We start from the raw sequence: 57671 nt of genomic DNA, 5'->3' as shown, positions 1-57671 counted from the left end.
CGATTCTCGGCACCCTCACGGTTGGCAACTTCCTGCTCGAGGTGACGAGCACGTACGCGCGTGACTCGGTCGGGCTCGCCGCGTGGTCGATTCTCTTGCAGGGGCCCCTCGTCGAAGAGCTCGTGAAGGGGATCGGTGTCGCCGTGCTGCTCATCATCGCGTGGCGGGAGGTTAACGGCCCGCTCGACGGTTTCGTCTATGCCGCTGTCATCGGTGCAGGGTTCGCGTTCACCGAAAACATCGTGTACTTCGCCTCGTCGGGCTCGACGGGCCTCGACTTCGTCTGGCTGCTCGTTGTGCGGGGAATTCTCTCGCCCTTTGCGCACGTGATGTTCACGGGCGTCATCGGGCTCGCCCTGGGATGGGCGGCACAGCAGCGCAGCGTGTTGCAGTTCGCGGTCGCGGGCGTGGCCGGGTTGATCATGGCGGTTGGTCTGCACGCGTTCTGGAACGGCGCGAGCATCTACCTGCTGCCACTCATCGGCGTCGACACATCGAACCCGTTCGCGTGGATCATCTCGTACGGAGTGTTCCAGCTCCCGCTCTTCCTCGTGTTCGGCTGGCTGCTGATGCAGCTGCAGCATCGCGACCGACAGGTGATCCGAAACCGGCTTGACGAGTACCGACGCGCGGGGTGGTTCACCTCATCAGAGGTCGAAATGATCACGAACTGGGAGCTTCGCAAGAAGGCAATTCACTGGGCGCGGCAGCAGTCGCCCGAGCAGGGTCGGGCGATGAAGAACTTTGTCGAGGATGCGACCAAACTCGCGTTCGCGCGCGAGCACGCGTCGATCGACAAGCGCGACCCGCATCGTCGCTCGATCGAAAAGACGCTGCTCGCCGTGACTCGCCGTGACAGAAAAGACCTGCAAGATATGGTTCGATCGAAGGCATGACTGAACTCAGCAAGCCCGAAATCGAATTCCCTGAAGGCCCGGCTCCCACCGAGCTCGAGATTGAAGACATCGTCGTCGGCGACGGTGCAGAGGCGCAGGCCGGCGGAACCGTTGAGGTGCACTACCTCGGCGTCGACTACGAGTCGGGTGACGAGTTCGACTCGTCGTGGTCGCGCGGCCAGTCGATCGAGTTCCCCCTCGCCATGCTCGTGAAGGGCTGGCAGCTCGGCATTCCGGGCATGAAGGTCGGCGGCCGACGGAAGCTCACCGTGCCGCCGTCGCTCGCGTACGGCGAGGCTGGCCAGGGACACCCGCTCTCGGGGCGCACGCTGATCTTCGTGATTGACCTGCTCGGCGCAAAGTAGCCCCCGCGCAGGGCCCCGTCGTGCTAACATTTCCAGGTTGCCGTGAAACCGGCCGCGGATCCAGAGAGTCACTCAAACTCACCGAGTGACGCCGCGCAGCGAACGAAAGGGGCTCAACGCCAATGGCACTGAACGCAGAAAAGAAGCAGTCGATCATCGCCGAGTACGCCACGCACGAGGGCGACACCGGGAGCCCCGAGGTGCAGGTTGCGCTGCTGAGCGCACGCATCACCGAGCTCACCGAGCACCTCAAGCAGCACAAGCACGACTACCACTCGCGTCGTGGCCTCCTGCTGCTCGTGGGTCAGCGTCGTCGTCTGCTCAAGTACCTGACCGACGTCGACATCGAGCGTTACCGTGCGCTCATCGAGCGCCTCGGCCTGCGCCGATAGCCTTGCGCCGCTCGGCGTAGCCGAAGCACGTGTACCTGTGCCCCGTGTCGTGTAGACACGGGGCACAGGTGATTTTCCAGCAATGGCCGGCGGGCGCATCGGCGCGCGCCTGCCCGTATTCTGAATCCGTCTCCCCATTCGCTCCGCACGACGCCGAGGAAACCCCATGAGTGACCCAACGAAGACCACGCAGGAGAAGGCACGCAAGGCCGCGTCGCCAGCAACCAAGTCGTCGAAGTCGCGCACGTATCGGCTCAACCGGGCCGGCGTGCCAGAGACCTCACCCGCGGGCGATGAGTTTGCCGAGCTTGCCGAGCAGCACTTGGTCAGCGATGACGCATGGAAGCAGGGGTATCCGTACAGTCGCAAGCTCACGCGCGCGGTCTACGAACGACAGAAGCGGCTGCTGCAGATCGAGTTGCTCAAGCTGCAGACCTGGGTCAAGGAATCGGGGGAGAAAGTCGTCATCCTATTCGAGGGGCGTGATGCCGCGGGCAAGGGCGGCGCGATTAAGCGGTTCATGGAGCACCTCAACCCACGTGGCGCGCGGACGGTCGCGCTCGAGAAACCGACCGAGAAGGAGTCAACGCAGTGGTACTTCCAGCGCTACGTTGAGCATCTTCCCTCCGCAGGTGAGATCGTGCTCTTCGACCGTTCTTGGTACAACCGGGCAGGCGTTGAACGCGTCATGGGGTACTGCACACCAACGCAGTATCTCGAGTTCACCCGGTCTGCGCCGGAGTTCGAGCGGATGCTCGTGAATAGCGGCATTCACCTCGTCAAGTTTTGGTTCTCGGTTGGCCGCGCGGAACAGCTCGCGCGCTTTGCCGCGCGCCGTGACGACCCAGTGCGGCAGTGGAAGCTTTCACCGACCGACCTCGCGTCCCTCGACAAGTGGGACGAGTACACGGCAGCGAAAGAGGCGATGTTCTTCTACACCGACACGGCCGAGTCGCCCTGGACCGTCATCAAGTCCAATGACAAGAAACGAGCCCGGCTCGAGGCGATGCGATTCGTGCTCGCGCAGTTCGAGTATCCGGGCAAAGACCGATCGGTCGCCGTGCAGCCCGATCCGAAGCTCGTCGGTTCGCCGCGAGTGCTCTCCGACGAGGGGGAGGGGTCGGGTCCGTTCGCTGGCGTGTGACGCAATGCGTCGTCCACGTCGAGCGGGGCTCGGGCGCGTAGTTAGGGTTGCGACCAGCAGTCGTCGTTTTCAGGAGCATCATGACCGAGTTTTCGAGCCTTACCCGTGCAACCCGAGCCGGTATCGAGTCGGACACCGCGCAGGGCGCGGTCGTTCCTCCCGTGTACCTCTCGACGAACTACACGTTCGCGAAGTTCGGAGAGCCGCGCCAGTTCGACTACACCCGCTCGGGGAACCCGACGCGGGCCCTCCTCGGTGAGGCGATTGCCGAGCTCGAGGGCGGTGCGGGCGCGACCGTCGTCGCGACCGGTATGGGTGCGGTCACCCTCGTAACGCTCGCGCTCCTGCGCCCGGGCGACGTTGTCGCGTATCCGCACGACTGTTATGGCGGCAGCTGGCGCCTCTTTGAGCAGCTCGGCGCGAAGGGCCTCTACCGGTTCGAGCCGGTCGATTTCACCGACACCGAGGCAGCGAAGGCGCGAATCGCAGAACTCGAGCCGCGCGTCGTGTGGCTCGAGACGCCGTCGAACCCCCTCCTTCGCGTTACCGACGTGCAGGCAATCGCAGACGCGGCGCACGCGGGCGACGCGCTCGTCGTTGTCGACAACACGTTCCTCACGCCCCTGGCACAGCGCCCCTTCGAGCTCGGCGCCGACGTCGTCGTGCACTCGGTGACGAAGTACCTCAATGGGCACTCCGATGTCGTGCAGGGTGCCGTGGTCGGCAAGACCGCCGAGCTCGCCGAGCAGTTCGACTGGTGGGGTAACGTGCTCGGGCTCACGGCGAGCCCGGCTGACTCCTACCTTGTGATTCGCGGACTGCGCACCCTCGAGGTGCGGTTCGAGCGTCACCAAGAGAACACGCTCCGCGTGGTCGAGGCCGTCAAGTCGCACCCCGCCGTCAAGCAGCTCAACTTCCCGGGCTTGCCCGACCACCCCGGCCACGAGATCGCTAAGAAGCAGCAGAGCGGGTTCGGCGCGATGTTCTCAATCGAGCTCGCCGGCGGTGAGGCTGCCGTTCGCAGCTTCCTCGACGCGGTCGAGTTGTTCTCGCTCGCCGAGTCGCTCGGTGGTACCGAGTCGCTCGTCGCACACCCCGCGACGATGACCCACGCATCGATGACCCCCGAGGCGCAGGCGGCCGCAGGAATCACTGATGGCCTGCTCCGGTTCTCGATCGGCATCGAGCCCGTCGAAGACCTCATTGCCGACCTCACGGCAGCGCTCGACGCGGCGGCCAAATAGCCGCCCGTCAGGCGGGCGCTGGTAGGCTGGGCAAGTTCGTACCAATTCGCACGCGACTCAGCATTGCTGATTGTCGGTGGTGACGAGCCGGACGTGCCTCGAGCGCCCAGCCGGATCGCGACTACTGATGGTCAGCCGAGGGAGTCTCGACAGGTGTTGTGTGCGTGCGAGCGACACAAAGGAGGAGACCTGTGGAGGGTCCCGAAATCAAATTCGCCGAAACCGTCATCGATAACGGAAAGTTCGGCACTCGCAAGATTCGCTTCGAGACGGGTCGTCTCGCGCAGCAGTCGCAGGGTTCGGCCGTCGCGTACCTCGACGACGAGACCATGCTGCTCAGCGCCACGAGCATCTCTAAGCACCCGAAGGAGCACTTCGACTTCTTCCCGCTGACGGTTGACGTCGAGGAGCGCTCGTACGCCAAGGGCGCGATCCCCGGCTCGTTCTTCCGCCGTGAGGGCCGCCCCTCGACCGAGGCGATTCTTGCCTGCCGCCTTATCGACCGCCCGATGCGTCCGTCGTTCGTCGACGGCCTCCGCAACGAGGTGCAGATCGTCGTGACGGTGCTCTCGATCGCGCCCGACGAGACCTATGACGTGCTCGCCGTGAACGCGGCATCGATGTCGTCGCAGATCTCGGGCGTGCCGTTCTCGGGCCCCATCGGCGCGGTGCGCATCGTGCTCATCGACGGCCAGTGGGTCGCGTTCCCGACCTACTCGCAGCAGCTGCAGGCGACGTTCGAGCTGACGGTCGCGGGCCGCCTCATCACGAAGGCCGACGGCAGCGAAGACATCGCCGTCATGATGGTTGAGGCGCAGGCGCCCGACCACGCGTGGGAGCTTATCCAGGCTGGCGCGCGCAAGCCCGACGAGGCGGTCGTTGCCGGTGGCCTCGAGGCATCGAAGCCGTTCATCACGCAGCTCATCAAGGCGCAGCAGTCGGTTGCCGACCAGGTGAACAAGCAGACGAAGGAATACCCGACCTTCCCCGCGTACTCCGAAGAGGTTCGCGCGATCGTCGAGGCCGAGGCAAAGGACGAGCTCGGCCGCGTCTACCAGATCGCCGACAAGATCGAGCGTCAGACCGCCGACGATGAGCTCAAGGCTCGCGTCACCGAGGTCGTCGCCGCGAAGGTCGAGGCTGGCGAGCTCGAGGAGTCGGCGCTCGGCCAGGTGTCGGGTGCCTACAAGTCGGTAACGAAGGACGTCGTGCGCGGCCGCGTGCTGACGACCGGCGAGCGCATCGACGGCCGCGGTGTCGCCGACATCCGCCAGCTCGACGCCGAGGTAGAGGTTGTGCCGCGCGTGCACGGCTCGGCGATCTTCCAGCGCGGCGAGACGCAGATTCTCGGCGTCACGACGCTAAACATGCTCAAGATGGAGCAGCAGATCGACTCGCTCAGCCCGATCGATTCGAAGCGCTACATGCACCACTACAACTTCCCGCCCTACTCGACCGGCGAGACCGGTCGCGTCGGGTCGCCGAAGCGCCGCGAGATCGGCCACGGAAACCTCGCCGAGAAGGCGCTGCTCGCCGTGCTGCCGACCCGTGAGGAGTTCCCCTACGCGATCCGCCAGGTCTCGGAGGCGCTCGGCTCGAACGGCTCGACGTCGATGGGCTCGGTCTGCGCCTCGACGCTCTCGCTGCTCAATGCGGGCGTGCCGCTGCGCGCACCCGTCGCCGGCATCGCCATGGGCCTCGTGTCGGCCGAGGTCGACGGCGAGATGAAGTACCAGGCACTCACCGACATCCTCGGTGCCGAAGACGCACTCGGCGACATGGACTTCAAGGTCGCCGGTACGTCGGAGTTCATCACGGCGCTGCAGCTCGACACGAAGCTCGACGGCATCCCCTCGGAGGTGCTCGACGCGGCACTGCAGCAGGCACACGACGCCCGCATCAAGATCCTCAACGAGGCAATCACCGCAGTGATCTCGGAGCCCGACGAGATGGCGGCCACCGCGCCGCGCATCATCTCGGTGCAGATCCCCGTCGACAAGATCGGTGAGGTCATCGGCCCCAAGGGCAAGGTGATCAACCAGATTCAGGAAGACACCGGCGCCGACATCTCGATCGAAGACAACGGCACCGTGTTCATCGGCGCGACCGACGGCCCCTCAGCCGAGGCCGCCCGTGCGCAGATCAACGCGATCGCGAACCCGCAGGTTCCCGAGGTCGGCGAGCAGTACCTCGGTACCGTCGTCAAGCTCGCGAGCTTCGGCGCGTTCGTCTCGCTGCTGCCGGGCAAGGACGGCCTGCTCCACATCTCCGAGGTGCGCAAGCTCGTCGGCGGCAAGCGCGTTGAGAACGTCGAAGACGTGCTCTCGGTTGGCCAGAAGGTGCTCGTGAAGATCACCAAGGTCGACGACCGCGGCAAGCTCTCGCTCGAGCCCGTGCTCGAAGAGGGTGACGGCGCAGACGAGGCCGATGCCGACGCCGACGTCGAGTAGTAATCTCGTTCAACCGACCGAGGGGTCCGCGCGTTGCGCGGGCCCCTCGGCCGTTCCGGTAAACTCGGGTCGATATGTCTGCACCCGTTCCGTTGCCGCTCACACTTCCCAACCTCGACGAAGAGATTTCCGGGGGAGCGCGGCTGCGGCGAACCGTGCTACCGAGCGGGGTGCGACTCATTACCGAGGATGTGCCGGGAGCGGCTTCGGTCTCGATCGGCTGTTACGTACCGCTCGGGTCGCGCGACGAGCGCGACCGCGAGTACGGCTCGAGCCACTTCCTTGAACATCTGTTGTTCAAAGGCACCCCGACGCGGGATGCCCGCACGATCGCGCTGGAATTTGAACGCGTCGGCGGTGATTTCAACGCCGCGACTTCGCGGGAGCAGACGGTGTATCACGCGCGGGTGCGGGCGGAAGACCTCGGCATGGGGATCGACGTGCTCAGTGACATGCTTACCGGTTCGCTGCTCGACCCCGGAGAGTTCGAGCTTGAGCGGGGCGTGATTCTCGAAGAGATCGCCATGAGTGAAGACGACCCCGTCGACGTGCTCTGGGAACGCTTCTACGAGAACTACTTCGGTGACCACGCGCTCGCCCGCCCAATCGCCGGCACGCCGGAGTCGATCCAGGCGTCGCTGCGCGACGAGGTCTGGGAGTTCTATCGTCGCAACTACCGGCCATCGACGCTCGTTGTCGCGATCGCGGGTCGTGTCGACCACGAGGCGGCCCTCGAGCGGCTCGAGGCGGGGCTGCGTGCGGGCGGATGGAACCTCGACACCGAGCGCGCGCCCGTTGCGCGCCGCGAGGCCGACCCTGGGCTCGAGATTGCCCGTCGACAGCCGCTCGAGATGCTCGAGCGCCCGCTCGAACAGACCAACCTCATCCTCGCCACCGCCGGCCTCGCCGCGGGTGACCCACGCCGACACGCATTCGGGCTGCTGCACCACATCCTCGGCGGTGGCATGTCGTCTCGCCTCTTCCATGAGGTGCGCGAACGCCGCGGCCTCGTGTACTCGGTGTACTCGTTCGCCGCGAGCCACGCCGACGCCGGCATCACCGGAGTGAACCTTGCGTGCCTGCCCGAGAAGGCGGCGGAAGCGATTCGGGTGATTCGCGGTGAGCTCGAGCGCATCGCGAGCGAAGGTGTGACCGACGCAGAACTTGCCGATGCGAAGACGTCCGCGGCAGGCGGCGGCGCCCTCGCGCTCGAGTCGATGCACTCCCGCATGAACCGACTCGCCCGGGCCGACCTCGTGCTCGGCGAGTTCATCGACCTCGACACTTCGGTTGCGCGGCTCACTGAGGTCACCGCCGAGGACGTGCGGGGGCTCGCGGGCCTCCTGCTCGGCCGCCTGACCGCAGAAACTATCGGGCCGGTAACGAAGGCGGCCCGCGAAGAGTTGGAGGCACTCGTATGAGTCACTTCCTGTACCTCGTGCGTCACGGCGAGCAGCGCGACGCGGAGTTCGGCGTCAACGACGGCCCACTCTCGGAGCGCGGCCGCGCCCAGGCACACGCGCTCGGCGCGCGCCTGCGCGAGGTGCCGTTCGACCGCGCGTTTACCTCGCCGCTCGACCGCGCGCTCGAGACCTCCGACATCCTCCACGAGTACGTGCAAGGCCCCGCGATCGAGCCGTCGAACCTGCTGTTCGACTGCATCCCCTCGTCGAAGGAGGGCGCTCCGGAGGGCTACGACAGTTTCTTCTCGGGCGTCGACGCCGAGACGGTGGAGGCCGGCGAGGCGCAGATGCAGGATGCCCGCGCGGCATACTTCACGCGCGAGCGCGGCGACGTGCACACGCTGCTGGTCACGCACAACTTCGTCATCGGGTCACTCGTCGCAGGCGCGCTCGACCTGCCGAAATGGCGCTGGCTGACTCTGCGAAGTGGCAATACCGCGCTCTCGATCGTGCGTATCCGCTCGACCCGCCCCAACGAGCTGACCCTATTCGGCTCGATGTCGCACCTGCCGCACCATCAGCGCACCGGCATGCCCTGGACGCCAAACGTCTAACTCAACGCATCGCGTCGCAGCCTGCGCCGCAACTCACCGCACCTGAGGAGCCCATCACACATGACGATCAACGTCGCCGTCACCGGCGCGACCGGCCGCATGGGCCGAGTCATTGTCGATCTCATCGAATCGACCGACGAGCTCGCACTGCACGCCGCGCTCGACTCGTCTTCTTCGCTCGACGAGATGGTGGGCGCTGACGTGCTCATCGACGTGACGAATCTTGAGTTCTCGGAGCGCGCCGTTTCGTTTGCGCTCGCACACGGGCTCAACGTAGTCGTCGGCACGAGCGGCTGGAACGCCGATCGTCTTACCGAGCTCGAGGGAGAAATTCCCGCCGACCGCGGCGTGCTCGTCGTGCCGAACTTCTCGGTGGGGTCGGTGCTCTCGACGCACCTCGCGGCAATTGCGGGGCGCTTCTTCGACTCGATAGAGGTGATCGAGGCGCACCACGACCGCAAGATCGACTCGCCGTCGGGCACCGCAGTGCGCACCGCCGAGGCGATCGCCGCAGCACGAGACACCGCGCTCGAGCCGCCGTTTGCCGACCAGACCGCGCGCGGCGAGGTCGTTGCCGGCATTCCCGTGCACTCGATGCGTCTGCGCGGCGTCGTCGCCGACCAGCAGGTGATCCTTGGAGGTGTGGGTGAGGTCGTGACGATTCGGCACGAGACCCTGAGCCCGGGCGCGTACTCGCACGGAATCGAACTCGCGCTGCGACAGTCGCCCGACCTTCGGGGCCTCACGGTCGGCCTCGATGCTCTGCTCGGTCTGGAATCGGGCAGGTAGCGGGATGCGAAGTGCCAACGGCGCGAAAATCGGCGTCTATGTGCTAGTCGCCCTCATGGCGATCTACGTCGTGGCGATCGCTGGGCTCGTGTGGGGGCTGGTGACGAGCGGCGACGTGGCGGGAATCATCATGGGCATTGCCCTCACGGTCTTCCCGATTGTCGGAGTTCTGTTTGTCGTGCGCGACCTGCAGTTCGTAGCGCAGTCGAACCGGCTCGTCGAGCGAATGGCGGAGGCGGGCGAGCTGCCAGAAGACAATCTGCCGCGGCAGAACAGCGGTCGCCCCGAGCGGGCTGCGGCCGACGCCGACTTTGAGGTCTGGAAAGCCCAAACCGAGGCGGCACCCGAACAGTGGCGCAATTGGGTACTCCTTGGGCTCGCGTACCGCGCCTCAGGCGACACGGCGCGCGCTCGCAAGGCGCTCCGCCAGGCAATCTCGTTGGAACGCGAGAGCTAGGATATTCGGGTGACTGACGCGATCGAATTCCGAAGTGACGTAACCGTTGAACTCGTGCGCGCGCAGGGCGCCGACCGAGACGTGCTGTTCGCAGCTCGCGTGTCGACGCAGGGGGAGCAGAGCCTCGAGGCGGCCGAGAGCGCCGACGAACTCGCAAAGCGCGACCGCGGCCTTATCAATTACCTCATGCGCGACCGGCACGGGACGCCGTTCGAACACAACTCCTTCACCTTCTACGTGCAGGCACCGATCTTCGTATTCCGCGAATTCCAGCGGCACCGCATGGCGAGCTATAACGAGGAATCGGGCCGCTACCGCGAGCTTCAGCCCGTGTTCTACGTGCCCGCCCCGGAGCGGAACCTGCGCCAGGAGGGCCGCCCAGGTAAGTACGAGTTCCACTCCGGCACGCCCGAGCAGGTCGAGCTCGTGCAGCGTGAGGTTCGGGCACAGTCGGAGGCCGCGTACGCGAGCTACCAGCGGATGCTCGACGCCGGGGTTGCCCGCGAGGTCGCCCGCACGGTGTTGCCGCTGAACATCTACTCGTCGATGTATGTCACGGTCAACGCGCGATCCCTGATGAACTTCCTGTCGCTGCGACGGAAGGTCGATGGTTCGACCTTCCCCTCGTTCCCGCAGCGCGAGATCGAGCTGTGTGCCGAGCAGATGGAAGCCCTCTGGGCTGAGCGCATGCCGATCACGGCCGAGGTGTTCGAATCGAACGGTCGAGTTGCCCCCTAGCGCTCTACCCGACGGAGATCCGGTGCCGAGCGACGGCGCCCTCCCCGAATCCGCAACCACCGGCCTCGCCGACCGACAGTTCGGGGCGTACGTGCACATCCCGTTCTGTCGGGTGCGCTGTGGCTACTGCGATTTCAACACGTACACCGCGCAGGAGTTGCGCGGCGTGAGCCAGTCGAGCTATGCCGACGCGGTGGCGCTCGAGATCGAGCTCGCGGCGGGCGTTCTCGCCCGCGCGGGCCACCACGAACCCCTGCACACGGTATTTTTCGGCGGCGGAACCCCGACGCTGCTGCCCGCGAGCGACCTTGTCGCGACGCTGGGCCGGCTTCGCGACGCGTTTGGTATCCGCGAGGGTGCCGAGGTGACAACCGAGGCAAATCCTGACTCGGTGGACGAGGCGTACCTTGCACAACTGCGCGACGGCGGATTTACCCGCGTGAGCTTCGGCATGCAGTCGGCGGTGCCGCACGTGCTGCGCACGCTCGACCGGACGCACGACCCGGCCCGCGTGCCCGAGGTGGTCGCCGCGGCCAAGCGGGTGGGCCTCGAGGCGTCGGTCGACCTGATCTACGGGACGCCCGGCGAAACGATCGACGACTGGCGGGCATCGCTCGAGGCGGCAATCGCCCTCGAACCGACCCACATATCCGCATATGCACTCATCGTCGAACCTGGGACGGCACTCGCGCGGCAGATTCGCCGCGGCGAGGTGGGCCCGGTCGACGACGACCTCCAGGCCGCTATGTACGAGCTCGCCGACGACCTGCTCGGTGCCGCGGGCTACCGCTGGTACGAGATCTCGAACTGGTCGCTCGATGGCGAGCATCCCTCTCGGCACAACCTCGCGTACTGGCACGACACCGACTGGTGGGGATTCGGCCCCGGCGCACACAGCCACGTGAACGGCACGCGCTTCTGGAACGTGAGGCATCCCGCGGCGTACGCCGCGAGGCTCCGTGACGGCAACTCGCCCGCCGCGGCGCGGGAGGAACTCACGTCCGATCAGCGTTACGCCGAACGCGTACTGCTGCGCAGCCGCCTCGCCGAAGGCCTGCCCCTCTCGGAGCTGCGCGAACGGCGCGGTATCGCGGAACTCATCGCCGCCGAGCTCATCGACGGCCCGTCCGCGATTCGGGGAACATTGCGGCTCACGCGTCGGGGTCGGCTCCTCGCCGACGTGGTGGCCCGGGAGCTCGCCTGAGCCGAAGTAAACTGGGCGACATGGTGAGCGAACGCAGTCTAGAGGTGTTGCGCGCCATCATCGGCGACTACGTCGCCACGCGAGAGCCGGTCGGTTCGAAGCGGTTGGTGGAGCGCTATCAGTTTGGCGTGTCTGCGGCGACCATTCGGAACGACATGGCCGCCCTCGAGGAGGCCGATCTCATTGTCGCCCCGCACACGTCCTCGGGCCGCGTGCCCACCGACAAGGGGTACCGCCTGTTCGTCGACCACCTCGCCGACGTGCGTCCCCTCACGCAGGCCCAGAAGCGCGCCATCGAGCAGTTCATGGAGGGTGCGATCGACCCCGAGGAACTCCTCACCCGGTCGGTGCGCAGCCTCGCGCAGCTCACCGGCTCGGTCGCGATCGGACACCTCCCGTCGCTGCTCGAGGCGCGGATTCATCGCATCGAGCTCGTAGCGCTATCGCCGCGCCGGCTGCTCGTCGTGCTGATCACCGACTCGGGGCGAGTTGAGCAGCGCATCGTCGACCTCGAACACGAAGCCGACGAGACGCAGTTTTTGCGGCTACGCGACATCGTGAACGAGCGACTCGTCGGCAAGCGGTTGGAAGACGCGGCCGCCGAGCTGCGTGAGCTTTCGGCCGACGACGACCTCGTTGACGATGAACTCGGCGACGCGGCGTCCCACGTGCTGGGCTCACTCGTGCGCCAGGTCTTCGCGAACCGCGATGACAAGCTGATCATCGCCGGCGCTGCCAACCTTGCGCTGAGCGAGCACGACTTCTCGTCGATCTTCCCCGTGCTTGAGGCGATCGAGGAGCAGGTCGCGCTCGTGCGCCTCGTCGCCGAGCTCGACCTCGACGCTCGCGAGGTGGCGGTCTCGATCGGTCACGAGAACCCCGGTTCGGCGCTCGAGGAGACTAGTATCGTCGCCGCGGGCTACTCTTCCGGCAGCGGCGAAGCCCGACTCGGGCTGCTCGGGCCAACTCGCATGGACTACCAGCGCAACATCGCGGCGATTCGTGCCGTCGCGAGATACCTCTCGCGCATCTTCGACGCGCCGCGCTAGGTGGACTGCGTCACCACACACGAACTTCATCGAATGCATACCAGGAGGCACAGGTCTTGGCAGACCATTACGACACACTCGGCGTGAGCCGCGAGGCGAGCCCCGAAGAGATCAAGAAGGCGTATCGCAAGCTTGCGCGCCAGCTCCACCCCGACGTCAATCCGTCGCCGGAAGCGGCCGAGAAGTTCAAGGACGTCACGGCGGCCTACGACACCCTGTCTGACCCGCAGCGACGCCAGCAGTACGACCTCGGCGACCAGCCGGCGGCAGGCGGCTTTGGTTTCGGCGATATCTTCGACGCGTTCTTCGGTGGCGGCGGCGGGAGCCGGCGCGGGCCACGCTCTCGGGCACAGCGAGGGCAGGATGCGCTCGTGCGCGTCGACCTCGACCTCGCGGAGGTCGTGTTCGGCACGCATCGCGATATTGAGGTCGCCACGGCCGTGCGCTGCGGCACCTGTGAGGGCGACTGCTGTGCTCCCGGTACCTCGCCGACGACGTGTTCCGCCTGTGGCGGCGCGGGCGAGGTAACGCGACAGGTGCGCTCGGTGCTCGGTCCCGTTGTCACGTCGACCCCGTGCGGGATGTGCCAGGGGTATGGCACCGTCATCGAGCACCCGTGCGAGACCTGCCATGGGCAGGGGCGCGTGCGCGCACAGGTGACGCTGCCGGTCGACATTCCTGCGGGCGTCGACACTGGGTTGCGGCTGCACCTGCCCGGTCAGGGCGAGGCCGGCGCCGCCGGCGGCGCCTACGGCGACATCTACCTCGAGATTCGCGTGCGTGACGACGAGACGTTCACGCGTGACGGCGACAACCTGCTCGCCGGCGTCGAAATCTCGATGATCGACGCGATCTTCGGCACCACGACACAGCTCGCCGGCGTTGACGGCGACATCGACCTCGAGATCCCGGCCGGTACACAGCCCGGCGACGTCATCACCCTGCGCGGGCGCGGCGTCACGCGGCTGCGCAGCTCGGCCCGCGGTGACCTCGAGGTGACGCTGCAGGTGCGCACGCCGACGAAGCTCGACCACAAGCAGCGCGACCTGCTCAAGCAGTTCGCCGACCGCGAGAAGAATCCGCAGGAGCCGAAGCTTCTACGCGACGAGCCGGGCCTCTTCTCGCGCCTGCGCGGAAAGTTCGGCCGCTAGTGGCCCACGCCTACTTTGCCGAGCACCTCGACGACGTGCACACCGGTGACGTCGTCGAGGTGACGGGCGAAGAGGCGCGTCACGCGGTCAGCGTCGCACGGCTGCGCGCGGGGGAGCGAATCGATCTGCTCGACGGCCGCGGCACGCGCGTCGCCGCCACCGTGCTCGAGGCCGACCGCGACCGCTTCACCGCGCGAGCCGAGACCGACGCGCTCCTCGAACCCGAGCCGGCGCCGCGCATCCAGCTCGTGCAGGCACTCGCCAAGGGCGGGCGCGACGAACTCGCGCTGCAGGCGGCGGTCGAGCTCGGCATCGACGAGGTCGTGCCCTGGCAGTCCCAGCGGTCGGTCGTCAAGTGGCAGGGCGAGAAGCAACGTAAACAGCGGGCACGCTGGCAGACCATCGCCCGCGAGGCGAGCAAACAGGCGCTGCGAGCGCGGGTGCCCGAAGTGCGCGACGTCGTGTCGACGAAGCAGCTCGCCGGTTTCGCCGAATCGACCACCCTCGTCGTGCTCGATCCGGTCGCCGAACGCACGCTCACCGAGTTCAGCCTCACGGGATCCGACTCGTTCGCCCTCGTCGTCGGGCCCGAGGGCGGCATCGACGCGGCAGAGTTCGCCCTGCTCGAGGAGGCCGGTGCGGTGCGGTGCCGCCTGGGAACGAACGTCCTACGCACTTCGACCGCCGGCCCGGCAGCCCTCGCGACCCTGCTCACGAGGCTCGGGCGCTGGTAGGCGCGCGTCCCTCGGCCGGTAGACTCGCGAGCATGGCCGACAGCATCTTCACCCGCATCATCAACCGTGAGATTCCGAGTGACATTGTCTACGAGGACGATCGCGTGATTTCGTTCAAGGACATCAAGCCGGCGGCGCCGCTGCATCTGCTCGTAGTGCCGAAGGACCCGCAGTACCGCAATGTCGTTGAGCTCGCGGCGGCCGACCCCGACTTGCTCGCCCACATCGTCGCGACGGGTGAGCGGCTCGCGAACGAGCTCGGCGACGGTGATTTCCGACTCATCTTCAACTCCGGTGCGAAGGCCGGGCAAACCGTATTTCATGTGCACGCCCACGTGCTCTCGGGCGGGCTGGAGGAAGCCTCACTTGCCACAAACTGAACGTACCGTCGTCATCGAGGGCGCCTCGATGGTGCACCTGCTCGGCCCGGGAGACCGACTCCTCACGACGATTGAGGCCGAGCATCCGAACGTCGCCGTGCTCGTGCGCGGCAACGAGGTGCACCTGCGCGGCGATCACGACGACGTCGAGGTCGCTGAACAGCTCGTGCGCGAGCTCGCCTCGCTCGCGCAGGCCGGCGTCGCGCTCGAACCCGACGAGGTCGCGCGCTCAGGGCAAATGCTCGCGAGTTCGTCGTCGCCGACGCAGGTGTACGGCGAGGCGATCGTGAACGCCCGCGGTCGCGCAGTGCGGCCGAAGACGCTCGGGCAGAAACGCTACGTTGACGCGATCGACGTCAACACGGTGACGTTTGGTATCGGCCCAGCCGGTACCGGCAAGACCTACCTCGCGATGGCGAAGGCCGTGCAGGCGCTGCAGCGCAACGAGATCAACAAGATCGTGCTGACGCGACCCGCCGTTGAGGCGGGGGAGCGGCTGGGGTTTCTCCCCGGCACCCTCAACGACAAGATCGACCCATACCTGCGGCCACTGTTCGACGCGCTCGGCGACATGCTCGACCCCGACCTCGTCGTGAAGCTCATGGCCCAGAACGTGGTCGAGGTCGCGCCGCTCGCGTACATGCGCGGTCGCACCCTTAATGACGCCTACGTGATTCTCGACGAGGCACAGAACACGACGCACGAACAAATGAAGATGTTCCTAACGCGGCTCGGCTTCGGCTCGAAGCTCGTCGTCACGGGCGACGTGACCCAGGTCGACCTTCCAGGCGGCGGCTCGGGCCTGCGCCACGCCTCCCGCGTGCTGCGGAACCTTCCGGATATCTACTTCGCCGAGCTCACGAGCGACGACGTGGTGCGACACAGCCTGGTCGCCCGCATTGTCGACGCCTATGACGAGTTCGAACGCAACCAGGAGCAGTCACGATGAGCATCGAGATCAACAACGAGTCGGGGTACGACGTCGACGAGGCGCAGGTACTCGGGCTCGCGACCTTCGCGCTCGACTTTGTGCGCGTGCATCCCGACGCCGAGCTGAGCATCGTCTTTGCCGACGTGGCCATGATGGAAGAACTCCACGTGCAGTGGATGGACGAGCCGGGCCCGACCGACGTGCTGAGCTTCCCGATGGATGAGCTGCGTCCGGGCTCGATCGAGCGCCAGACCCCGCCGGGCCTGCTCGGCGACATCGTGGTCTGCCCCGAGGTGGCGGCCGCCCAGGCGATCGTGAACCGGCACTCCACGATGGACGAGATTCGGTTCCTCGTGACCCACGGCATCCTGCACCTGCTCGGGTTCGACCACGCCGAGCCCGAGGAGCACAAGCGCATGTTCGCGCTGCAGGACGAGATTCTCGCGGCGTTCGCGGCGCACGAGCGGAAACGACAGCGGGGTCGCGCGTAACGTGATCGCCGCCCTCGTCGTCATCGCGACGATCCTGCTCATCATCGCCTCGGCGCTGCTTGCGGCCGTCGAGTCGGCGATTGCCGTGCTCTCGCGCGGCGACGTCATCGACGAGGCCGAGGGGCTCGCGCGGCCGGAGCGGCTGCTGCGGATCAGCGAGAACATGTCGGGGCACCGTGAGGCGACGGGTTTCGCCCGCATTTCGGCCGAGACGCTCGCGACCGTGCTCATCTCGGTGTGGCTCACGTCAATTGTCTCGGAGGCCTGGCTCGCGTTCCTCATCGCAGCCATCGTCATGCTCGCGGCGCACATCCTGTTCACCGGCTCAGCGCCACGCTCGATCGGCCGAACGCACCCGAAGCAGACGCTGCGGTATCTCGGGTGGCTCGCGCGCGCGTGTCGCGTCACGATCGGGCCAGTGAGCGACCTGCTCGGCGCGCTTGGCGACATCGTGACACCGTCGAGTGGGCACCGCGGCGCGACGGTTTCGAGCGAGGAACAGCTGCTGTCGATGGTCGACGCCGCGGCCGAGCAAGAGGTGCTCGACGAGGATGATCGTGAGCTCATTCACTCCGTGTTCGATTTTTCGGACCGGCTCGTGCGCGAGGTCATGGTTGCGCGCACCGACATGATCACGGTCGACGCCGACGCGACCGCGAGCGAGGCACTCGGAGAACTGCTGAAGGTCGGGATCTCGCGCGCACCGATCGTCGGCCGAGACAGCGACGATATTCGAGGCATCGCCTATCAGAAAGATCTCGCGCGTCACGTGCTCGAACACCCGACGTCGACGCTCACCGCCGAGGGTGTCGCGCGGCCCGCAACGTTCGTGCCCGAGTCGCTTGCGGCCGACGAGCTGCTGCGCCGCATGCAGCGGGAATCGAACCACTTCGCGATGGTGGTCGACGAATACGGCGGCATCGCGGGACTCGTGACCCTGGAAGACCTGATTGAAGAGCTCGTCGGGGAGATCAGCGACGAGTTCGACCGTGCCTCCGACGAGTACGAGCTCCTCAGTGATGGTTCGCTCGTGGTCTCATCGCGCATGGGACTCAGCGACCTCGGTGAGCTCCTCGACCTCGAGCTCGAAAACGAAGACGTCGACTCCGTGGGTGGCTTGCTGACGATGGCGCTCGAGCGAATCCCGCAGCTCGGCGACCAGGCCGTCGTCGGGCGACTCTCGCTGCTTGCCGACCGGGTGGGTCGTCGGCACCGAGTCACTCGCATTCAAGTTCGGGTCGTGGAACCCGCACACCCGTCGAAAGAAGAGGAAACAGCATGAGCGAATTCCGTGCCGGATTCGTGACGTTCATCGGGCGCCCGAACGTCGGCAAGTCGACACTGACGAACGCGCTCGTCGGCGAAAAGATCGTGATCACGTCGTCCAAGCCGCAGACTACGCGGCGCGCGGTTCGCGGCATCGTGCACCGCGAGTCGGGTCAGCTCGTGATCGTGGACACGCCGGGCGTGCACCGGCCGCGCACGTTGCTCGGGCAGCGCCTCAATGACGTCGTCGAAGAAACGCTCGCAGAGGTCGATGTCGTCGGATTCTGCGTGCCCGCCAACGAGGAGCTGGGCCCGGGCGATCGATTCATCTACGAGTGGGCCGACAAGGCGAAGAGTGCGAAGAAGGTCGCCCTCGTCACCAAGGTCGAGACAACCTCGAAGGCGAAGGTGGCAGAGCAGCTGCTCGCGGTCTCGGAGCTGGGCGACTGGGACGCGATCATCCCCGTATCCGCGGTCGACAAGATCAATCTCGACACCCTCGTGGAAGAACTCATCGCACTCATGCCCGTCTCCGAGGCGCTCTACCCCGACGACATGGTGACGGAGGAGCGGTACACGCAGCGCGTCGAGGAGCTCATTCGCGAGGCAGCCCTCGAGGGCGTGCACGACGAACTGCCACACTCGATTGCCGTGCAGGTCGACGACATCCTTGAACACGACGACGGCGTGCGCGAGATCTTCGCGAGCGTCATTGTCGAGCGCGACAGCCAGAAGGGCATCGTGATCGGGAAGGGCGCGTCGCGCCTCAAGATGGTGCGACAGCACGCGACCCGGCAGATTCAGGCGATCTCGCCCGGGCGCGTGAAATTGACGCTGCACGTCAAGGTGGCGAAAGATTGGCAGCGTGACCCAAAGCAGCTCGGCAAGCTCGGCTTCTAGCGCCGCGACGCGCCGGCGGCGCGTGCCGTCGACGATGCCCGGATGGTTGCGCGCGATTCTCGGGTACCAGGTCGAACACAAGTGGCTGAGCGACTCAGTACTCGCGCTCGCGCTCATGCTGACGGTGGGGTTTCCGTTCTCGCTACGCGCCGACTGGAGCTACTACTTCGACTGGCTGTCGCTGCCGGTGTGGGCGATCTTCACCGCGTCGTTCATCGTGCGCAGGGCCTCGCCATGGGCCGCGTTCATCCTCATGACCTCGGGCTTTCTCGGCAAACTGCTCCTGGGCCTGCCGCCGCACGGCATGGAGATCGCGATCGTCGTCGTGCTATTCACGGGCGCAGTGTGGGGCTCGCGCCCACTGTTCTACCTCACGGCGGTCGCGAGCCTCGTGTATCCGGCCATCGAAGCCGCGTACATCGCGATGTTTCCCGTCGACATGCCGTTCGTCTCAGTTGTCGGCGGCGACGCGGTGCTCAACTTCGACACGTTCCTCGTCAACTTCTCGATCTCGGCGGTGCCGCTGATCCTCGTCTCGGTGCTCAGCTGGGTGGGTGGCGCGGTGCAGCGGATGCAGATGTCGACAAGCCGATACGCGCACTCGGCGCAGATCGCCGAGCTCGAGTATCAGCGCGCTGCGGAACAGCTCGTCGTCGAGCAGGAGCGAAGCCAGATTGCGCGCGACATGCACGACGTTGTTGCCCACTCACTCGCCGTCGTCGTCGCGCAGGCCGACGGCGGCCGGTACCTCATGCGATCGTCGCCACAGGCGGTTGAGCCCGTGCTCGCGACGATCTCCGAGACGGCCCGAGACGCGCTCGTCGACGTGCGCGGATTGCTCTCGCAGCTCCGCCACACGCAGGCAGAGACCGAGCGGAAAACGCTCGACGACCTGCCACCGCTCGTCGCACGCATCCGAGCCGCGGGCCTCAACCTGCAGACAACGGTCATTGGCGAGCGCCGTCCCCTCGGCGCCAACGCCGAGGTCGCGATCTACCGACTCGTGCAGGAGTCACTCACGAACGCGCTCAAGTACGGTGACGGGCGCTACCCGACACAGCTCGTGTCGAAGTGGAGCGACCACTACGAGATCACGGTTCGCAACCGGATCGCGAAGAAGCCGAAATTCCAGAGCGGCTCCCGCCACGGCATCGTCGGTATGCGTGAGCGGCTCGCGGTAGTGGGCGGCACCGTGACCGCGTCGGCGCAGGGGGACACCTGGGTCGTGCACGCCAGCCTCCCGTTCGTCGACCGGTCGCGCGCAGCCGCGACACCCGGCTTGCCGCACAAGCAGAACGAATCGGAATCGTCGACATCGTAGGCTAATGAGCATGAACGACTCTCCCCAACAGGGCGGCCCGATTCGCGTTGCGCTCGTTGATGACCAACAGCTGTTCCGTGGCGGTATTCGCATGCTCGTCGACTCGCAAGACGACATGTCGTACGTCGCAGAAGCCTCCGACGGCGCCGAGGCCGTGCGGCTCGCGATGTCGGTAAAGCCCGACGTCATCCTCATGGATGTGCGCATGCCCAACATGGATGGGCTCGAAGCGACACAGCAGATCGTTGCTCGCGGACTAGAGAGCCGAATCCTGATTCTCACGACCTTCGACCTCGACAAGGCGGTCGCGCGGGCCGTCGCCGCCGGCGCCTCGGGGTTCGTGCTCAAAGACGCCGACCCGGAGTTCTTGCTCGCGGCGATTCGCACGGTGCACTCGGGTTCGGAGGTGTTCGCCGCTCAGGCGACGGCCGACCTTATTCGCCGCTTCTCGCAATCGCCGAACCGACTCGAGGGCGAGCCCGCGGAGTTCGAAGCACTCACAGAACGCGAGCGGGAGATGTTCTTCCTCGCCGCGAAGGGGATGTCGAATGGCGAGATCGCGACGCAGGAGTTCCTCTCTGAAGCGACCGTGAAGACGCACATTTCGCGCATTCTCGCGAAGCTCGGCCTGCGCGATCGAGTGCAGCTCGTCGTGTACGCATATGAGCACGGACTGCTCTGACCTCACGACGTCGGCGGCCAGAGTCATCCCGCGGTATGACGCTCGCTCCGATATGCCGCTGACGTATCCGCACGCGGCGCGTTCTAACCTGGATCGCATGAATGCCCAACCCAAAAACGCGACCGGGCACCACGCTCCCGGCGCGTACGGGATGGAGGTGTTCGGGCTCACCCGCACCGGCAATGCTCCGCTGCGGCGAGTGAGCTTCGTCGCCCGCCGGGGCGAGACCACGGTGTTGCTCTCGCCGGATGGCTCGGGTGGCGCAGCATTGCGCGCGGCGCTCGGGTTCGAGCCCGTCGACTCTGGGTTCAGCGTCATCGAGGGGCGGCGTTTCGTGCCTCGCAGTGGGCCGGAGCCCGTATCGGATCCCGAGCGTGTCGGGGTGCTGCTCCGCGACCCCATCGTAACGCCCGGCCGCACGCTCGACGAGCACCTGCGGCAGGGGCTCTTGCCCGATCACCGCGGGGCGCTCGGCCAGGCCGAGGTGCAGGAGCTTCGCGACTCGCTCGGCTTCATGGGCGCCGGCACCGCGATCGTTTCGGAATTGCCGCTGTCACTGCAGTATCGCGTCGCGATCGGTCGCGCCATCGCCGCGCGGCCGGCAATCGTCGCCGCCGACGACCCCTACGGCGGGCTTCCCGAGCGCGAGCGACACCTGCTCGTTTCCCTGCTACGTGCCGTCGCGAGCGAACACGGCATCGGTGTCGTCCACGCGACCGGCGACGTCGATCTTGCGACGCGCGCGAACCACGTCGTGGTGATCGAGGGCGGTCGCGTCACGAATGATTTGCGCGGCACCCTGCGAGTGCAGCGCCTGCTTGGTCGGCACGCGCGCTCGTAGCGACCTGGGCACGCGGCGCTTCATGACGGTGTTAGGGTGAGCATATGCATCCGGCCTGCACCCTCCTTCTTCTGTGCCGCGGCGGGGCTTAGCAACTAAGCCTTCCCTGTCGCGGAGTTTGTCGATGCTTGGCTTAGGCCACAACTCTTCAGAAGAAAGCTTCAACTCATGCAGAACCTGCAAAAGCCCTCGGGCATGCCCGTGCACCGTTATGTCTCGTACGCGACCCAGTTTGGTGTCACGCTGCCCGACCGCACCTGGCCCGACCAGACGATTACGAAGGCGCCCCGGTGGTGCGCGGTCGACCTTCGCGATGGCAACCAGGCGCTCATCGACCCGATGTCGGCCGAGCGCAAGATGGTGATGTTCGACCTGCTCGTGCGGATGGGCTACAAGGAGATTGAGGTCGGGTTCCCCTCGGCGAGCCAGACCGACTACGACTTCGTGCGTCGCCTCATCGACGAGGAAAAGATCCCCGACGACGTGACGATCCAGGTGCTCACGCAGGCGCGCGAGCACCTCGTCAAGCGCACGTACGAATCGCTGCGCGGCGCGAAGCGCGCCGTCGTTCACCTCTACAACTCCACGAGCACTCTGCAGCGCGAGGTCGTGTTCCGCGAGGACCGCGAGGGCGTGACGCAGATCGCGCTCGAGGGCGCACGCATGTGCAAGCGCTTCGAATCGCTCGCCCCCGACACCGAGATCATCTACGAGTACTCGCCCGAGAGCTACACCGGCACCGAGCTCGACTACGCGCTCGAGGTGTGCAACGCCGTGATCGAGGAGCTTGACGCGAGCCCCGAGCATCCGATCATCATCAACCTGCCAGCAACCGTCGAGATGGCGACGCCGAACGTGTACGCCGACTCGATTGAGTTCATGCACCGCAACCTCACCCGTCGCGACTCGGTGATTCTCTCGCTGCACCCGCACAATGACCGCGGTACCGCGGTCGCCGCGGCCGAGCTCGGCTACCAGGCGGGTGCCGACCGTATCGAGGGCTGCCTTTTCGGCAACGGTGAGCGCACCGGCAACGTCGATCTCGTCACCCTCGGAATCAACCTGTTCACGCAGGGGGTCGACCCGCAGATCGACTTCTCGAACATCGACGAGGTGCGCCGCACCGTCGAATACTGCAACCAGCTGCGCGTCGGCGAGCGGCACCCGTGGGGCGGCGACCTCGTCTACACGGCCTTCTCGGGCTCGCACCAGGATGCAATCAAGAAGGGCTTCGAGGCGATGGCCGCGAAGGCCGAAGAGACTGGCGTCGCTGTCGACGAGCTGCCGTGGGCGGTGCCGTATCTCCCGGTAGACCCGCGCGATCTCGGCCGCACCTACGAGGCGGTCATTCGCGTCAACTCGCAGTCGGGTAAGGGCGGCGTCGCGTATCTGCTCAAGGAACACCACAACCTCGACCTGCCGCGTCGACTGCAGATCGAGTTCTCGGGCATCGTGCAGCAGCGCACGGACACCGAGGGCGGCGAGATCGACCCCGACGCGATTTGGCAGGTCTTCGTCGATGAGTACCTCCCGCACCCCGAACCCGAGTCGAAGTGGGGTCGCCTCGAGATCTTCGGCGTGCGCACCTCCACCGAGATGGACGGCACCACGACGATCACGGTGAAGCTGCGCCGGGACCGCGAGGACGTCACGATCGAGGGCACCGGGAACGGGCCGGTCAACGCGTTCCTCAACGTGCTCGCCGACCGGGGCTATGACGTGAAGCTCTACGACTACGTCGAGCACACGCTCTCGGCGTCGGGCGACGCCCTTGCCGCGGCCTACGTTGAGCTCGAGGTCGACGGCCACCGCCTCTGGGGCGTCGGGATCGACTCCGATATCTCGAACGCCTCGCTCAAAGCCATCGTGTCGAGCGTGAACCGCGCGATTCGAAACGGCGGCGAGTAGCCTCCGCCGGCCATGCCGAACTATGACGACGAGGTCGTGGTACTTCGCGCCCACGTGCTCGGTGAGGCCGATCGAATAGTGACGATGTTCGGGCGGCAGCACGGCAAAATCCGTGCTGTCGCCCGTGGCGTTCGGCGCACGACATCGAAGTTCGGCGCGCGCCTCGAGCCAGGAAACCTACTCGACGCGCAGTTCTATACGCGAAGGCTCGGGGCGGGTGGCCTCGATACCGTGACCCAGGTCGTCACGGTGCAGAGCTACGCGGGCAAGTTTGTCGACGACTTCGAGGTCTACACCGCCGCGAGTGCGGTGCTGGAAGCGGCTGACCGGCTGCTTGAGTCGGAGCCCGCTCCGCTCCAGTTCGCACAACTCGTCGGTTCGCTCCGCGACCTCGCGCGTCGCGCGCATCCCGCCGGGCTCATCGTCGATTCCTACCTGCTGCGCGCGCTCGCACTCGCGGGGTGGGAACCCACATTTACCAACTGCACGCGCTGTGGGCGGCCCGGGCCGCACGCCCGCATCTCGCTCGCGACGGGCGGTGCCGTCTGCGACGAGGATGCGCCGGGGAGCGGCGCGCTAATGACCGCCGACGTCGACACGATGCGTCTGCTCTGGGCGCTGCTCGCCGGGAACTGGCGGGTGGCGGAAGCGAGCGACGATGACACGCGGGCCGCGGCGACCCGCATCGTCGCCGCGTACACGCAGTTTCACCTTGAGCGCGGCTTGCGCTCGGTCGAAGTGGGGAATCAAGATCGTCGCGCGCGCGACGTACCCTAAACGCTATGACGACCCCTGACGACCGCAAGTTCAAGCCGCTCGACTGGACGGGACTCACGCCGCCAGCGTTCCCGAAGGGCTCGGTGCCGAGTCACGTCGCGGTCGTCATGGACGGGAACGGACGCTGGGCGAATCAGCGTGGTCTGCCGCGCACCGACGGCCACCGTGCGGGTGAGGCTGCGCTCCTCGACGTCGTGGCGGGCGCCGTACAGGCGGGAGTGCAGCACCTCTCGGTATACGCATTCTCGACCGAGAACTGGAAGCGCTCGGCCGCTGAGGTGAAGTTCCTCATGGGGTTCAACCGTGAGGTGCTGCACCGTCAGCGCGATCAGCTCCACGAGTGGGGCGTGCGGGTGGTGTGGTCGGGCAACCGCACCCGCCTCTGGAAGTCCGTCATCTCGGATCTCCTCGCGGCCGAAGAACTCACGAAACACAACACCGGCATGACGCTGAACATGTGTGTGAACTACGGCGGACGGGTCGAGCTGCGCGATGCGGTGCGCGCCGTTGCCGCTGAGGTTGCGGCCGGCCGACTCAAGCCCGACCGTATCCGCGAGCACCACATCGCGCAGCACCTCTATCAACCCGACCTGCCCGATGTCGACCTCTTTGTGCGGTCGTCGGGGGAGCAGCGCACCTCGAATTTCCTGCTCTGGGAATCGGCGTATGCCGAGATGGTATTTCTCGACACGCTCTGGCCCGATTTCACGCGTGAGGACCTCTGGGAGGCGATCTCGCGCTACGTTGCGCGCGATCGGAGATTTGGGGGCGCGGTCGACGCGCCGAGCTCGAAACTCGCGTAAACGACTTCTACGACTGCGTGTAACTATGTCGCGTGCAACAATTACGGCTCCTTGAGGACACGCCCCTCGACTACCGCTTCGTCGATGACCGTCAGCGCGCGATGCATGCGGAGATCGCCGCTGGCTCGCGCCCTAACACCGTCATCTACACCGAGTTTGCGCCCGTCTACACTGCCGGCTCGCGCACGCTGACTGACGATCTGCCCGACGATTCGGTGCCGATCCTTCGCGTCGACCGGGGCGGATCGGTTACGTACCACGGACCCGGCCAGCTGATCGCGTATCCGCTCGTCCGGGTCGCCGGGCGGCAGGATGTCGTGGCGTATGTGCGGGCCCTGGAGGCCGCCGTGATCGGCGTCGCGGCCCACTTCAGGATCGCTGCGCAGCGGGTAGCGGGCCGAACCGGCGCCTGGATCGTGCGCGCTGGGGAGCCCGACCGCAAGCTCTGTGCAATCGGCGTCCGATTTGCGAAGCATACGACCATGCACGGGCTTGCACTCAATGTGTCGACCGACCTCGCCGACTTTGACCGGATCGTGCCGTGCGGGATCCGTGATGCGGCGACGACGTCGCTCGCCGACCTCGGCGTGACCGCAACGCTCGGGGAGGTTGCAGATGTGCTGCATCCGCTCCTCGAGCGCGAACTCGCCCGCTTTCAGCACGTCGAGGGAGTGGCCGCGTGAGCGCCCTCGCGCCCGAGGGGCGAAAGCTGTTGCGTGTCGAGGCTCGCAACGCTGAGAGCCCGATCGAGCGGAAGCCGGAATGGATCAAGACCCGAGCGACGGCGAACACCGAGTACGAGGACGTGAAGCGCCTCGCCCGCAAGAGCGACCTCCACACCGTGTGCGAAGAGGCCGGCTGCCCGAACATCTATGAGTGCTGGCAAGACCGCGAGGCGACGTTCCTCATCGGTGGCGACCAGTGCACTCGTCGGTGCGACTTCTGCATGATCGCAACCGGAAAACCGGCGGGGTACGACCGCGAGGAACCCCAACGCGTCGCGGAGTCTGTGCGCGAACTGGGCCTTCGCTACGCGACGGTCACGGGCGTTGCCCGCGACGACCTGCCCGACGGCGCCTGCTGGCTCTTTGCCGAGACCGCCCGCCAGATTCACGCACTGAATCCGGGCACCGGCGTCGAGCTGCTCGTCGACGACTTCCGCGGCGGGGATGCGGCGATCGAGGCGGTGTGTGCGGCCGACCCCGAGGTGTTCGCCCACAACATCGAGACGGTGCCGCGCATTTTCAAGCAGATTCGGCCCGGGTTTCGGTATGACCGTTCGCTGCGGATGCTCGCGCGCGCGAGCGAGCTCGGCATGATCACGAAATCGAACCTCATTCTCGGCATGGGGGAGACGAGCGACGAGATCGTCGCAACGATGCGCGACCTACGTGACCACGACGTCGACGTGCTCACGCTGACGCAGTATCTCCGACCCAGCCGCCTGCACCACCCGGTCGACCGGTGGGTGCAGCCGCAGGAGTTCATCGCGCTTTCGGAGACCGCCCGTGAGCTTGGGTTCGTCGGAGTCATGGCGGGCCCACTCGTGCGGTCGTCGTACCGCGCGGGAAGGCTTTGGGCGCAGGCGACGAAGGCGAAGGGGCGCAGGATTCCGGCGGCACTCGCGCATCTCGACACCGACGTTCCGGCCCGGCAGGAGGCGACGGCGGTCGCGGCCCGACAGGCGGCTACCATTGGTAGCTGATCCTCGCCGCCCCGCGGCATCACCACCTACCCAGGAGAGTTCACAACATGGCAGCCTCCAAGCTCGACCAGGTCATCGCGCTCGCCAAGCGACGCGGCTTCGTGTACCAGGCCGGTGAAATCTACGGAGGTTCCCGTTCCGCCTGGGACTATGGCCCACTCGGCGTCGAGCTGAAAGAGAACATCAAGCAGCAGTGGTGGCAGTCGTTCGTGCGTGGCCGGGCCGACATGGTCGGCCTCGACTCGTCGGTGATCCTGCCGAAGCGGGTGTGGGAGGCGTCGGGTCACGTCGCCACCTTCACCGATCCGCTCGTAGAGTGCACGAACTGTCACAAGCGCCACCGACAAGACCACCTGCTCGAGGCGTTCGCCGATAAGAAGGGCCGCGAGGCCGAGGGCATGGGTGAGATCGTCTGCCCCGACTGCGGCACGAAGGGCCAGTGGACCGAGCCGCAGAACTTCTCTGGCCTCATGAAGACCTACCTCGGCGCTGTCGACAACGAAGAGGGACTGCACTACCTGCGGCCTGAAACCGCGCAGGGCATCTTCGTCAACTTCAACAACGTGGTGACGACGGCCCGCAAGAAGCCCCCGTTCGGTATCGGTCAGGTGGGTAAGTCGTTCCGGAACGAGATCACGCCCGGCAACTTCATCTTCCGCACCCGCGAGTTCGAGCAGATGGAGATCGAGTACTTCGTAGCACCCGCCGATGCGGGCGCGAGCTTCGACGAATGGGTCGAGGCGTGCTGGAACTGGTTCGTCGACCTCGGTATCGACCCGGCGAACATGCGCCAGTTCGACGTGCCCGATGACGAGCGCGCACACTACTCCGACCGCACGATCGACTTCGAGTACAAGTTCGGGTTCACGAGTGGCGAGTGGGGCGAGCTCATGGGCGTCGCGAACCGCACCGACTTCGACCTTGCCTCGCACTCGGAGGCATCGGGCACTGCGCTGCAGTTCTTCGACCAGGCGGCGGGGGAGCACTTCACCCCGTACGTGATTGAGCCGTCGTTCGGCCTGACCCGCTCGCTCATGGCATTCCTCGTCGACGCCTGCGAAGAAGACGAGGCGCCGAACGCGAAGGGCGGTGTCGACACCCGAACGGTGCTGCGGCTCGACCCGCGCCTCGCGCCGGTCAAGGCCGCCGTGCTGCCGCTGTCGAAGAAGCCGGAGCTTGCGCCCCTGGCGGGCAGGGTCGCCGACCTGCTGCGCGCGGGCGGTCGTTGGAACATCGACTACGACGACGCGGGGCAGATCGGCCGTCGCTACCGGCGACAGGACGAGATCGGTACGCCGCTGTGCATCACCGTCGACTTCGATTCGCTCGACGATGATGCGGTGACGGTGCGCGAGCGCGACACGATGCAGCAGGAACGCATCGGGATCGACCGCCTGCACGAGTACGTGGCGGAGCGACTGCGCGGGGCGTAGAATAAGGCGGTTATGCCAACCGCGCTCGCAACTCAGTCACCCGCACTGCGGATCGGCGACCTCGAGGTCGCCTCTCCCGTCGTGCTCGCCCCCATGGCGGGCGTGACGAACGAGGCATTCCGGCGGCTGTGCCGCGAGTTCGGCTCGGGGCTGTACGTCACCGAAATGGTCACCACTCGCGCGCTCGTTGAGCGGAATGAGGCGACGATGCGGCTGATTCACCACCACGAGTCTGAAGACCTGCGGTCGATTCAGCTCTACGGCGTCGACCCGACGACGGTGGGTGACGCAGTCGCGATGCTCGTCGACGAAGATCGTGCCGACCACCTCGACCTCAACTTCGGCTGCCCCGTGCCGAAGGTGACGCGTCGAGGTGGCGGTTCGGCGTTGCCGTGGAAGCGCGACCTGTTCGAGGCGATCGTCACGACCGCGGTGCGCCGAGCGGGTCGCGTGCCGCTCACGATCAAGATCCGCAAGGGCATCAACGACGACCACCTCACCTACCTCGAGGCTGCGCGGATCGCCGAACAGGCGGGGGTCGCAGCGATCACGCTCCATGCACGGACGCTCGAACAGCAGTATTCGGGCACGGCGGACTGGTCGGCCATCGAGACGCTGAAGAACACGATCACCTCGATTCCGATCCTCGGCAACGGCGACGTGTTCGAGGGCGAGGACGGCCCGCGCATGGTCGCGGAGACCGGCTGCGACGGTGTCGTGGTCGGGCGAGGCGTGCTCGGTCGGCCGTGGTTGTTCGGCGATCTCGAGGCGGCATTCTCGGGGAGCCCCGCGCGCATCCGCCCTGGCCTCCGCGAGGTTGGCGCCGCCATGGTGCGTCACGCCGAGTTGCTCGTCGACTTCTTCGACGACGAGGGGCACGGCTGCCGCGACTTCCGCAAGCACGTCGCCTGGTACTTCAAGGGGTATCCCGTGGGCGGCGAGATTCGCAAGCGCTTCGCGCTGATCGACTCGCTCGACGAGCTCCGCGCGTTGGTGGCCGACCTCGACGACGCACCGTGGCCTGGCGTCGGCGCCGAGGGGCCGCGCGGTCGCTCGGGGAGCCCGAAGCGAGCCGTGCTGCCCGAGGGTTGGCTCGACTCGAGGACGCTCCTCGCCGATGAGTCGGCGACGATCGCCGACGCCGAACTGGATATCTCGGGAGGATAGGCGTGGCAGCAGCGCCGCTCGACGGCCCAGCAAGCGACTACTCGCAGGCCGATGCGGATCGATTCCGACCGGAGTTCCACGAGAACCGTCGCCGATCGTCGTTCGCTCGTGACCGGGCCCGGCTCCTGCACTCTTCGGGGCTCCGGCGGCTCGCCCTGAAGACGCAGGTGCTGTCGCCGACGACGGGTGCCGACTTCGCCCGGAACCGGCTGACGCACTCGCTCGAGGTCGCGCAGGTGGGTCGAGAGATCGCGGGTTCACTCGCGCTCGACCCCGACATCGTCGACACGGCGTGTCTCGCGCACGATATCGGGCATCCGCCATTTGGCCACAACGGTGAGCGTGCCCTCAACGAATGGTCGACCGATATCGGCGGGTTCGAGGGAAACGCGCAGACCCTTCGCCTCGTATCGCGACTCGAGCCCAAGGTCTTCGGCGACGAGGGCGAACCATTTGGGCTCAATCTCACCCGCGCATCCCTCGACGCGGCATGTAAGTATCCGTGGGACCGCGAGACCGGGCTCGAGCTCGGTACGCGCAAGTTCGGCGTGTATGAAGACGACCTCCTGGTGTTCGAGTGGCTGCGCGCGGGCGCGCCGGATGGCCGCAAGTGCATCGAGGCGCAGGTGATGGACCTCAGCGACGACATCGCGTACTCGGTGCACGATCTTGAAGACGCCGTGGTCGAGGGGTACCTCCCACTCGAGGAGCTCGAGTCGCCCGAGAACCGCGAGGCGATCCTGTTCAACGCCGCGGAGTGGAGCGGCCGCAAGTTCGACGTCGCCGAGCTCGACGCCGCGCTCGAGCGCCTGCTCGCGTCGCCGTATTGGGTGCATCACTACTCGGCGACGGCCCGCGACCGCGGCGCGCTGAAGAACCTCACTTCGCAGCTCATCGGGCGCTTTGCGAAGGCCGCGACGTCGGCCACGCTCGAGGCGTACGGCGCATCGGCGCCGCTCATCCGGTTCCGCGCCGAGGTTATCGTGCCGCGCGAAATCGAGGCCGAGATCGCGCTGCTCAAGGGCGCGGTCGCCGGCTTCGTCATGAGCCTGCCGACGCGGCAGCCGATCTACGCGCAGCAGCGGGAGCTGCTCACGGAACTGCTCGAGGGGCTCTGGCGGTCGGGCGCCGAGCACCTCGAACGGGAGTTTTCTGATCTGTTTGCAGAAGCCGGCGACGATGCGGCTCGTCGGCGCGTCATCGTTGATCAGGTTGCCTCGCTCACCGATCAGTCGGCGCTTGCGCTGCATGCGAACGTCACGAGGCGCGCGCCCGCGAACGCCTAGACTCGTCGTCATGGCGCGCATCAGACGAAGTGATATTGACGAGCTGCGTGCACGCGTCAACATCGACGACATTGTCGGCGACTACGTCACCCTGAAGTCGGCCGGAGTTGGCTCGCGAAAGGGCCTATGCCCATTCCACGACGAACGCACGCCCTCGTTCCACGTACGTCCGCAGCTCGGGTACTACCACTGCTTCGGGTGTGGCGAGTCGGGCGACGTGTTCTCGTTCCTGCAAAAGATCGACCACATCACGTTCGTGGAGTCGGTCGAACGCGTCGCGCAACGGCTCGGCTTTCAGCTGACCTACGAGGACGGCGGCGATGCACCCGACCACAGCAACCGGGTGCGCCTACTGCAGGTGAATGAGGCGGCCGAGCAGTTCTTTCAGCAGCAGCTCGCGACCGCCGACGCGCAGGCCGCACGCGACTTTCTCGGGGGCCGCGGGTTCGACCCACAGGCGGCGAGCCATTTCGGCGTCGGCTATGCCCCAAAGTCGTGGGATGCCCTGACAAAGCACCTGCGGGGCCGCGGCTATTCCCTGCAGGAGCTGCAAGACGCGGGACTCGTTTCGACCAACGACCGAGGATCGTCGTATGACCGATTTCGCGGCCGGCTCATTTGGCCGATTCGCGATACGTCGGGGCAGACGGTCGGGTTCGGCGCCCGCAAGCTGTTTGACGACGATAAGGGCCCGAAGTACCTCAACACCCCCGAGACCGAGATTTACCACAAGTCACGGGTGCTCTATGGGCTGGACCTCGCGAAGCGGGATATTTCTCGCGGCCACAAGGTCGTCGTCGTCGAGGGGTATACGGATGTCATGGCGGCGCATCTTGCGGGCGTGACGACCGCCGTTGCGACCTGTGGCACGGCGTTCGGCGTCGATCACATCAAGATCCTTCGTCGCATCATGGACGACGAGTCGAACCGCGGCCGAGTCATCTTCAACTTCGACCCCGACGAGGCCGGCCGGAAGGCCGCCATGCGGGCCTTCGCCGAAGAGAACCGGTTTGTCGCGCAGACGTTCGTCGCGGTCGACACCGCCTATGAGGGGCTCGACCCCTGCGATCTCCGGCTCAAGCACGGCGATGCGGCGATCGTGTCGCTCGTCGAGAACGCCGTTCCGATGTACGAGTTCGTCGTGCGCGAGCAGCTCAAGCGCCACAACCTTCGCACGGCCGAGGGTCGGGTCGCGGCGCTACGCGAGGCCGCGCCAATCATTGCCGGGATTCGCGACCGTGCCCTCCGGCCTGAGTACGTCCGCCAGCTCGCGGGCTGGCTTGGGATGGATATGGAGCAGGTGCGGCGCGAGGTGCGGCGACACGAGCAGGCGGCGAGCGACCCGCGCGGCGAGGCGTCGGTGCCCGAGGCGACGTACGCGATGCCGGTCGTGCGAATGCGGGATCTTCCCGACGACCCCATCACGCGGCTCGAGCGGGATGCCCTCACCGCGGTGCTGCAGTATCCGAACATGCTCTCCGAGGCGCAGCTCGACGGGGTGCTCGCGGCGAGTTTTTCGGATGCATCGCTCGAGACGGTGCGCAACGCGATCGTCACGACGCGGGGCACGCTCGGCACTCCGCAGTGGTTGCCCGAGGTGAATGAAGAGGTGCCGGCGTCGTTCGTGCCGCTCGTCACCGACCTCTCGATGGCGCCGCTGCCCGCTGGCCCCGGCCCCGAGCAGGTCGCGGCGTACGTGCGGTCGGTCGCCGCGGCACTCGTCGAGCGCGACCTGCTCCGACGCAAGGCCGAACTGCTCGGTGAGCTGAAGCGGACGGACATCGAAACGGATCCGCTCCAGCATCGCGAGCTCAGTCAACAGCTCGTCGACGTCGAACGGCGCAAGCGGGAGTTGCGCGAGTCGCTGCAGCAGTAGCCGGTGATCCCGAGCGAAGCGTGTCGGTCGGGCCGCTAGGCTCGGTCGCATGAGCAGCGTGATCAGAGCCCGCGATCTGTCGATCTCGTACGGACCGAAGATCGGCGATGCGGGGGCGCGCGTGCTGTCGGGCGTGAACATTGAGCTCGGTGAGGGCGAGATCCTCGGTGTCGTCGGTTCGGCGGGCAGCGGCAAGACGTCGCTCGGTCGGGTGCTCTCGGGCCGTGGCCTGCTTCGGGGCGCACCGCAGCCGTGGCCGTGGATTTCCGGCGGCGAGCTCCACGTCGACGGGGCCGATCTGCGCCGACCGACCCGCGCGGATCTGCGACGGCTGCCGCTCACGGTTGGCTATCTTGCCCCGAACTCCGGCCAGACAATGCGCAACGACCTCACGGTTGCCGAGAACATCGCCGAGCCAGTGCTGAGCCGTGACCGACAGTTTGACCGTCGGGCACTCGGGCGAGCCGCGGCCCTCCTCATCGACGCGGTCGACCTCGAGCTCGGGGTGCTCAACCGGTTCCCGTACGAGCTGTCTCGCGGCCAGCGCCAGCGCGTCGCGTTCGCCCGCGCGCTCATCGTCGAGCCGCGGCTGCTCATCGTCGACGAACCGGCGCAGGGCGTTGACGTCATCGCCAGGCCAGCACTGTTTGAGCTGCTCGAGCGCCTCAATCGGGGCCGCACACTTTCGATGGTCGTCATCAGCAACGACCTCGCCACGATCGAACGGCTCACGAGCCGCGTGCTCGTGACCAACCGCGGCACGGTCATCGCGCGCGGGGAAATCGACCGCGTGCTCCGCGACCCGTTCGACAGCTACCTGCGGCGGATGCGCGATGCTCGCGAGTTCGCCCGGGCGCCACTTCCGGGCCTTGTCGATCGCGAGCTCGTCGCCGCGGCGGAACGCGTGGCCGGCGGGCTATTCCTCGAAGAGGATCCCGAGCAGGTGGCCGCGGCAGAACGCGAGCGCCTGCTCGAGGAGCGACCCGAATTTGCCCGCTTTCATACGCCCGCAGGCGAAAATCCAACCCAGAGCAACGAGGAGACCAGGAAGTGACGAAGTTCCACCACCGCGAAGTCAACGGTACACCCGCAACGGTGTTTGACGCGGGTGCGCGTCCCGAACCCGGCCCGATCGCAGTGCTCCCGGCAGGCCGAGGCAAGGGGCACGCTGATGCCGTGCGTGAGGCGGGAGGAGTGGTCGCGGAACTCTCCGACGACACCCGCGGCGTCATTTACGTCTCGTACAGCAATGTCGACCCGCTCATCGAAGCCCTCGAGGCGCATCCGGAGATCAGTTGGGTGCAGCTTCCGTTCGCCGGCATCGACAACTTCGCGAAGCGACTCACGCCCTTCGCCGAGCGCGGACTCGTCGTCACCTCCGCGCGGGGTGCGTACGCACAGCCCGTCGCCGAGCACGCGCTTGCGCTCACGCTCGCGGCCCAGCGAAACCTGCAGGTGCGTGCTCGGGCAACGACGTGGGGTCCGACGATGGGGCTCTCGCTCTACGGCGCAAACGTCGTGATTCTCGGCGCCGGCGGGATCGCGATTGAATATCTGTCGCTCCTGCGCCCGTTCGAGGTGACGTCGACGGTGGTGCGTCGCAGCGGTCGGGCACTCGCCGAGGCCGACCGTACGGTGACCAACGACGAGCTCGACGCGGTGCTGCCGGAGGCCGACGTCGTGATGCTTGCCGCCCCGGCAACCGACGAGACCCGACACGTGATGAATGCGGCGAGGCTTGCGGCCATGAAGCCGAGCGCGGTGCTTGTCAACGTGGGGCGTGGCCCGCTCGTCGACACCGACGCCCTCGTTGCCGCCCTCGATGCCGAAGAAATCTACGGCGCCGCGCTCGACGTGACCGATCCCGAGCCGCTGCCTGACGGGCATCCGCTCTGGCTGCATGAGCGTTGCCTCATCACGCCGCACTCGGCTGATACCCCAGATATGACGCTGCCGCTGCTCCTGACGCGCGTGCGCGACAACGTGCGTGGCTTCCTCGAGACGGGCGAGTTCGTGGGCATCGTTGACCCTCGTCAGGGGTACTAGCGGCCCGATTTCGCATGACCGGCAATCGAGTGCTAAGGTATTCGAGTTGTCATCCCCGATAGCTCAATTGGCAGAGCAGCCGGCTGTTAACCGGCAGGTTGTTGGTTCGAGTCCAACTCGGGGAGCTTCCGCCCTCCACCTCGCGGTGGAGGGCGCTTTTCTTTGCCCCGTACCGGTCAGTGCGTGTGTCAGCCCTCGAGGTTGTCTTCGCCCGGCACCCACTGCTTCCCGGGCACGTTCCAGCCCCGCTTGCGCATGATCTTGAACGCCTGCTTGCGTGCCGGCAGCTGCAGCCGGTCGGCGTAAATGACGCCGTCAAGGTGGTCATACTCGTGCTGCAGGATCCGCGCGAGCCAACCCTCGGCGCGGAGCTCGTATGGCTTGCCCTCGAGGTCCTGCGCGCGCAGGAGCACGGCGGGGGAGCGGCGCAGTTCGAACCGCTCACCGGGGAAGGAAAGACATCCCTCCTCTTCGTCCTCGGTCAGTTCCTCGAAGCTCTCGGGAACCGGGGGAGCGAGCCACAACTCGGGGTTGATCGCCACGCCGCGATGTTCAGTGCCCTCGTCGTCCTGCCAGCCGTACACGAACATCCGCAGCCCGACCCCAACCTGCGGCGCTGCGAGCCCCACCCCGGGAGCTGCCGCCATCGTCTCGAACATGTCGTCGACGAGGGAGCGCACCTCGGGCGAGACTTCGTCGACGGGCGCGGCTGGGGAGTGGAGTACGGGTTCGCCGTAGATGCGAATCGGAAGAATTGACATGGCTGGAGTGTAGCGCTGTGATTTCGCCGCGGCGCGTAGACTCCAGGCGTGCAGTACGTCGGTATTCCGCTTGCGATTCTCGGGGCCGTGCTCATGTCGGTGAGCGCGATGCTGCAGCACCGTGGAGTCTCGCAGGTCGACGCCGCAGGCGGTGGCGGTGGGGGTGAGGGACTCGGTGCACGCAGCTTCCTGCGCCTGCTGAAGACCCGCTCGTGGCTCATCGGCACGATCCTGCTCGGCACCGCCGTGGTGCTCCAGCTCAGCGCACTGTTGTTTTCGCCGCTCGTACTCGTGCAGCCAATCGGCGTGATCTCGCTCGTGCTCACGGCCGTCATCACCGCGCGACAGAGCGGACTTGGCATCGGACGCCGCAAGGCGACTGCGATCATCCTCTGCGTCGTCGGCGTCGGAGCGTTTGTCGGCGTCGCCTCTTCGGTCGCGGTCGACCGCGAGATCACCGAACCGCAGCTCATCGTCGTGCTAGTCGTGCTCGCGGCACTCGTCGTGCTGCTCGCGGTCGCGTTCGCGTTCCTGCGGCGCTCGAAGTGGCGCGGGCTCTTTTACGTTGTGGCGGGCGGCGTCATGTACGGGTTTCTCGTGACGCTCGCGAAGGTGGTGATCGCGCGCTGGCAGCAGGGGGAGTACGGCTGGTACTTCCTCGCGTGCGTCCTCGGCGTCGTGGTGGCACTCCTTGTCGGCGGGTACTTCGTGCAAACGGCGTACGCGACGAGTTCGGCCGACCTCGTTATCGCGGGCCTCACGGTTATCGATCCGCTGGTTGCCGTGACGATCGGCATCACCGTGTTGCACGAGACGGCGGGGGCGAGCGCACTCGTGCACGTCGTGTTCGTGCTGCTGGGCGTCATCGCGATCGTCGGGGTCTTCCTCCTCCAGGTGAGCCAATCGGATGCTGAGGTTGCGGCGGTGCGCGACCACGCGCTCGGCAAGGGCAATTAGACTCGAGGCTCAGCCTGCGCGTCGGCGGTTTTGCCGCGGTTCGCGTGTGTTTGTACGACTAAGGACTCCATGACTTCGCCCCTTCGCTTGCTGATTGCCGCCGACACTTTCCCGCCCAACGTCAACGGTGCGGCGACGTTCACGCAAAACCTTGCGAGCGGCATGGCAGCCCGAGGTCTCGAGGTGCACGTCGTGACCCCAGCGGCTTCGCGACGGCACGGCACGTGGACTGAAGAGTATGACGGCCAGCGGATCACGGTGCACCGGCTTCCGAGCGACCGCTGGTGGCCGCACGACTGGCTGCGCTATGTGAAGCCGTGGCGCGCCCGGCACTACATGCGGCGAGTGCTCGACGAGGTGAAACCCGACGTCATTCACTACCAGTCGGCCGTCGTGCTCGGGCGCGCCGCCGTGCGCGAGGGCGCCAAGCGTGGCATCCGGATCATCGGCACGAACCACCTCATGCTCGAGAACATGCTCGAGCACACGAAGATCCCCGCGTTCCTGCAGGGATGGGCCTCGAGCGTCTGGTGGAGCGACGCGCACAAGACGTTCGCTGAGACCGCCGCACTCACGACACCGACCCGGCGCGCGGCGGACTTCCTCGAACGCAATGGCAATCTGCACGACGTGCTCGCGATCTCGTGCGGGCTGCGCATGAGCAACTACTCGCCGCGGTTCGACGAGAAGTCGCCGACGCGCATCCTGTTTGTCGGTCGGGTCACCGGCGAGAAGCAGATCGACGTGCTGCTGCGCGCCTTCGCACAGCTGCGGGGCACCCCCGACCTGCGCTTCGACGTCGTCGGCACGGGCGATCAGCTCCACAACCTCCAGCGGCTCGCGAAGTCGCTCGGCATCGCCGATCGAACGAAGTTCCATGGCTACGTCACCGATCAGGAGCTTCGCCGCATCTATTCCGACGCCACCGTGTTCGCGATCGCGTCAATCGCCGAGTTGCAGTCGATTGCGACGATGGAAGCCATGGCGTCAGGGCTGCCGGTGGTCGCGGCGAACTCGATGGCCCTGCCACACCTCGTGCACGACGGCGAGAACGGGTACCTGTTCGAGCCGGGGAGTGTCGAGGATGCTCGGGCCAAGCTCGAGCGCGTGCTCGGCCTCACGCGGGCGGAGCGCGAGGCCCTCGGCAAGCGGAGCCTCGAGATGGTGCAGGCGCACGATATCGACACCACGATGGAGCTCTTCGAACGCCTCTACCGCGGCGAGTCGGTGAAGACGGTTGGTCGAGACTCAGCGAACGAGCAGGATCACTCGCTCGACGACCGGCCCGCGAAGTAGCGACCGAGCGCCGCGACCCTACTGCGTGTCGCCGAGGTGCTGCTCGACTCGCGCGACCTTGCCCTCGAGCTCGCCCGTGTGTCCCGGGCGGATGTCGGCCTTCAACACGAGCGAAACGCGCGACCCGTAGCGGCCCGCCTCCTCGACGGCGGCCTTGACCACGGCCATGACCTCATCCCATTCACCTTCGATCGAAGTGAACATCGAGGTCGTTTCATTCGGCAGCCCGCTGGCTCGGATCACGCGGACGACCGCGGCGACGGCGCGGTGGTACGAGCCTGGCTCGTCGGCCTCGACGGTGGGGTCGCTGGCGGGTCCGGACGGGGCGATGGAGATGGCGGCAATCATGGTCCTATTGTTGCGCCTTGTTGTGTGCGGGTGCGTGCCGCACGGCAGAATGGTCACATGACCTCACCGATCGTCGACCGTGCTCAGCTTCCGAACGCGCAGCGGGTCGTCGTGAAGATCGGGTCCTCGTCGCTCACCCGAGCGGATGGCCGACTCAACGTGCCGGCGCTGCGCAAGCTCGTCGACGTGCTTGCCGAGGAGTCGCTCGCGGGCAAGCAGGTCGTGCTCGTGAGTTCCGGCGCGATCGCCGCGGGGTTTATGCCGCTCGGCTACGACGTGCGCCCGAGCGACGTCGCGGGTTCGCAGGCCGCGGCGGCGGTCGGCCAGTCGGCGCTCATGGCGCAGTACACCGACGCGTTCGGCGCGTACGAGATCACGGTCGGGCAGATTCTCATGACGGCGGCGGATACGCTCCGCCGCGACCGGTACACGCATGTCGCGCAGGCCTTCGAGCGCATGCTCGAGCTCGGCGCCGTACCAATCGTGAACGAGAACGACGCGCTCGCCACGAGCGAGCTGAAGTTCGGCGACAACGACCGCCTCGCGGCCCTCGTCGCCCAGCTGGTGCGAGCCGACGCGCTCGTGCTGCTCACCGATGTAAACGGGCTCTACGACGCCCCGCCGAAGCAGCCTGGCGCGTCGCGCATCTCGGTCGTGGAACACATGGAGGACGTCGCAGGCGTGCAGGTTACTGGCCGAGGCTCGGCCTTCGGCACGGGCGGCATGGTGACGAAGCTGCAGTCGGCCGAGATGGCGACGACGACGGGCATCCCCGTCATGCTCACGAGCGCGCCGAACGTGCGCGCGGCCCTCGCCGGGATGGACGTCGGCACCTGGTTCGTACCGACGAGTGGTCGGTCGCGCCGGCGCAAGGTCTGGCTCGAGCACGCGGCGCAGATGTACGGGCGGCTCGTGGTCGATGCCGGTGCCGAGCGTGCGCTCCGCGACCGTGGCGCATCCCTGCTTGCCGCGGGCATCCGCTCGGTGTCTGGTGAGTTCTCGGCGGGCGACCCCGTCGAGATCGTGACCGAGTCGGGCGCGGTGATCGCGCACGGCATCTCGAACTTTGATTCGGCCGAGCTGCCACAGATGCTCGGCCGCTCAACCGCCGAAATGCGCGAAACCCTGGGTGACGAGTTCCTGCGCTCGGTCGTGCACCGCGACGAGCTGACGCTCGTGAGCCCGACCGTCACAGACGTGGTCACGGGGCGCGTGGGGGAGTCGGGCATCCCCGTGCGCGACTGACGGCTCGCTATGCTTGACGGCATGACCGACGCCGCAGCCACCACCGTCAGCACCGACACGACGAAGGCGGTGCGCGAGATCGCCGAGCGCGCCAAGGAGGCCTCAGCGCAGCTCGCCCGCGCCTCGAGCGGCAAGAAGAACGACATGCTGCTCTCGATCGCGTCGGCGCTCGAATCGGCGGCCGGCGAAATCGTCGAGGCGAACGGTCGCGATATGGCGAGGGGCCGCGAACTCGGCATGGCCGAGGGGCTGCTCGACCGCCTTGAGCTCACAAAGGAACGAGTCGCGAGCATCGCGGAGGCCCTTCGCGACGTCGCCGACCTGCCCGACCCGGTCGGCGAGATTGTTCGGGGCTCGACCCTCGAGAACGGCCTTCGCCTGCGCCAGGTGCGCGTACCAATGGGCGTCGTCGGCATGATCTACGAGGCGCGCCCGAACGTCACGGTCGACGCCGCCGGCCTCGCCCTGAAGTCGGGCAACGCGGTGATTCTGCGCGGCGGCTCCGCGGCGCTCGAATCGAACCGTACGATCGTCCGCGTCATGCAGGATGCGCTCGTCGCCGAGGGCTACTCGGGCGACCTCGTGCAGACGATCGACGACTACGGTCGCGACGGGGGAGTTGCACTCATGCGCGCCCGTGGTCTCGTCGACCTGCTGGTTCCTCGAGGTGGCGCCGCACTGATTGAGACCGTCGTGCTCGAGTCGAAGGTGCCCGTAATCGAGACCGGCACGGGCAACGTGCACATTTATGTCGACGAGTCGGCTGATCTTGAGAAGGCCCTGCCGATCGTACTGAACGCGAAGACGCAGCGCGTCGGCGTCTGCAACGCGGTCGAGACGCTCATCGTGCACGAGGCAGTCGCCGACGAGTTCGTGCCACTCGTGACCGAGGCGCTCACGCAGCGCGGCGTTACGGTGCACGCTGACGAGCAGACGATGCGCCTGTCAGCCGAGTCAGCCACCACCGAAGCAACCGACGCCGACTGGGAGACTGAGTATCTCTCGCTCGATATCGCCGCGAAGGTCGTGTCGTCGATCGATGAGGCGATTGCGCACATCCGGCGCTACACCACCGGGCACACCGAGGTGATCATCACCGAGTCGCTCGCGGCCGCGAACACGTTCACCGACGAGGTGGATGCCGCGGTCGTCATGGTCAACGCATCGTCGCGATTTACTGACGGCGGCGAGTTCGGGCTCGGCGCCGAGCTCGGTATCTCGACGCAGAAGCTGCACGCGCGGGGGCCGATGGGTCTGTCGGAGCTTACGACCACGAAGTGGATCGTGCAGGGCGACGGCCAGGTTCGCCCGTAGCGCTTATCGCACGCCAACTTGCGCATATTTCAGCGAAATTGTTGCGAATTGCCGTCAGTCGGTGGAAGTGGGGCGGACGGGACTTGAACCCGTGACCGATGGATTATGAGTCCACTGCTCTAACCAGCTGAGCTACCGCCCCGCAACCCGAATATCTTAGCGAGCATTTCCGCCCGCAAGTACGCGCATCCTTTGCCACGAATTCACCCGCAGCAAACTACGATCGATCACGTGAAGGCATTCAACACGCTCACGGTCGCTCCTGTCCTCCCCGAGACGCTCCAGCCGCTGCGTACGCTCGCGATGAACCTGCGCTGGTCGTGGCGCGAGCAGACCCACGCGCTTTTCCGGTCGATCGACCCGAGGCTCTGGTCGAAGCTCGGTCACAACCCGGTGCAGCTGCTGCAGCGGCTGTCGGCGAGCCGCGTCGCGGAGCTCGAGGCCGACACCGAGTTTCTGCAACGGATGCGGCTCGAACTCGACGAGCTCGAGACCTATCTCGGTGTCGAGCGCTGGTTCGAGCGCACTACGCGCGGCAGCGACGACGCGACCACGAGCATCGCCTACTTCTCGATGGAGTTCGGCGTGCACCAGTCGTTGCCGATCTACTCGGGCGGCCTCGGCGTGCTCGCGGGCGACCACTTGAAGTCAGCCTCTGACCTTGGCGTGCCACTTATTGGCATCGGCCTGCTCTACACCTACGGCTACTTCAGCCAGTCGCTGAGCCGTGAGGGCTGGCAGCAAGAGGGATACGAGGCGCACTCGCCCGAGAGCCTCGCCGTCACGCCGGTGCTCGACGAGGCGGGCGAGCAGCTGCGCGTCAGCGTCGATTTCCCCGACGAGCGCGTCGTGGTTGCTCGCGTCTGGCGCGCCGCGATCGGTCGCATCACGCTGTTGCTGCTCGACACGAACCTCGACGAGAACGCCGAGGATTTCCGGGTGATCACCGACCGGCTCTACGGCGGCGATGCGGAGCACCGCATCAAGCAGGAGCTCGTGCTCGGCGTCGGCGGCGTGCGTGCCGTGCAGCGCTACTGCGAGATTTCCGGGCTCGCCCAGCCCGATGTGTTCCACATGAACGAGGGGCACGCGGGCTTCCTCGGCATCGAACGCATCGGCCAGCTCATGGCGCGTGGCGCCTCGTTCGAGACTGCCCTTGCCGCGGTGCGCGCCTCGACCCTGTTCACGACGCACACGCCGGTACCCGCCGGCATCGACCGCTTCGACATGCACCTTGCACAGCGGTATCTGCAACCCGACGCGGATGGGCGCTCACGGCTCGCCGCCGGGGTGCCGGTAAAGCGCGTGCTTGAGCTCGGTGGCGAAGACGACCCACAGCGGTTCAACATGGCGCACCTCGGCCTGCGACTCGCACAGTACGCGAACGGCGTCGCGAAGCTCCACGGCGCGGTGTCTCGCGGAATGTTCCAGGACCTTTACCCGAACTACGACGTCGACGAGGTGCCGATCACCTCGATCACGAACGGTGTGCACGTGCCGACGTGGACGCGCGGGCCGATCAAGACGATCGTCGCCTCAATGGCGGGCGGTCGCGACGTCGCCACTGCAGACCGCTGGGAGAATGCGGATGCCGTGGGCAGCGCCGAGCTCTGGCGCATCCGTAACGAACTGCGCCGCGAGCTCGTCGAACGCTCACGGGACGCAGCGCTCGTCGCCTGGGAACAGCGCGGTGCGCAGCAGGCCGAGCTCGGCTGGACCAAGCAGATCCTCAACCCCGAGGCACTCACGATTGGCTTTGCGCGCCGCGTCTCGACGTACAAGCGCCTCACGCTCATGCTCCAGCAGCCCGAGCGACTGCGCCGCATCCTCCTCGACCCTGACCGTCCCGTGCAATTCGTGATCGCGGGCAAGGCGCATCCGAACGACATGGAGGGCAAACAGCTGCTGCAGCAGATCGTGCAGTTTGCCGACGATGCGGGTGTGCGCGACCACATCGTGTTCATCCCCGACTACAACATTTCGCTCGGCAAGTACCTCGTGGCGGGTTCCGACGTCTGGCTGAACAACCCGATTCGCCCCCAGGAGGCCTCGGGCACCTCAGGGATGAAGGCCGTCATGAACGGTTGCCTCACGATGTCGATCTCTGACGGCTGGTGGGATGAGCTGGCCTCAGACGAGGTCGGCTGGACGATCCCGACCGCGTCGACGGGAGACCCGCACCAGCGCGACGCGTGGGAGGCGCAGGCGCTTTACGACATCCTCGAGCACCAGGTCGTACCAATGTTCTACGACCGGGATGCGCAGGGCATTCCGCACGCCTGGGTCGACAAGGTACGCCGCTCGATGTCGCAGGTTGGTCCGCAGGTCGCCGCAGAACGCATGGTGCGGGACTACGTGCGGGAGCTCTACCTTCCCGCCGGGCGCACGGCGCGGCTCGCCGCCGACCTCGACTCGTGCGGCGCGTTCGCCGACTGGCAGCAGCGCGTCCGCGACGGTTGGCACGGTGTCGCAGTGACGGATGTGCGCAACGAGTCGGGCACGATCGTCGCCGGCGACGTCGCGCGCATCTCGGCGCAGGTCGAGCTCGGGGCGCTTGAGCCGAGCGACGTGCTCGTGGAGGCAATCGCCGGTCGGGTTGGGGCGGATGGGGAGCTCATCGCGCCGCAGCGGCGTGCGATGACCCGCGCCGAGCCAGGGCGTTACGAGGTGGAGACTGCGACAAACGAGACGGGCGAGTTTGGCTACACGGTGCGAGTTGTCCCGCACCACGAGCTGCTCCGTTCGCCCGCCGAGCTTGGGCTTATTCGCTACGCGGAATAGCGCGGCGGCAACACGCCGCCGCGCCTAAATCACAGGGTTGTTATTCGCCGATAAAGTCGGGATAATTCCTGTGACGACAGTCGAGAATTGAATATCGACAACGGGCAGCATGCCTGAGTCACGAATGGTCGTAGGGGAAGACGCACCACACGTGAAACAGGAGGAACACATGGCTGCACCAACAACTCAGGGTGTGCTCTACGTACACTCCGCACCGCGCGCGCTTTGCCAGCATGTTGAATGGGGGCTCGGGCGCGCGATCGGCGACCCCGTACACCTGCCGTGGATTCCGCAGCCGGTGATTCCAGGGTCGGTTCGCGCGGAGTTTGCTTGGTCTGGCACGGCGGGAACCGCCGCCGCGATCGCCTCACAGCTGCGCGGGTGGGAGCACCTGCGGTTCGAGGTGACCGAGGAGCCAAGCGACGCCGCTGATGGCGGCCGGTGGATGCACACGCCCGGCCTCGGCATCTTCTTCGCCCAGACCGACGCGTCGGGCAACATGGTCGTGCCCGAAGACCGCATCCGCTACGCGATGGAAATCGCGGGCGGCAACGCGACCGAGCTGCACCGTGAGCTCTCGCTGGCCCTGGGCCAGGCGTGGGACGACGAACTCGAGCCCTTCCGCACCGCGGGCGATGACAGCCCGGTCGTGTGGATGCACCGCGTCGGCTAGTCTCGCCGGGTGGACGCAAAGGTCGTAACCGGATTTCTCGTAATCCTCACGGTGTGGGGGCTCGTCATGCTCGGGCTTGCACTCTGGTCGCGCGCCGTGAGTAGCGGACTCCCGCGCTATCGCATCGCCGAGTATCAGCCGCCCGAGGGCGACGTCATCATGCACGGCCTGCTCGCACGCGCGGATCGCCGCACCGTGGCGGCCGCCATCGTGCAGATGGCCGTTCGGGGGCGGGTACGGGTGCTCGCACCGCAGGGGAAGACCGGCCCGGTCGCGATCGAGGCCCAACTCGGGCACGGCACGACCGCGCAAGAGCGCATGCTGCTGAACAGCCTCCGGCCAACGAAGCCGACGCCGCGGCAACTCCGCCGCTATCACGAGGGTCTCGCGGAACTCGGTATGACACCGATCCCGGGACAGGATCTCCCCGACCTCTACTTCCTCAAAGGTAAGGGCGCCGATCGGAGGTATCAGCGGCGACAGCTTGCGCGATTCTTTGAGAATTCACGAAATGCGTTGAAGCAGGCGGGAATCGCAAAGCGCGTGCAAAACGGAGTATTCCTGGGGCTGCTCTCGCTCATGTTTCTTGGCGGGTTCGTCGTAATTCCCGCACTCACGATCGGTGCGGGGCTCCAGGGCGATTGGTGGTTCGTCGCCGTGGCACCGCTGTTTCTTGCGGCGTATTTCGGCATATTGTTCCTCGCCGCCCCGCCGATTCTGCGCTTCACGCCTGGGGGGAAAGAACTCCGAACACGCCTTTCCGGTCTTCGCGAATACGTGCGCCTCGGTGAGCAAGAGCGCCTGCGCATGACGCAGTCGCCGCAAACTGCGTTGCGGACGCCAGCCGGCGAGCTCACGCCCGCGGGGCAGGCGCTCGGGCTCGAGGTGCGACCGAGCGCATCCAGCCCGGTCGCACAGGCACAGCTCGACTACGTCGTGCTCACTGAAGAACTGCTGCCCTACGCGGTGCTGTTTGGTCAGCAGAAGCAGTGGGCGGCCGAGTTCGCCCAGTTTGACGGCGGGGTGCAGGTCCAGCAGCTTGAGGCACTCGGGACCACCCTCGAGGGGCTCGTGACGGTCATGGAGGTGCTCGCCATCGTCATGCAGGTGTTGCGCGTGATCGGTGCCATCGCATCGTTTGCGGGCCGGGCCGACTGATGTCGACCCGGCCCGGAAACGGCGCGGTTGCGGTGTAGCTAGGCGTACTTGCGCAACGCCAGCACGGCGTTGTGGCCGCCGAACCCGAACGAGGTCGAGATCGCGAGGCCACCCACCGGCAGATCAACCTCACGTGCCTCGGTAACGACGTCCAGCGGGATCTCGTCGTCGAGGTGCTCGATGTTGATCGTCGGCGGGAGCACGTTGTCGCGCAGCGCGAGCGCGGTGAACATCGCCTCGACCGCGCCGGCGCCACCGAGCAGGTGCCCGGTCGACGCCTTCGTTGCCGAGACCGGCACGTCGTGCACGTGCTCACCAAGCACGCGCTTGAACGCGTTGTATTCGGCGATGTCGCCGACGGGAGTCGACGTCGCGTGCGCGTTAATGTGTACGACGTCGGTCGCGGTCGCGCCGGCGACCGCAAGGGCCTGCTCGACGGCACGCGAAGCACCCGCGCCCTCGGGCTCAGGGGCCGTGATGTGGTACGCGTCAGCGGTCACGCCGCCGCCTGCCACCTCGGCGTAGATCTTCGCCCCGCGCGCGAGCGCGTGCTCCTCGGTTTCAAGCACGAGCGCGGCCGCGCCCTCGCCCAGCACGAAACCATCGCGGTCGGTGTCGTAGGGACGCGAGGCGTGCGCCGGGTCGTCATTGCGCTTCGACAGCGCCTGCATGGCAGCAAACGCCGCGATCGGCAGCGGATGCACGGCGGCCTCCGAGCCACCCGCGATCACGACGTCAGCAACGCCCGACTGCAGGTGCTCATAGGCGTTGATCACCGATTCGGTGCTCGACGCGCAGGCCGAGACGACGGTGCGGATGCCCGCGCGCGCCTCGAGGTCCATGCCGATCGCGGCCCCCGGGCCGTTCGGCATGAGCATCGGAACCGTGAGCGGCATGACGCGGCGTGGGCCGCGCTCACGCAGGGTGTCCCAGGCGTCAAGCAGCGTCCAGACGCCACCGATGCCGGTCGCCCAATCGACGAGCAGTCGTTCGGGCTCGATGGAGCCCTTCTCAAGCCCCGCGTCGGCGAATGCTTCCCGCCCGGCGATGAGCGCGTATTGGCTCGAGGGGTCGAGGCGCTTGGCCTGGACTCGCTCGAGGTGGTCGTAGGGGGATTCCTTCACCGTGGCGGCAAAGGTCACGGGCAGGTCGATCTCGTACTTCTGCGTGGTTTCGGGCGGCAGGCTGCGCGCGCCAGATTCGCCGCGCAGCAGGGCGGCCCAGGAATCGGGTGCGTTCGCCGCAAGCGGCGTGAACGCACCGATACCGGTGATCACGATCTTTTTCGTCATGAACGTCGCTTTTCCTTGTGGGACCAAGTTCGGGGCGCAGATGTTGCGGTGGTGAGCCCCACGCGAGGGAGGGGCTCACCACCGACGCACTACGCCGCTTGGGCCTTGGCGATGTAGTCGACCGCGTCCTGCACGGTCTTGAGGTTCTCAACCTCCGAGTCGGGAATCTCGACGTCGAACTTCGACTCTGCGTTGACGACGATGGTCATCATCGAGATCGAGTCGATGTCGAGGTCGTCGGTGAACGACTTGTCGCCGGTCACGGTGTCGGCCGCAATGCCGGTCTCTTCGTTCACGAGCTCGGCGAGGCCGGCCAGGATTTCGTCGTTCGAGAGTGCCATGGTGTTCTCCTTGTGTTGGTGGCAGATGCGAGTGCCCGGATGGACATCCACATCGGATTGGATGGATTGGTTGGATGGACGGGTGGTCTGGCGTCGCGGCGACTACGGCAGTCGCACGACCTGTGCGGCGTAGGCGAGGCCCGCGCCGAAACCGATCTGCAGCGCGAGGCCGCCCGAGAGCTCGGGATGTTCTTCGAGCAGGCGATGTGTCGCGAGCGGGATCGACGCCGCCGACGTGTTGCCCATCTCGGCAATGTCGCGGGCGATCACGACCGATTCGGGCACGCCGAGCTGCTTCGCGAACTCGTCGATGATGCGCATGTTCGCCTGGTGGGGGATGAACGCCGCGAGGTCGTCGGCTGTGATGCCAGCGCGGTCGAGCGCCTCGCGCGCGGCCTTTGCCATCTCCCACACGGCCCAGCGGAAGACCGCCTTGCCGTCCTGGCGCAGCGTGGGCCACTCGGACTCGCCGCGCTGGTACTCGCGCAGCTCATTGCTCATCGACACCGCATCCCACTTGCTGCCATCAGAGCCGATGACCGACTCGGAGATGCCGGCTTCGTCGGCTGGGCCGATGAGTGCCGCCCCGGCGCCGTCACCGAGCAGGAACGAGATGGAGCGGTCGGTGGGCGAGATGACGTCAGAGAGCTTCTCGGTACCGATCACGAGCACGTACTCGGCCACGCCGGTGCGCACGAGCGAGTCGGCCTGCGTGATGCCGTAGCAGTAGCCAGCACAGCCCGCGGAGATGTCGTAGGCAGCAGCCGGCGTCGCGCCGATGCCGTCGGCAATGCGGGTCGCCGCGGCCGGGGTCTGCATAACGTTCGTGATGGTCGCGACGATGACGGCACCGACCCGACTCGCGTCGAGGCCTGCGCGCTCGAGCGCCTCGTTCGCTGCGGCGATACCCATATCAATCACCGAGACGTCGTCGGTCGCCCGCCGGCGGGTAATGATGCCGGTGCGTTGGCGAATCCACTCGTCCGACGAGTTGATGGGGCCCGCGATGTCGTCGTTCGTGACGACGAGCTCGCCACGGTAGGCCCCGAGGCTGTGGATACGCGTGAACTGCGGGCCAGTTGCCTGCTGCAGCTGTGGGGTCATGCTTCGTCCTCTCCGGCGAGCGCGGTGACAATCGCGTCGATATCTGCTGGCACGTTCACGGCGAGTCCCTTCGTACCGCGCATCCCGCGCTTTGCGAGCCCGACGAGCGTACCCGCCGGTGCCGCCTCAACGAGCGTCTCGTGGCCGGCGTCGACGAATGCGGCCATGCACGCATCCCAGCGCACGGGGCGATTGACTTGGTCGACGAGGAGACGACGGTACTTAGCACCGGACTCAATACGCGTGCCATCGAAGTTCGTGTAGATGCCCCGCACGGGGTCGGCGACCGCGAAGTCGTCAATGCGTTCTGCGAGGGCGTCGTGTGCGTCGGCCATGAATCGAGTGTGGAAGGCCCCGGCGACCTTCAGGGGAATCACGCGCGTGCCGGCGGCAGGCTCCGCGCGGAGCGCCTCGAGCGCCTCGGGGGCGCCCGCCGCGACGATCTGGCCGCCGCCGTTGAAGTTGGCGGGCTCGAGGTCAAGCTCCGTGAGGCGCGCGACGACATCGGCCTCGTCGCCGCCGAGCACTGCCGACATGCCTGTGGTGACCTTCGCGGCATCGGCGGCCATGAGCGTGGCGCGGCGCGAGACGAAAGCGAGGGCGGTCGCGGCGTCGAAGATGCCAGCCGCGTAGGCCGCCGCGATCTCGCCGACCGAGTGGCCGGCCACCTCGACACCGTCGAGGTTCGCGCCCGACGCCACCAGGGCATCCCAGGTCAAAATGCCCGCCGCGACGATGAGGGGCTGGGCAATCGCCGTGTCGCGGATCGTCTCGGCATCGGACTCGGTGCCGTGCGCGACGAGGTCGACGCCGACCGCGTCGCTCAGCTCGGTGAGGCGTGCGCGCTGGGTTGCATCCTCGAGCCACGGCGCGAGGAAGCCGGGCTTCTGCGAGCCCTGCCCGGGAAAAGTAAAGATCGTCATGTGGTGAAGTTTCTTGCTCAGAGTTGCTTGCTCAGAAGGTGAGGGTGAACTGGGCGTTCGTAACGCTAGCGGGAGCGCTTCGTCGGCTTCGCCGCGGCGCGCCCGTCATTCGAATTTGAGTCGGCGATGCGGCCGAGAATGAGCGCGGACTGCAAAATCAATGCCTCGCGGGCACCGGTCGCGTCCCAACCGATGACCTCGCTGATGCGCTTGAGCCGGTACCGCACGGTGTTCGGGTGCACGAAGAGTTCGCGTGCGGTCGCCTCGAGCGAACGGCCGTTGTCGAGGTAGCACCAGAGGGTCGTGAGGAGGTCGGACTGGTGGTCGGCGAGCGGCAGGTAGACCCGTTGCACGAGCGCCTGCCGCGCGAGCGGGTCACCGGCGAGGGCACGCTCGGGAAGCAGATCATCGGCGAGAATCGGGCGTTCGACTCGACGGTACGCGCCCGCAACCGAGAACGCGGCGAGCGCGGCACGCGCACTCATGGATGCCCGCACGACGTTCGCGACTTCGGGGCCGAGCACGAGCCGGCCCTCGCCAAAACCACCCTCAAGCAGGGTCGCCATCTCGAGGAACGAAATCGGCTCTTCCTCAAACTCCACGCTCGGCTTCGCGCGCCCAATGACGGGCACGAGCCGGTTGCCCTGTACGCCGACGAGGAGGTCGGCCTGATTGTGCCGCGCGGTGCGCCGCAGCTGATCGACCTCGAGCACCCTCGGGGTCGTGCCAACCAGCACCGCGACCTCGCCGTGCCCGCTCCAACCTAGCGCCGCGATGCGGCTTGGCAGCTCCGCGTCGTGCTCGCCCGTGAGGATCGAGTCGACGACGAGCGCCTCGAGTCGCGCATCCCAGAGCCCGCGCTGTTCTGCTGCGCGGGCGTACACCTCGGCCGCCGCGAAGGCGATGTCGCGGGAGTACCGCAACACGCCCTCGCGGATCTCGGCCGAGGCGTTCGCAACACGCTCCTCAAAGACGTCAACGACCACGTGGATGAGCTGCAGCGTCTGCTGCAGGCTGACCGATCGCAACAGCTCGCGGGGCGCCGTGTCGAACACGTCACGCGCGACCCAGGGTGCGCCGCCCTCATCCTCGAACCACGACACGATCGCCGAGATCCCCGACTGCGCGACCATGCCGACCGCGCTGCGGCGGCCCGGAGGCATGTCGGCAAACCAGGGGAGCGTCAACTCCATCCGGCGCAGGACGGTCGTGGCGAGGTCGCCCGTAATGCTACGGAGCCAGGCGACCTCGCGGTCTTTGCTGTTCGTTGGCGTCATGGAGCGCTGGTGTGCTTCCTAGGAGTCGCCGCCGGCCGTGCCCGACTGGCCCGCCGACGGGTTGTTCAGGTCGTAGCGGTCGATGGCGGTCTGCACGACGCCCGCGTCGACCTCGCCACGGCGGGCGAGCTCCGAGAGGGTACGAACCACGATCGAGTGCGCATCGATCTTGTAGAAGCGACGTGCGGCCGGGCGCGTGTCCGAGATACCGAACCCGTCGGCGCCGAGGGTCGCGTAGTCGCCGGGCACGAACTCGCGCACCATGTCGGGCAGCTGGTGGTTGTAGTCCGACACACCGAGGAACACACCGTTCGAGCTCTGGAGCTTGTTGCGCAGGTACGGCACACGCGGCTCCTCACTCGGCTTGGTCCAGTTGTGCTCGTTCGCCTCGAGGCCATCGCGGCGAAGTTCCTGCCAACTCGTGACCGACCAGACGTGTGCGCGAACGCCCCACTCCTCGGCGAGGATCTCCTGCGCGTGCAGAGCCCACGGCACGGCGACACCCGACGCGAGCAGTTGCGCCTCGGGGCCCGACGCCTGGGTCGGCGCCTTGAGGTAGTAGATGCCCTTCACGACGCCATCGACGTCGAGGCCCTCCGGCTCGGCCGGCTGCGCCATCGGCTCGTTGTACATCGTGATGTAGTACATGACGTTCGGGTCGGGGTGGTTCCCGCCGTACATGCGCTCGATACCGGCACGCATGATGTGGCCGATTTCGTACACGTAGGCCGGGTCGTACGAGACGACTGCCGGGTTCGTGCTCGCGATGATGTGCGAGTGGCCGTCCATGTGCTGGAGGCCCTCACCGGTGAGCGTCGTGCGGCCGGCGGTGGCGCCGAGGATGAAACCGCGCGTGAGCTGGTCGGCAGCGGCCCAGAAACCGTCGCCGGTGCGCTGGAAGCCGAACATCGAGTAGAAGATGTACATCGGCACCATGAGCTCGCCGTGCGTCGAGTACGACGTGCCAACGGCGGTCATCGATGAGACGGCACCCGCCTCGTTGATACCGACGTGCATGAGCTGGCCCTGCGGCGACTCGCGGTAGGCGAGCAGGAGCTCGCGGTCGACCGCGGTGTACTGCTGGCCGTGCGGGTTGTAGATCTTCGCGGTCGGGAAGAACGCGTCGAGACCAAAGGTGCGCGCCTCGTCGGGAATGATCGGCACGATGCGACGACCAAACTCGCCCGAGCGCATGAGGTCCTTGAGCAGGCGCACGAAGCCCATCGTCGTCGCCACGGGCTGGTTGCCCGAGCCCTTCTTCGCGATCGCGTAGGTCTTCTCTTCCGGCAGCTCGATCTGCGTGAACTTGCTGCGGCGCTCCGGCACGAATCCGCCGAGCTCGCGGCGACGCTCGCGCAGGTACTGCAGGGCCTCGTTCGACTCGTCAGGGCGGTAGTAGGGGATGCTGTAGAGGTCGGCCTCGAGGTCCTTGTCAGCGATCGGGATCTGCAGCGAGTCGCGGAACGTCTTGAGGTCGTCGAGCGTGAGCTTCTTCATCTGGTGGGTCGCGTTGCGGCCCTCGAAGTGGGTGCCGAGGCCGTAGCCCTTGACCGTGTGCGCGAGGATGACGGTTGGCTGACCCTTGTGCTCGGTCGCGGCCTTGTAGGCGGCGTAGACCTTGCGGTAGTCGTGACCACCGCGCTTGAGGCCCCAGATCTGGTCGTCGGTGTAGTTTTCGACGAGCTTGAGCGCCTCGGGGTCGCGGCCGAAGAAGTTGTCGCGCACGTACTTGCCCGACTCCGCCTTGTAGGTCTGGAAGTCGCCGTCGGGGGTTTCGTTCATGAGGCGGAGGAGGCCGCCCGACTTGTCGTTCGCGAGCAGGTCGTCCCACTCACGGCCCCACACGACCTTGATGACGTTCCAGCCGGCACCGCGGAAGAACGACTCGAGCTCCTGCACGATCTTCCCGTTACCGCGCACCGGGCCGTCGAGGCGCTGGAGGTTGCAGTTCACGACGAAGGTGAGGTTGTCGAGCTCATAGTTCGCTGCGACCTGCAGCTGGCCACGCGACTCGGGCTCATCCATCTCGCCGTCGCCGAGGAACGCCCACACGTGCGAGCCCGAAGCATCCTTAATGCCGCGGTTCGTGAGGTACTTGTTGTACTGGGCCTGCCAGATGGCGTTCATCGGGCCGATACCCATCGACACGGTCGGGAACTGCCAGAAATCGGGCATGAGGCGCGGGTGCGGGTATGAGCTGAGGCCGTCGGGCGCCTTCGAGGCTTCCTGACGGAACGAGTTGAGGTTTTCCTCGGTGAGGCGTCCCTCGAGGTACGCGCGGCCGTAGTTACCGGGGGCGGCGTGGCCTTGGAAGTAGACCTGGTCGGGCCCATCCGGGTGGTCGTAGCCCTTGAAGAAGTGGTTGAGGCCAACCTCGTAGAGCGTCGCCTGTGCGGCGTACGAGCTGATGTGGCCACCGACGCTGATGCTCGCCTTCTGCGAGTTCTGCACCGTCATCGCGGCGTTCCAGCGAATCCAGCGACGGTACGTGCGCTCGATCGATTCGTCACCGGGGAACTCGGGCTCGTCTTCGGGAGCGATCGTGTTGATGTAGTCGGTGACGGGATGCATCGGCACGCCCAGGTGCTGCTCGCGCGAGCGCTGCAGCAGGGCCAACATCATTTCGCGGGCACGCTGGTGGCCGCGTTCCTTGATCACCGCATCAAGCGATTCTTTCCACTCCGCAGTTTCTTGCGGGTCGGTGTCGACGTAGTCCTCTGAGTACGGGTCGGAAATGTGGAGTGCCACGTTGACCTCTTTCGTTGTCATGGAAGCGCATGTGATGCCGCACCACCGGGTTGCGATGTTGCGCCACCACAACAGCCTAGCGACTTCCGACAACGAACTTGTGCACTTGGTTGAGGAATTAGCTAGTTCAGCATCTTCGCACCCTAAAGTGCCAATCTTCGGCTGTGGAACCGACCTTCACCGTGACCGGCGACAGCTCCATCACTGCTCCGACCAACCGCGGCGACCGCGTCACCGTGCTTGGCCCCGGGTCCCCGCGAGTACTCATGTTCGTCCCCGGGGCGTTTACCCCCGTGTGCACCGATGAGGTTCGCGAGTTCGCCGAGCTCGCGGTGCGCGCCGAGCAACTCGGCGTCCAACTACTGGTGGTGTCCTGCGATTCGCCCGCAACGCTCGCCGCCTGGCTTGCAGCATCGGATGCGTCAGGTCGCCTGATCGGCGTGTCGGACCATTGGCCGCACGGCGCGATCTCCTCGCTGCTCGGGTCGTTCGATGACGAACTCGGCACGTCACTGCGCCGCACTTGGGCGATCCGTGCCGATGGGACGCGCGTGCTCGTGGCAGGTTCGGCGGCGGGGGAGTCGCGCGAGCTTCACGATCACCTGCGCGGCATCGAGTGGGCGGCGGACACCTCGACGCCGCTATAGTTGATGCCTGCGGGCTCGTAGCTCAGTTGGTTAGAGCACTTGGTTTACACCCAGGGAGTCGGGGGTTCGAGTCCCTCCGGGCCCACGTTGTGATGAGTCGGGACATAAGCGACAGTTTGTGTCCCGACTCATTGCGTTTCCGCCGCCGCGCTGTCGCCGCCGGCCCATCCGCCCCACCTCCGCCGGCTGACGGCAATTCGCAACGTTTCGGCCTAAAACACTGCAAGTTACCGTCAGTTGGCGGAAGAGTATTTCCCTGCAGCCGCGCTCCCGCGGCTCGGTGTGGTCGAAGTCACACCGGCCGTCACACCGCCGTGCCGGCCGGCAGCACCCCGCGAACTTGCACGTCGCATCCCGCGTGAGCTTCGTGGCCGCGAGCTTCCACTGGGTGCGTCTCAAGGCCGCATCGCCACCTACCCGGGCGCCCAAGCCGCACGGGTAGGTTGGCTGAAAGCGGCGGGATGTCAAATGCCCGCGGCCCGAGAAACAAGGATGTGCGGCAATGAAGAAGCTGGGGATGGTCGGTGGCACCGGGCCGGAGTCGACACTCGTGTACTACCGCGACGTCATCGAGGGTGTGAAAGCGCGTCGTGGGGCCGAATCGTTGCCGATGCTCACGGTCGAGTCGCTCAGCGTCTTCAACGTCATGAGCTTCTGCGCGAACCGCGACTACGACGGCCTCGCCGACTACCTCACCGCCGGGTTCACCAACCTCGCGAACGCGGGTTGTGAAGTCGCCTCGCTGACCGCGCTGACGCCCCACATCGTCTTCGACCGCGTCGCCGAGCGCTCGCGCATCCCGCTCGTGAGCGCCGTCGGAGCGACCTGCGAGGCGGCCGTTGCGGCGGGCGTGGAAAGCGTCGTGCTGCTCGGCACCGAATTCACGATGCGTGAGGACTTCTTCGCGGGGCCCCTGCGCGCGGCCGGGCTCGAGGTTGCGCTGCCGAATGACGACGAGATCACCGTGATTCAGCATCACATCGCGAGCGAACTCGAACACGGGGTAGTCCTCGACGAAACGCGCGCGGAGTTCGTGCGCATCATCGAACGGCTCCGCGATGAGGCTGGCGCCGACCAGGTCGTGCTCGGCTGCACCGAACTCCCGCTCATTCTCGATGACTCGACCTCGCCGATTCCGTGCCTCGACCCGGCACAGGTGCACATCGCGGCCCTCGTCGACGCGATTCTCGACGAGAACGACGAGCCATCACCCACGGCCGCCCACTAGCATCCGGATATGGCCAACTCGCACTGGGAGCGCATTCGACCGGACATCGATGAGGCGCACGCGCAACGCCTGCTCGCCGAACACTATGGCCTCCGGGGAGCGACGCGAGAACTCGGCAGCCAGCAGGATCGCAACTTCCTCGTCACGACGGAAGCGGGAGATCGATTCGTACTCAAGGTTGACCATCCCGCGACGACCGAGCCGCAGCTCGATGCGCAGCACGCCGCCATGTCCGCGCTCCGTGCTGCCGGACTCGTCGTGCCGGAAGAACTCCCAACGGTCGCGGGGGAGCAACGCGCACGGCTCGCACTCGCCGACAGTAACGACGCGCACCTGCGACTCTTCGAATATCTGGATGGCGGCACCCTCGCCGACTCCAACGTCTTTGGCGAGTTCGAGGCCCGGCTCCTCGGTGAAGCCGCTGGCCGGTCGGTCGCAGCGCTCGCACGCACCGAGCACCCGGGATTCCGCGAAACCGCACAGTGGGATCTCCGTCGCGGCGCCGACGTCGTGCGATCGCTCGTGGTCGACGTGATCGATTCTCGGCGGCGCGCGGCCGTCGACGAAGCGGTCATGCTCGCTGAGCGGGCACTCGAAGCGATCGCCGAACGACTTCCCGTGCAGCCGATTCACGGTGACCTCACCGACGACAACGTGCTCGCCCTCGACCGGGCTCCCGGCATCATCGATTTTGGTGATGTCGGTGACGGGTGGCGCATCGGCGAGCTCGCGGTCGCCATCGCGTCGATACTCCAGCGCACCGGTTCGCTGGCGTTCGTCGCCGCTGCGCTCGAGGAATTCGCGGAGCACGTCGACTTCACCGACGCCGAACTTGAGGCGCTCTGGCCACTCGTGACCCTGCGGGGCGCGGTGCTCGTCGCGAGCGGAGCAAACCAGCTCCGCATCGACGCGGGCAACGCGTACGCCCGGGAGCGCGCCGAGTCGGAGTGGCAGGTACTCGAGGCCGCCCTCGCCGTACCCTTCGACGAGGCTCGAAGCCTTCTGCGACTCGCCCTCGGCCGCGCCCACCTTCCCGGACTGCGATACGAGCGACTCCTGCCACAGCTGCGCCGAGGCCACACGCTCGCCCTCGACGCCGAGTCTGCGGTGTTCGACGAAGGCGCCTGGCTCGAACCCGGCACCGTCTCGTCGGCGATCGAGCGCGCGCTCGACGAACACGAGCTCGTCACGACTCGCTACGGCGAGTGGCGCCTCGACATGGCAAGCGCGCCCGCCACAGCGGCGCCCGAGAACCGCGCCCTGTTTGTTGACCTCATCTCAGCGACTGGCGGCGACCTGTTCGCTCCGTTCCCGGGCGACGTCGAAGTGCTCGACCACGAGACCCTCGACCTCGTCGACGGCGCCATTCGGCTGCGGATACGCGGGGTGTACGACTCGCACTCGGGCTGGGTCGCGGCTGGTGGTCGCCTCGGGTCGCTCGCGACCGAAATCGATGGCACACCGAGGGCACGGGTCCAGCTCATCGCCGGTCGTGGTGGAGAGGTACTCGACTGGGCGAGCACGGAGACGCTCGGAGAGCTCGCGAGCATGCGGCCGGATCCGTCGCCGATACTCGGACTTGCCCCGGCGCCGAGCCCGATGCCCGCGCTGCGGGACGAGCGGCGTCGACGCGCCAAGGCCCTCGGCAACGCGAGCGAGCGGTTCTGGCAGGAGCCTCCGCTCATCGTGCGCGGATGGGGCTCGTACCTCATCGATCACACGGCACGGCCCCTGCTCGATCTCGTGAACAACGTCGCCGCGGTCGGCCACAGCCATCCGCGGCTCGATCGTGCGGCCCACAGCGCCCTGACCCGACTCAACACCAATTCGCGGTTCCTCTACCGCGGCTACGCCGACTTCACCGAACGGCTCGTCGAGCGAGCCAATCGGGCGTGGCCCGGCGAGTTCGACGTCGCGGTGCCGGTAAATAGCGGCTCCGAGGCGATCGACCTGGCACTTCGCCTCGCCAGGGCCTTCACGGGGCGCGAGACGATCGTCGTGCCACGCGAGGCCTACCACGGCTGGACCTTCGCCTCCGACGCCATCAGCACGTCGAGCTTCGACAACCCGGGGTCGGCCGAGAACCGGCCCGATTGGGTGCGACTCGTAACCCCGCCGAACGCCTACCGGGGCCCGTTCGCCGACGCCGACGGGTACCTCGAGGAGCTCGAGTCGCTGCTCGAGACGACCGAGTCGCCGGTTGCGGCGTTCATCACCGAGTCGGTACTCGGCAACGCCGGCGGCGTTGTGCCGCCCGAGGGCTACCTTCGTCGGGCATTCGCGGCGGTGCGGGCGCACGGCGGCGTCGCGATCGCCGACGAGGTGCAGGTGGGCTACGGCCGGCTCGGCAGCAACTTCTGGGGAGCGTCGATGCAGGGGGCGAGACCCGACATCATCACCGTCGCGAAGGCGGCCGGCGGCGGCTATCCCCTCGGCGCGGTCATTACGCGACGAGAGGTCCTCGATGCGCTCGCCCGGGAGGGCATGTTCTTCTCGTCGGCCGCGGGGAGCCCACTCAGCAGTGCAATCGGCAGTGAGGTGCTCGACATCATCGACGACGAGGGCCTCATGGGGCGCGCGGAGCGAGTAGGTCGTCGATTCACCGAGGCAATGCATGAGCTCGCGCAGCGGCATGACTGGGTTGGCGCTGTGCACGGTCGAGGCCTCTACCAGGGCGTCGAGCTCGTGCGTGACCGCGCGAGCAAGACCCCGGCGCCCGACGAGACGCAGCTCGTGTGCGAACGGATGCTCCGGCACGGCATGATCGTGCAGCCAGCGAGCGAGCGGCAGAACGTGCTGAAGTTCAAGCCGCCGATGACGATCACCGAGTTCGACGTCGAGCAGTTCGCTTCGGCACTCGACGTCGAACTCGGCCGCCTCGCGCGTTAGGCGGTCGCATCACCGAACCCTACTTCGGCTCGGCGCCCTCCACCTCGAGCACGGGGTCTTCGTCGTCGGGCGCGTCGGCGACCTTGTTGAACCCGGTAACGGGCTGCGCCTCGTCGAAGCCGACGACCTTCTTGCGGAAGCCCTTCGTGATGACCGCGAGGTAGACGAGCCCGGCCGCGAGCCAAATGCCACCGCCGATGAGGGCTTCGGTGTGCAGGTTGAGCCACAGCAGCAGTGTCAGGACGA

Annotated in this window: 53 protein-coding genes and 3 tRNA genes (2 of these 56 cut by a window edge); 46 read left to right on the top strand and 10 right to left on the bottom strand. The window is 66.7% G+C overall.

The genetic code is table 11. The annotated features are described in order from the left end of the window. The 35 genes from G328_RS13770 to G328_RS0101975 form a co-directional block, all read left to right on the top strand. On the top strand, positions 1-896 hold the 3' portion of the coding sequence (locus G328_RS13770) for a PrsW family intramembrane metalloprotease (protein ID WP_083919503.1). Its footprint begins 295 nt before the window's first position; the window shows 896 of its 1191 coding nt (coding positions 296-1191); its start codon lies off the left edge, out of view; it ends in the stop codon at positions 894-896. Then, positions 893-1261, top strand: a complete 369-nt coding sequence (locus tag G328_RS0102140) for an FKBP-type peptidyl-prolyl cis-trans isomerase (protein ID WP_019617700.1) — start codon at positions 893-895, stop codon at positions 1259-1261. Before G328_RS13770 ends, G328_RS0102140 begins: the two co-directional genes overlap by 4 nt. 122 nt (positions 1262-1383) lie before the next feature. Next, complete coding sequence (gene rpsO / locus G328_RS0102135) at positions 1384-1653, top strand: 30S ribosomal protein S15 (RefSeq protein ID WP_019617699.1); 270 nt, start codon at positions 1384-1386, stop codon at positions 1651-1653. Between the two features lie 166 nt (positions 1654-1819). Then, on the top strand, positions 1820-2797 hold the full coding sequence (gene ppk2, locus G328_RS0102130; RefSeq protein ID WP_019617698.1) for a polyphosphate kinase 2: 978 nt from the start codon (positions 1820-1822) through the stop codon (positions 2795-2797). 80 nt (positions 2798-2877) lie between these two features. After that, a complete protein-coding gene (gene metB / locus G328_RS0102125) occupies positions 2878-4041 on the top strand; it encodes a cystathionine gamma-synthase (RefSeq protein WP_019617697.1) in 1164 nt (387 codons plus the stop codon). A 191-nt stretch (positions 4042-4232) separates the two neighbouring features. Next, the gene (locus G328_RS0102120) at positions 4233-6491 is read left to right on the top strand and encodes a polyribonucleotide nucleotidyltransferase (protein ID WP_019617696.1); all 2259 of its coding nucleotides are present in this window, start codon (positions 4233-4235) and stop codon (positions 6489-6491) included. Positions 6492-6565: 74 nt separating this feature from the next. Continuing rightward, positions 6566-7912, top strand: coding sequence for a M16 family metallopeptidase (locus tag G328_RS0102115; protein ID WP_026339591.1), 1347 nt, complete (start codon positions 6566-6568; stop codon positions 7910-7912). Further along, positions 7909-8508, top strand: coding sequence for a histidine phosphatase family protein (locus G328_RS0102110; RefSeq protein WP_019617694.1), 600 nt, complete (start codon positions 7909-7911; stop codon positions 8506-8508). The genes G328_RS0102115 and G328_RS0102110 overlap by 4 nt, the downstream gene beginning before the upstream one ends. Before the next feature lie 60 nt (positions 8509-8568). Beyond that, complete coding sequence (gene dapB / locus G328_RS0102105; protein ID WP_019617693.1) at positions 8569-9297, top strand: 4-hydroxy-tetrahydrodipicolinate reductase; 729 nt, start codon at positions 8569-8571, stop codon at positions 9295-9297. 4 nt (positions 9298-9301) lie between these two features. Further along, on the top strand, positions 9302-9754 hold the full coding sequence (locus tag G328_RS0102100; RefSeq protein ID WP_019617692.1) for a tetratricopeptide repeat protein: 453 nt from the start codon (positions 9302-9304) through the stop codon (positions 9752-9754). A gap of 9 nt (positions 9755-9763) precedes the next feature. Further along, the gene (gene thyX, locus G328_RS0102095; RefSeq protein ID WP_019617691.1) at positions 9764-10492 is read left to right on the top strand and encodes an FAD-dependent thymidylate synthase; all 729 of its coding nucleotides are present in this window, start codon (positions 9764-9766) and stop codon (positions 10490-10492) included. A gap of 22 nt (positions 10493-10514) precedes the next feature. Next, positions 10515-11696: a radical SAM family heme chaperone HemW gene (gene hemW / locus G328_RS0102090; RefSeq protein WP_019617690.1), complete on the top strand. Its 1182-nt coding sequence runs from the start codon at positions 10515-10517 to the stop codon at positions 11694-11696. Positions 11697-11716: 20 nt separating this feature from the next. Further along, complete coding sequence (hrcA, locus tag G328_RS0102085; protein ID WP_026339590.1) at positions 11717-12745, top strand: heat-inducible transcriptional repressor HrcA; 1029 nt, start codon at positions 11717-11719, stop codon at positions 12743-12745. Between the two features lie 56 nt (positions 12746-12801). Further along, positions 12802-13896 (top strand): molecular chaperone DnaJ, encoded by a 1095-nt coding sequence (dnaJ, locus tag G328_RS0102080; protein ID WP_019617688.1) that lies wholly within the window; start codon positions 12802-12804, stop codon positions 13894-13896. Continuing rightward, positions 13896-14630 (top strand): 16S rRNA (uracil(1498)-N(3))-methyltransferase, encoded by a 735-nt coding sequence (locus G328_RS0102075; protein WP_019617687.1) that lies wholly within the window; start codon positions 13896-13898, stop codon positions 14628-14630. The genes dnaJ and G328_RS0102075 overlap by 1 nt, the downstream gene beginning before the upstream one ends. 32 nt (positions 14631-14662) lie before the next feature. Continuing rightward, the gene (locus G328_RS0102070) at positions 14663-15010 is read left to right on the top strand and encodes a histidine triad nucleotide-binding protein (RefSeq protein WP_019617686.1); all 348 of its coding nucleotides are present in this window, start codon (positions 14663-14665) and stop codon (positions 15008-15010) included. A 28-nt stretch (positions 15011-15038) separates the two neighbouring features. Continuing rightward, positions 15039-15959, top strand: a complete 921-nt coding sequence (locus G328_RS13765) for a PhoH family protein (RefSeq protein ID WP_019617685.1) — start codon at positions 15039-15041, stop codon at positions 15957-15959. Continuing rightward, positions 15956-16432 (top strand): rRNA maturation RNase YbeY, encoded by a 477-nt coding sequence (gene ybeY, locus G328_RS0102060; protein ID WP_019617684.1) that lies wholly within the window; start codon positions 15956-15958, stop codon positions 16430-16432. The genes G328_RS13765 and ybeY overlap by 4 nt, the downstream gene beginning before the upstream one ends. Before the next feature lies 1 nt (position 16433). Next, positions 16434-17714 carry a hemolysin family protein gene (locus G328_RS0102055; RefSeq protein WP_019617683.1) on the top strand — a complete coding sequence of 427 codons (1281 nt, stop codon included), beginning with the start codon at positions 16434-16436 and terminating at the stop codon, positions 17712-17714. After that, on the top strand, positions 17711-18598 hold the full coding sequence (gene era, locus G328_RS0102050) for a GTPase Era (protein ID WP_019617682.1): 888 nt from the start codon (positions 17711-17713) through the stop codon (positions 18596-18598). The genes G328_RS0102055 and era overlap by 4 nt, the downstream gene beginning before the upstream one ends. After that, the gene (locus tag G328_RS13760) at positions 18564-19919 is read left to right on the top strand and encodes a sensor histidine kinase (protein WP_154651500.1); all 1356 of its coding nucleotides are present in this window, start codon (positions 18564-18566) and stop codon (positions 19917-19919) included. Before era ends, G328_RS13760 begins: the two co-directional genes overlap by 35 nt. A 10-nt stretch (positions 19920-19929) precedes the next feature. Beyond that, positions 19930-20601 (top strand): response regulator, encoded by a 672-nt coding sequence (locus G328_RS0102040; RefSeq protein ID WP_026339589.1) that lies wholly within the window; start codon positions 19930-19932, stop codon positions 20599-20601. 97 nt (positions 20602-20698) lie between these two features. Then, positions 20699-21442 carry an ATP-binding cassette domain-containing protein gene (locus G328_RS0102035; RefSeq protein ID WP_154651499.1) on the top strand — a complete coding sequence of 248 codons (744 nt, stop codon included), beginning with the start codon at positions 20699-20701 and terminating at the stop codon, positions 21440-21442. Positions 21443-21610: 168 nt separating this feature from the next. Then, positions 21611-23350, top strand: coding sequence for a 2-isopropylmalate synthase (gene leuA, locus G328_RS0102030; RefSeq protein ID WP_019617678.1), 1740 nt, complete (start codon positions 21611-21613; stop codon positions 23348-23350). Positions 23351-23362: 12 nt separating this feature from the next. Continuing rightward, positions 23363-24127 (top strand): DNA repair protein RecO, encoded by a 765-nt coding sequence (gene recO / locus G328_RS0102025; RefSeq protein WP_019617677.1) that lies wholly within the window; start codon positions 23363-23365, stop codon positions 24125-24127. A gap of 5 nt (positions 24128-24132) precedes the next feature. Continuing rightward, entirely contained in the window at positions 24133-24930 is a 798-nt protein-coding gene (locus G328_RS0102020) for an isoprenyl transferase (protein WP_019617676.1), read from the top strand. A gap of 32 nt (positions 24931-24962) precedes the next feature. Beyond that, on the top strand, positions 24963-25613 hold the full coding sequence (gene lipB, locus G328_RS0102015) for a lipoyl(octanoyl) transferase LipB (protein ID WP_019617675.1): 651 nt from the start codon (positions 24963-24965) through the stop codon (positions 25611-25613). Next, on the top strand, positions 25610-26635 hold the full coding sequence (gene lipA, locus G328_RS0102010; RefSeq protein ID WP_019617674.1) for a lipoyl synthase: 1026 nt from the start codon (positions 25610-25612) through the stop codon (positions 26633-26635). Before lipB ends, lipA begins: the two co-directional genes overlap by 4 nt. 47 nt (positions 26636-26682) lie before the next feature. Beyond that, positions 26683-28068, top strand: coding sequence for a glycine--tRNA ligase (locus G328_RS0102005; protein ID WP_019617673.1), 1386 nt, complete (start codon positions 26683-26685; stop codon positions 28066-28068). Positions 28069-28080: 12 nt separating this feature from the next. Then, the gene (gene dusB / locus G328_RS0102000) at positions 28081-29235 is read left to right on the top strand and encodes a tRNA dihydrouridine synthase DusB (RefSeq protein ID WP_019617672.1); all 1155 of its coding nucleotides are present in this window, start codon (positions 28081-28083) and stop codon (positions 29233-29235) included. Between the two features lie 2 nt (positions 29236-29237). Beyond that, a complete protein-coding gene (locus G328_RS0101995; RefSeq protein WP_019617671.1) occupies positions 29238-30521 on the top strand; it encodes a deoxyguanosinetriphosphate triphosphohydrolase in 1284 nt (427 codons plus the stop codon). 10 nt (positions 30522-30531) lie between these two features. Continuing rightward, positions 30532-32397, top strand: a complete 1866-nt coding sequence (gene dnaG / locus G328_RS0101990; RefSeq protein ID WP_019617670.1) for a DNA primase — start codon at positions 30532-30534, stop codon at positions 32395-32397. A 49-nt stretch (positions 32398-32446) separates the two neighbouring features. Next, positions 32447-33451 (top strand): ATP-binding cassette domain-containing protein, encoded by a 1005-nt coding sequence (locus G328_RS13755; RefSeq protein WP_019617669.1) that lies wholly within the window; start codon positions 32447-32449, stop codon positions 33449-33451. After that, positions 33448-34443, top strand: coding sequence for a D-isomer specific 2-hydroxyacid dehydrogenase family protein (locus G328_RS0101980; RefSeq protein ID WP_019617668.1), 996 nt, complete (start codon positions 33448-33450; stop codon positions 34441-34443). Before G328_RS13755 ends, G328_RS0101980 begins: the two co-directional genes overlap by 4 nt. Before the next feature lie 52 nt (positions 34444-34495). After that, positions 34496-34568, top strand: a tRNA-Asn gene (locus G328_RS0101975). Positions 34569-34631: 63 nt separating this feature from the next. Here G328_RS0101975 and def read toward each other — a convergent pair. Next, a complete protein-coding gene (def, locus tag G328_RS0101970) occupies positions 34632-35204 on the bottom strand; it encodes a peptide deformylase (protein WP_019617667.1) in 573 nt (190 codons plus the stop codon). Between the two features lie 48 nt (positions 35205-35252). Here def and G328_RS13750 point away from each other — a divergent pair, with 48 nt between their 5' ends. Both G328_RS13750 and G328_RS0101960 read left to right on the top strand, forming a co-directional pair. After that, positions 35253-36161, top strand: a complete 909-nt coding sequence (locus tag G328_RS13750; RefSeq protein ID WP_019617666.1) for a DMT family transporter — start codon at positions 35253-35255, stop codon at positions 36159-36161. A 69-nt stretch (positions 36162-36230) separates the two neighbouring features. Beyond that, positions 36231-37457 carry a glycosyltransferase gene (locus tag G328_RS0101960; protein WP_019617665.1) on the top strand — a complete coding sequence of 409 codons (1227 nt, stop codon included), beginning with the start codon at positions 36231-36233 and terminating at the stop codon, positions 37455-37457. 18 nt (positions 37458-37475) lie between these two features. Here G328_RS0101960 and G328_RS0101955 read toward each other — a convergent pair whose 3' ends face one another. Beyond that, positions 37476-37805 carry a thiamine-binding protein gene (locus tag G328_RS0101955; RefSeq protein WP_019617664.1) on the bottom strand — a complete coding sequence of 110 codons (330 nt, stop codon included), beginning with the start codon at positions 37803-37805 and terminating at the stop codon, positions 37476-37478. 57 nt (positions 37806-37862) lie between these two features. On the opposite strand from G328_RS0101955, the gene proB reads away from it, so the two are divergent. Both proB and G328_RS0101945 read left to right on the top strand, forming a co-directional pair. Continuing rightward, entirely contained in the window at positions 37863-39050 is a 1188-nt protein-coding gene (gene proB, locus G328_RS0101950; protein WP_019617663.1) for a glutamate 5-kinase, read from the top strand. 21 nt (positions 39051-39071) lie between these two features. Beyond that, positions 39072-40364, top strand: coding sequence for a glutamate-5-semialdehyde dehydrogenase (locus G328_RS0101945; protein ID WP_026339588.1), 1293 nt, complete (start codon positions 39072-39074; stop codon positions 40362-40364). 68 nt (positions 40365-40432) lie between these two features. Here the strand turns inward: G328_RS0101945 and G328_RS0101940 are convergent. Continuing rightward, positions 40433-40506 (bottom strand) — tRNA-Ile (locus G328_RS0101940). 89 nt (positions 40507-40595) lie between these two features. On the opposite strand from G328_RS0101940, the gene glgP reads away from it, so the two are divergent. The 3 genes from glgP (at position 40596) to G328_RS0101925 (ending at position 44976) form a co-directional block, all read left to right on the top strand. Then, complete coding sequence (gene glgP, locus G328_RS0101935) at positions 40596-43145, top strand: alpha-glucan family phosphorylase (RefSeq protein ID WP_019617661.1); 2550 nt, start codon at positions 40596-40598, stop codon at positions 43143-43145. Positions 43146-43314: 169 nt separating this feature from the next. After that, positions 43315-43818 carry a DUF3145 domain-containing protein gene (locus G328_RS0101930; protein ID WP_026339587.1) on the top strand — a complete coding sequence of 168 codons (504 nt, stop codon included), beginning with the start codon at positions 43315-43317 and terminating at the stop codon, positions 43816-43818. Positions 43819-43827: 9 nt separating this feature from the next. Continuing rightward, entirely contained in the window at positions 43828-44976 is a 1149-nt protein-coding gene (locus tag G328_RS0101925) for a DUF2207 domain-containing protein (RefSeq protein WP_019617659.1), read from the top strand. Positions 44977-45014: 38 nt separating this feature from the next. Here the strand turns inward: G328_RS0101925 and G328_RS0101920 are convergent, their stop codons facing one another. From G328_RS0101920 to aceE, 6 genes are all read right to left on the bottom strand, one after another. Beyond that, positions 45015-46268, bottom strand: a complete 1254-nt coding sequence (locus tag G328_RS0101920) for a beta-ketoacyl-[acyl-carrier-protein] synthase family protein (protein ID WP_019617658.1) — start codon at positions 46266-46268, stop codon at positions 45015-45017. A gap of 89 nt (positions 46269-46357) precedes the next feature. Beyond that, positions 46358-46609 (bottom strand): acyl carrier protein, encoded by a 252-nt coding sequence (locus tag G328_RS0101915; protein WP_019617657.1) that lies wholly within the window; start codon positions 46607-46609, stop codon positions 46358-46360. A gap of 102 nt (positions 46610-46711) precedes the next feature. Beyond that, a complete protein-coding gene (locus G328_RS0101910; protein ID WP_019617656.1) occupies positions 46712-47713 on the bottom strand; it encodes a beta-ketoacyl-ACP synthase III in 1002 nt (333 codons plus the stop codon). After that, positions 47710-48636: an ACP S-malonyltransferase gene (locus G328_RS0101905; protein ID WP_019617655.1), complete on the bottom strand. Its 927-nt coding sequence runs from the start codon at positions 48634-48636 to the stop codon at positions 47710-47712. The genes G328_RS0101910 and G328_RS0101905 overlap by 4 nt, the downstream gene beginning before the upstream one ends. Before the next feature lie 65 nt (positions 48637-48701). Continuing rightward, positions 48702-49913: a PucR family transcriptional regulator gene (locus G328_RS0101900; RefSeq protein ID WP_019617654.1), complete on the bottom strand. Its 1212-nt coding sequence runs from the start codon at positions 49911-49913 to the stop codon at positions 48702-48704. Positions 49914-49931: 18 nt separating this feature from the next. Further along, positions 49932-52661, bottom strand: a complete 2730-nt coding sequence (gene aceE, locus G328_RS0101895; protein WP_019617653.1) for a pyruvate dehydrogenase (acetyl-transferring), homodimeric type — start codon at positions 52659-52661, stop codon at positions 49932-49934. Positions 52662-52843: 182 nt separating this feature from the next. On the opposite strand from aceE, the gene G328_RS13745 reads away from it, so the two are divergent. From G328_RS13745 to G328_RS0101875, 4 genes are all read left to right on the top strand, one after another. Next, complete coding sequence (locus G328_RS13745; protein ID WP_154651498.1) at positions 52844-53308, top strand: redoxin domain-containing protein; 465 nt, start codon at positions 52844-52846, stop codon at positions 53306-53308. An 11-nt stretch (positions 53309-53319) separates the two neighbouring features. Continuing rightward, positions 53320-53393, top strand: a tRNA-Val gene (locus G328_RS0101885). Between the two features lie 417 nt (positions 53394-53810). Further along, positions 53811-54536, top strand: coding sequence for an aspartate/glutamate racemase family protein (locus G328_RS0101880; protein ID WP_019617651.1), 726 nt, complete (start codon positions 53811-53813; stop codon positions 54534-54536). Positions 54537-54545: 9 nt separating this feature from the next. Then, on the top strand, positions 54546-57425 hold the full coding sequence (locus G328_RS0101875; protein ID WP_019617650.1) for an aminotransferase class III-fold pyridoxal phosphate-dependent enzyme: 2880 nt from the start codon (positions 54546-54548) through the stop codon (positions 57423-57425). Between the two features lie 19 nt (positions 57426-57444). On the opposite strand, the gene G328_RS13740 is transcribed toward G328_RS0101875, so the two are convergent. Then, positions 57445-57671, bottom strand: the 3' portion of a protein-coding gene (locus tag G328_RS13740) for an APC family permease (protein WP_019617649.1). 1156 nt of this gene lie beyond the right edge of the window; only the last 227 of its 1383 coding nucleotides appear in the window; the start codon falls outside the window, past its right edge; its stop codon occupies positions 57445-57447.

Source organism: [Zimmermannella] faecalis ATCC 13722 (assembly GCF_000381765.1).
Classification (GTDB): Bacteria; Actinomycetota; Actinomycetes; order Actinomycetales; family Microbacteriaceae; genus Gulosibacter; species Gulosibacter faecalis.
Note: the sequence above shows the minus strand (reverse complement) of the source record. Positions and strands in the feature narration are given on the sequence as shown.

Coding starts and splice junctions, on each gene's coding strand:
- G328_RS0102140 (WP_019617700.1), top strand. CDS start 893: ATGACTGAACTCAGCAAGCCCGAAATCGAATTCCCTGAAGGCCCGGCT.
- rpsO (WP_019617699.1), top strand. CDS start 1,384: ATGGCACTGAACGCAGAAAAGAAGCAGTCGATCATCGCCGAGTACGCC.
- ppk2 (WP_019617698.1), top strand. CDS start 1,820: ATGAGTGACCCAACGAAGACCACGCAGGAGAAGGCACGCAAGGCCGCG.
- metB (WP_019617697.1), top strand. CDS start 2,878: ATGACCGAGTTTTCGAGCCTTACCCGTGCAACCCGAGCCGGTATCGAG.
- G328_RS0102115 (WP_026339591.1), top strand. CDS start 6,566: ATGTCTGCACCCGTTCCGTTGCCGCTCACACTTCCCAACCTCGACGAA.
- G328_RS0102110 (WP_019617694.1), top strand. CDS start 7,909: ATGAGTCACTTCCTGTACCTCGTGCGTCACGGCGAGCAGCGCGACGCG.
- dapB (WP_019617693.1), top strand. CDS start 8,569: ATGACGATCAACGTCGCCGTCACCGGCGCGACCGGCCGCATGGGCCGA.
- G328_RS0102100 (WP_019617692.1), top strand. CDS start 9,302: ATGCGAAGTGCCAACGGCGCGAAAATCGGCGTCTATGTGCTAGTCGCC.
- hrcA (WP_026339590.1), top strand. CDS start 11,717: ATGGTGAGCGAACGCAGTCTAGAGGTGTTGCGCGCCATCATCGGCGAC.
- G328_RS0102070 (WP_019617686.1), top strand. CDS start 14,663: ATGGCCGACAGCATCTTCACCCGCATCATCAACCGTGAGATTCCGAGT.
- G328_RS13765 (WP_019617685.1), top strand. CDS start 15,039: ATGGTGCACCTGCTCGGCCCGGGAGACCGACTCCTCACGACGATTGAG.
- ybeY (WP_019617684.1), top strand. CDS start 15,956: ATGAGCATCGAGATCAACAACGAGTCGGGGTACGACGTCGACGAGGCG.
- era (WP_019617682.1), top strand. CDS start 17,711: ATGAGCGAATTCCGTGCCGGATTCGTGACGTTCATCGGGCGCCCGAAC.
- G328_RS0102040 (WP_026339589.1), top strand. CDS start 19,930: ATGAACGACTCTCCCCAACAGGGCGGCCCGATTCGCGTTGCGCTCGTT.
- G328_RS0102035 (WP_154651499.1), top strand. CDS start 20,699: ATGAATGCCCAACCCAAAAACGCGACCGGGCACCACGCTCCCGGCGCG.
- leuA (WP_019617678.1), top strand. CDS start 21,611: ATGCAGAACCTGCAAAAGCCCTCGGGCATGCCCGTGCACCGTTATGTC.
- recO (WP_019617677.1), top strand. CDS start 23,363: ATGCCGAACTATGACGACGAGGTCGTGGTACTTCGCGCCCACGTGCTC.
- G328_RS0102020 (WP_019617676.1), top strand. CDS start 24,133: ATGACGACCCCTGACGACCGCAAGTTCAAGCCGCTCGACTGGACGGGA.
- G328_RS0102005 (WP_019617673.1), top strand. CDS start 26,683: ATGGCAGCCTCCAAGCTCGACCAGGTCATCGCGCTCGCCAAGCGACGC.
- dusB (WP_019617672.1), top strand. CDS start 28,081: ATGCCAACCGCGCTCGCAACTCAGTCACCCGCACTGCGGATCGGCGAC.
- dnaG (WP_019617670.1), top strand. CDS start 30,532: ATGGCGCGCATCAGACGAAGTGATATTGACGAGCTGCGTGCACGCGTC.
- G328_RS13755 (WP_019617669.1), top strand. CDS start 32,447: ATGAGCAGCGTGATCAGAGCCCGCGATCTGTCGATCTCGTACGGACCG.
- def (WP_019617667.1), bottom strand. CDS start 35,204: ATGTCAATTCTTCCGATTCGCATCTACGGCGAACCCGTACTCCACTCC.
- G328_RS0101960 (WP_019617665.1), top strand. CDS start 36,231: ATGACTTCGCCCCTTCGCTTGCTGATTGCCGCCGACACTTTCCCGCCC.
- G328_RS0101955 (WP_019617664.1), bottom strand. CDS start 37,805: ATGATTGCCGCCATCTCCATCGCCCCGTCCGGACCCGCCAGCGACCCC.
- proB (WP_019617663.1), top strand. CDS start 37,863: ATGACCTCACCGATCGTCGACCGTGCTCAGCTTCCGAACGCGCAGCGG.
- G328_RS0101945 (WP_026339588.1), top strand. CDS start 39,072: ATGACCGACGCCGCAGCCACCACCGTCAGCACCGACACGACGAAGGCG.
- G328_RS0101930 (WP_026339587.1), top strand. CDS start 43,315: ATGGCTGCACCAACAACTCAGGGTGTGCTCTACGTACACTCCGCACCG.
- G328_RS0101920 (WP_019617658.1), bottom strand. CDS start 46,268: ATGACGAAAAAGATCGTGATCACCGGTATCGGTGCGTTCACGCCGCTT.
- G328_RS0101915 (WP_019617657.1), bottom strand. CDS start 46,609: ATGGCACTCTCGAACGACGAAATCCTGGCCGGCCTCGCCGAGCTCGTG.
- G328_RS0101910 (WP_019617656.1), bottom strand. CDS start 47,713: ATGACCCCACAGCTGCAGCAGGCAACTGGCCCGCAGTTCACGCGTATC.
- G328_RS0101905 (WP_019617655.1), bottom strand. CDS start 48,636: ATGACGATCTTTACTTTTCCCGGGCAGGGCTCGCAGAAGCCCGGCTTC.
- G328_RS0101900 (WP_019617654.1), bottom strand. CDS start 49,913: ATGACGCCAACGAACAGCAAAGACCGCGAGGTCGCCTGGCTCCGTAGC.
- G328_RS0101880 (WP_019617651.1), top strand. CDS start 53,811: ATGAAGAAGCTGGGGATGGTCGGTGGCACCGGGCCGGAGTCGACACTC.
- G328_RS0101875 (WP_019617650.1), top strand. CDS start 54,546: ATGGCCAACTCGCACTGGGAGCGCATTCGACCGGACATCGATGAGGCG.